Raw genomic sequence first — 57,671 nt, forward strand, 5'->3', positions numbered from 1 at the left:
CTTAATTCAACTTTAGGAGTATGTCTGGAGTTGGAGGTTTGAATTGACATATGGCGGCGAATTCGCCGCATATATAGCTATCGAGTAACATTATTTCATACGGATACTAAAATTAGTGAAGTACTGAATATATCTAAGTGGACAGAAAAGCCAAAAGCAATTGCGAAAAAAAATGATATTTTAATTACAGTGAAAGGATCAGGTTTAGGTAAAAATAATATTGCAAATATTGATGAAATTGCAATTAGTAGACAATTAATGGCCATACGTTGCAATTATTTAGAATACCGGTATGTTCATTTGTTTATTCAAGCAAAATATGATTATTTCCAAAGTATTGGAACAGGAATTGCGATACCTGGTATTAGTCGAAATGATGTTCTCAATATAATGTTTCCTCTACCACCCTTCGATGAACAAAAACGAATAGTGGCCAAAGTAGATCAACTCATGTTATTATGCGACCAGCTTGAAGCAAAGATAAAGCAGGCACAATCTGATAGCGAGATATTGATGGAAGTGGCTGTGAGTAATCTTCTTGAAATATAAACTTTTACGGACGAAGTGAAATGGATTTGGCTGAGGAGTTATTGGAGATTGCAGAAAGGGATCTAGAGGCATCCAGAATGCTTTATGAGAATAAATTGTACCCTCAAGCCGTATTCTATTTTGCTCAAAGTGTTGAAAAAGCGAATAAATCCTTGGCTACACTAATAAATGATCACAGTGAAAAATATCTTTCTAAAAAAATTGGCCACGAATCTATAATTATTCATCAAAAGAATAGTCGTAAGGCACAGCAAAAATTCAACAAGATACTGGAACGTTCCGAAAAACATTCTCTATATAAAGAATTACCTTTTTTCCAAGAAGAGGAAATTAAAGATATTGTTAGACAATCTGATAACAATATTCAAACAATTGATGCAATCAAGGAACAAAGAGATGATTTGGTATTCATAAAAGCAACAGACATTAATCAATGGTTAAAGGAAATAGAAGGTTCAAAATATCAGATTAATGAAGAAATGAAGGCGCTTTTTGAATTGAATATTAATAAAGATGAATGGTTACAAAATATTAATGAAATTTCAGAGATCTTGTCTAAAAACAACGAGCTAAAAGAAGCTAGCTTAAAATTCATAGAAGATTCCAAAAAGATAGATTTTGATGTTGCGTGGGAAGTTATTAAACATTATTATTTTATACATTATAAAGATGCATTATTAACAATACCTCTTTACTATCTTTCAATAATTACTTTACCACTTTCTAACATTGCAAGATATCCTGAAAATGGAAAAGCCCTCTAGAAATTTTCACTAGGAAATTGCCTCTGGTTAGAAAATTACCTAACTTAATTGAAGTTCATTCTGAAGCATTGATTGATCTTAGAGAGTTCCATAAGATATGGAATAATATGGACGATAAGTTTAATCCAAATACATTGATCACTGAAAATTGAACTACGGATTTAAGAGATGTAATTGAAGTTTTAATCAATCTACAATTGTAAACTAAAATCATTTATTAGACATTTCAGAACTTCGTAAATTTTTGAGTATCTGTTTTTCAAGATACCTATTACCCCGACTTTCTTTGCGGGGTGTAAGATTCGAACTCAGAGAATGATAAAAATCCCCTTCCCCAAATCAAATAAAACTACACCTTTCACAAATCATTTAATACTAAAAGTACAAATAGCAGACTATGTCTCACAGCTCCCACGCTGAAGAAGACGACGATGTTGAGATAGAAGAAGAATACCTGGGAGATTATGCCAGCATTCGGTCTATTGTGAAAGAGGCATTGCCGTTCCAGATCCTTGCGACTATAGGAGGAGCTGTGGCTGGTCTAATTCTTGTGGGGATGACGGATGAGCTTGAGCTTATACCTGGGCTGATCGTTATTGCACCTGCGGTTCTTGGTATGCGTGGGAATATATCATGTACCCTTGGGTCACGGCTTGGAAGTGCAATCCACATGGGTCTTATTACGAAGATCGAGAACAATCCGGAACTTACCAATAACATCCTTGGGTCGCTTTTACTTAGTTTGATCCTGTCAGTGATTCTCGGAATACTGGGGCATGGTATGACGGTGCTGCTGGGGCTTGAAAGTGCAGGAGTATTGTCACTTACATTGATCGCAGTGCTTGCAGGTGTATCATCGGGGATCATCCTTTCTGTGATCGCTGTATTCCTTGCAATAGGTATGTTCAGGTTCGGTTTCGATCCTGACAACGTAGTAACGCCTGCTATTGCCACTATTGGAGACATCGTTTCCATTCTTATGATATTCCTGTCCGCAAAGGTGGTGCTTATGTTATGAGCTACTATACCATACGCAGCATCATCAACAGGGGACTTCCTATATTGTTCCTCACATCGCTGCTTGGACTTACTGCAGGACAGATGTTAAACTCGCAGCTTGACAACCTTATTGCTATCCCGACCGTACTTCTGCTGATCCCTGCACTGATCAAAATAGGCGGGGATACCGGCAGCATGCTGGGTGCAAGACTGGCTTCTGCATTCCATATGGGTATCGGTACAACACACATCCAGAAGAACCCTGTAGTGAAGAACAGTGTGATCGCAGCTTTCATCGTGGGAATGTCCGCTTCAGTGGTCCTGAGTATAATTGCCTGGATAATAGGCAGTTTTGTTGGGAATGGATTTGGATTCTTCACGCTCTTCAAGATATGTACTATCTCAAGCATGTTTGAGCTGTTAGCGGTATTCTCAGCCACCATAGCCATAGCATTTGCTTCCCACAGGTTCGGTATTGACCCGGATGACACTGTCATTCCAATAATCGCCACGCTGGGAGACCTCGTGGGTATCACAGCCATCTTCGTAACATTACATCTAATGCAGATCATTTAAAAAAACGATCATGAAAAACGATTATATATAAATAATTAAAAGATCATAGATAACAGCTGGTACAAGTAACATGAGCCTCAAAGAAATCAAGTACATTCCCAGAAATCTAAAGGACCTTCTCATTGAAATGAAGGACACATCGGAACTGATGGTAGATCTTGCTTATTCTGCAATGATATATGATGATGAGGACATTGCCGAAGAAGTACTTCATCTTGAAGAAAGGATGGATACTCTTTATTACCACATGAAAATGGCTGCAATGTTAAGCACACGCCGCATCGATGAGGCCGAGGAGATGTCAGGCGTTCTTCAGGTGGCAGCATCTGCTGAGAACATTGCCAACGCAGCAGGTGACATTGCAAAGATCGTAGAGATGGACATGGGCATCCCTCTTGAGCTTAAACTTGCACTCCGGGAAGCTGAAGAGACCATTGTGCGAGCTACTGTCAATGAGGATTCTCAGATGTGCGGACGCACCCTGGGAGATCTTGAACTTGAGGTCGAGACCGGTATGTTGGTAATTGCGATCCGCAGGCATGATGACTGGATATACGACCCACATCACGACACACGCATCCGTGCAGATGATGTGATCTTTGCAAGAGGTCACGATGAAGGTGTTCCTCTACTTGTGGAGCTTGCTACCCAGAGGGAATACACCCCGCGCAAGGTAGAGCACGAGAGAGTATTGAGGGACCTCGAGAAGGCGGTTGACATAATTGTTGATATGAAGAACACCGCAGAGCTTTCTGTAGGACTTGCATATTCAGCCTTGCTCTTTGACAACACGGATATCGCTGAAGAAGTAAAAGCCCTTGAATCCGAAATGGATGAGATGAAATACGATCTCCAGCACTGGGTCCTTGAAACTGCAAAACATGTTCCTGACGTGAACCAGCTGCGTGGTCTGCTTCACCTGGCCAATGCATCCGAATTTATCTCAGACGCTGCATACGGCATTGCAGACACTGTTCTTCGTGATATAGACCTGCACCCGATCATCACCATAGCAGTACGTGAATCCGATGAGGTCATAACAAAGATACAGGTTGATGGCTGTTCACCGATCATAGGTAAAAGTCTCAGGGAACTAAAGCTTGAAACCGAGACCGGTGTTCATATTATGGCCATCAAGCGCGATGACCGCTGGGTGTACAGCCCAAGTGCAAGAACAGAGGTCAAGGAAGGAGATCTCGTTATAGGACGTGGTTCACAGACAAGTGAGGAAGCATTACTTGAGATGTGTGCCTGCCCGATGAGAGAGGATGAGTGATTTTTAGCTCTGTAGAATCCTCAACTAAACCAAATACATAACCTTGACATACCTATCAAGGTTGTGTATCAATATCTTAAATTTCACTTCTTTTACTTGATTTCTGTACTTCCTTGCACAAAGATTCCCCCCATGTTTTTTTCAGGATCGATGTGAATATTTGTCCATGAGATTTTAGATTATTTAATTTAATTATCGAAAAACAAAAAATATGTTCGATACTAAAAATAATAACTATATTTTTTAAAACGAATTTTAAATTTTACAAATAGTTGCCATAATATTTATAAAGATTCGGATAATTTTATTGCAGTGTAGAACTCTGCGAAGTCTAGCAGCAATAGCTAAATCCCACACCAAAAAGGCAAGATTATATTTGTTTTAATTTAGTTTAAATCTTTTATGATTTTGCCTCTGTTGTATATGAAATGATGTGAGAAAATGAAAAGAAAAGATGGATTTCTACAGAGCCTGATTTTTAGTAGTGGGGGTTTTTGCTAAATGGATAAAGCAGTTGTACATGGACTTCTTATACTTTTTTTAGGAATAGCAATTGGATATAGTATCAATGACATGGCAACTATCGAAGAGTCTCCCGGTGGAATACAAGTACCGGAAATGTCAGCCGGTGGGCGTTTCGCTGATGAGAACAATACTGACGTTCCCATCTGGTCTTATGATATCACATTGTATAATTCCGGGGATGAAGATGTATACGTAAATTCGGTAGAACCAATTTTCGGTGAGAATTTCTCAAAAAATATAGTTACCGAAAACAACACTATAGTTGTGGAAAAGACCATAAACGAAACATCTTCGGTAGAGGTCAGCGGTCAGGTGGAATTGAATACCACCGGTCTTTCAAAATTTAGCATTATTGGATACAATATAACATCAACGGAGACCATTTATTGGCCCGTGAGCAGAAATTTAAAAAGATCGTGGAAAACACATGCATTATCGGTCCGGTGACCATTGCAGGTCTTTCCACATGTTTTTTTGTAAGATCAGTTCAGCAAGTTGAAATGACTTGATGACTTCAGCATATCCATCTTTAAATTAATTTAGCAGCTGAGGGAGAATTGACCGATATTCCCACCACCCTCCTTAAGTACTATCAACTCCTTTATATAGGATGGAAAACACACAATCGGATATACAATGAACTCAGACCACAGTAATCGTGGTAATGGATCCATAACTACAGCATTATTATTGGCAGCCGGAAAGGGCAGCCGTCTTTATCCTCTGACACGCGACACACCGAAATGCCTCACAATGGTTCATGAGGCGTCTATTCTTGAAAGACTTGTCATCAATTTGAAAAAGCAAGGCTTCAAACGTCTTGTTGTGGTCACAGGGTACCAGGAAAAATGCATTCGTGATTTTTTAGAAACACGGACTTGCGGAATGGAGATCGATTTTATTATAAGCCCCCTTTACGCGACCACCAATAACATATATTCACTCTGGATGGCACGTAATATTATTAATGAGCCGTTTTTGCTTGTTGAAAGTGATCTTGTTTTTGATGGATCTCTTCTGGATGACATGTGCTCTCCTGACAGAATTGCTGTAGCACGCATGCAATCGTGGATGAATGGTTCCACTGTCACAGTCAACCGATCCCAAAATGTTAAGAATTTCCAAAATGGTATTGCTGGGACTTTTGATGAGACCAGATACAAGACTGTTAATATCTACAGTTTTTCACTATCTTCATGGCATCGTATTACAGAAAGACTTGACCAGTACATTTCAGCCGGCAGAGTAAATGACTATTATGAAACCGTATTTGCAGAAATGGTAGCTGATGGTAGTCTCGCCCTTAAAACAGTCTCTTTTGACAGCAAGCGATGGTATGAAATAGACACAGTTGCGGATCTGGCAAAGGCTGAGACACTATTTTAGGCAGACAAATATGAAACAATAATTCCTTACGACACCACGCCGCATACTTCTGGAAGATCAAAGCCGTTTTTCCAACAATCATAATGCGGGGTGAAGGTGAGGATTGCTCGTTCACTTTCCGGTTTAAAGCCAATTCGTCAGGCTAAGACTTTAAAAAAGTGAAGTACCACCTCAAATCAATTCAAGGGAGAGAATACATGATGAAATATAATTATGAGACTCAAACTGAAAAATATGAATTCATTTCCGGACAGCATGGTGGTTACTATCGCCATGACTTTATAGATCATGCTTATCTTTACAATCTATATTTCCCGCCAGAAGCAGTTTTTACAAGCTTTAAAGATCAAATTCACGACATTGTCCTTAACTATCCGATCGCACAGGATGCTCTTGCCGGTCTTATAGGTGATCTGATCCATCAACCTGCTGAAAGAATTGTTGTAGGAAACGGCGCTGCCGAACTTATCAAAATTATATCCGGCCACATATCCAACAAGTTGATCGTTCCAGTACCCTCTTTTAATGAATATGCGAATGCAGCGCCAATAGGCAAGGTAGTTGAATTTCCTCTTGAATTTCCATCTTTTCAATTGGATGTAGACAAATTCGCTGCTGAAGCGATCAAGGTTAAAGCAGATGTTGCTGTCGTGGTAACACCTAATAATCCAACATCTATAGTGGTTCCCAAGTCCGATCTAATATCTCTTGCACAAAAACTTGCAAACCATGACTGTATGCTGATCATCGATGAATCCTTCATGGATTTTGTACATGACCCTGATCAAACAACTCTGGAACATGAACTCGAACATTATCCAAATATAGCGATCCTTAAAAGCATGAGCAAAGCCTATGGTATCTGCGGTCTCAGGATCGGTTATATGCTAACTGCAAATTCAGCATTTGCTGAATCTGTAAGGAAAGGCGTACATATCTGGAATATTAACGGATTTGCCGAAGAGTTTCTGCGGATATTGCCCGATTACAGACAGGAATTTGTCGAAAGCTGTAAGCAGGTACGTATCGACAGGGATAATCTGTATAAAAACCTGTGTGCTATCCCGGGAATGACGGTTTACAAACCCGATGCAAACTTTATTTTCTGCCGCCTGCCAGATCACGCACAAAGTGGTCCAGAGGTCACACGGAGATTGTTTATCGAGCATAACATGTACATAAAACACTGCCAAGACAAGACTTTACCTGACTCTGGCCGTTATGTTCGTATCGCCAGCCGTACTGAAGCGGAAAATTGCAAATTAGTTGAAGCATTAGTAGATGTTATTGACTCCAACAAAGTGGAAGTATTCTGATGAATGATTCTGATCATCAGCAATCGCATCAGATAGGAATGCTTGCTTTCGCCCGGGATCTTCCAAATATCTGTTCGCTTGCAGGACTGTTATGTGCGGTCCTTAGTATATATTATGCCATATTCGGCAATTTACCGGTTGCAATTATTGGAATGATCTGGGCTGTTGTTTTTGACTGGGGAGATGGACTCATTGCTCGCCGGATGAAGGGACGAACTGATGAACATCGAGCTTTCGGGGGACAGCTTGACTCATTGATAGATATTGTAAGTTTTGGAATTTGCCCCGCTGTATTTCTCTTGAGCTATGGAGAATTCAGCCCATGGTTCCTACCCGGAGCGTTCGTGATTGTCGCCGTCAGTGCAATACGGTTGAGTTATTTCAATGTTTTCGGCCTGGTCGATGATTCGACATACATGGGATTGGCACTTGACAACAATGTCATTATTCTTGCTTTTGTCTTTCTGTTTGACAGTTTTTTCAGCCAGCCGATTTTTTTAGTCGTTATGTATGCACTGTTTATGATCATGGCTGTCTTTAATTTAGCACCAGTCCGAACGCCCAAGTTTTCCGGCAGGTGGTTTTCTGTTCTCTTGGTTTATGTCCTGGTGTTAACAGTCATCTATAGCTGGATACTGTGGAGCAAGTAACAATAAAATGGGAACTACTTATCTAAAAAAAGGAAGATTTAATGTATGAATATAAATCACTCAGAAAATGTATCTCAAACAATGACAATGAGCTAATAATTTACGGAGCAGATCGTTTTTCACAGTTCCCGCGCCGTGATGCATCCGTTAATTCAAAATGTGATCGAGCGCTTCCGATAGCACGCCGTGATGATGTGGTAGTTCTACGCGGAAAGCTGGACTCCGAGTATCATAAATGGCTGCGTTCCCATGGTCTGGGGTCGGATCATATCATAGAATATAGTGCTCATTCAAAAGAGATGACGCTCTCGGAACTCATCGTTAATGATCCTGAACCAGTTAAAAAGATCATCAGGCAGAGCAGGAAAAAACCTGTATATGTACCATGGTTTTCAGGGCGTATGGAAACTGAAGCTGCAAAAGTTCTTGGCGCTGATCTTTTTGGAGCGACTGAAACTGAAACCCTAATATATAATGATAAGTCCGCTTTTAAGACCGTATGTAAACAATTGGGCATAGCTGTTGTCGAAGGCACTTCATTTGAAATGCATCCTGAAGACAATGAAAATTGTACAGATCTAAAAAACATCATTAACGGATATCTGTCAACCTGCGAAACTGTTATTATTCGCGGAACTTTGGGTGAAGCCGGTATGTCGTTGTACAAAACTAAAGGCAATGATATTTCTGAAATATATCATGAAATTGCAGTTAGCGGTGAAAGATCTGTTATCATTGAGCCTTTTCTGAATGTCTCATCTTCTCCGAATGATCAGTGGGCGATCAGTAGAGAAGGTAATATAAACTCTCTTGGTATACGGGATCAAATATGCGAAAGGGGTATGGTACACATTGGTACACTCAAAGGAGAAAATCCCTCGCCAGATATTTTAAATTACATTGCAAAAACATCTGCGAAAATTGTAACTAATATGGCTGAATTCGGATATCGGGGTGTAGTCGGTATCGATTATATTGTATCAGATGATGGCATATTTCCGGTTGAAAATAACGCTCGTTTTAATGGTTCCTCTTATGTGAGCATGATCGTAGATAATATTGAAGAATTGATATCACCCATTCCATACTGGAAATTTATAAAGATCAAGACAGCTGCATGTTCATTTCTAGAGCTCACTGAACGTATTGGGCCACTACTCTATGATGGCAAAAAATTAAATTCCGTATTTCCTTTTAGCTGCGATACATTGCCGTTGTCCAGTGATTTTGCTGTTATACTCTTAGCCGAGAATATGACTGAGATTTTCAACATGGAAGAATCATTGAAAGAAATGGGTGTTAAAAGGGTTTGATCAAACCTATATACCAATAAATTTTCGATTAAAAACAACAAGGAGAAGTCTTCATGTTTTGTGCTAACGAGAAACCAAAATACAGATGAAATGCCTTCTCTAACTTTTTTTGTTACCAATATATAAACCAAATTATAACAGCAAGTCTAAAAAATAAAAAAAGCACAATGCAGGTTCCGAATTAGTCTTCAGGAACCACGCATTGGATATTATAAAAAGACGATCACTTGATTATCTTTACTGAACCGTCTTTCATACCAACATAGACCTCGTCTGTGTTCAGGAAGATACCATGTTCTACAACACCCACGCAAGCGGAAAGCTTCTGTGAGAGTTCAGCAGCATCTTCGATAGTACCGAATTCGACATCAATGATGACATTACCGTTATCGGAAATTACCGGACCATCCTTGCGTGATGCAAGGCGTATCTGTGGTTTACCCCCAAGTTCGATGAATTGCTTTTTTGCAAGTTCTCTTGCATATGGAAGCACTTCAATTGGTACGAAGTGATCAAGTTCCTTGCTCATCTTGGAATCATCAGCGACCACAACAAAGCGTTTTGCTGAATGGGCCACGACCTTCTCACGGGTGTGTGCTGCACCGCCTCCCTTGATAACATTCAGGTTAGCATCGACCTGGTCTGCACCATCGATGGCAAGGTCGAGCACAGGGTGCTCTGCAAGGCTTGTAAGTGGTACACCTGCTTCAATAGCAAGCATTTCGGCCTGATAGGATGTAACAACTGCAAGAACATCCAGACCTTCCTCTCTTACACGTCTGCCAACCTCTGCAATAGCAAAAGCCGTAGTAGAGCCGGTTCCAAGACCTATTACCATGCCGCTCTTCACAAGATCAGCAGCTGCAATACCTGCTGCCTGCTTCTCAGCACTTGATGCATTTGCATTTCTTTCTTTCATTTTCATTCCCTTCTGCCGGAAAATAAATGATAGGAACTGCCACCCTTAAGGTGACAGTCGCCTCCTGTCCCTTGGGAACAGAACAGTATCGCGAATATTCTCAACACCGAGCATTGTCATTACAAGACGCTCACAACCGACACCCCATCCGGAGTGTGGTGGCATACCGTATTTGAATGCACGCAGGTAGAACTCAAAACCATCAGGATTAAGTCCCTGTGATTCGATCCTTTCCTTAAGCATGTCATGCAGGTGTACACGCTGGGCACCGGAGGAAAGCTCCATTGTCCTGTGCATCATATCAAATGATTTGGATATGAGTGGGTCGTTCTCATAAGGCATAGCATAGAACGGCTTGATCTCGGTTGGCCAGTCGGTAATGAAATAATGTGATTCTCCGGTTTCCTCGAACACATGCTCACCAATGGTGTGCTCTGCAACTGTTCCAAGATCTCCACCCCATTCGATCATTTCCTCACCCTTAGCATTGACGATGTCAATAGCTTCACTGTATGGCACCTTCATGAAAGGTGTCTTTGGAACCTCAAGTTCAATACCAAGGTTCTCAAGGGAAGCTGATGCGTTCTCGATGACCTGCTCATAGACGTAAGCGATCATGTTCTCAAGGATCTCCATGACCTCGAAGTGATCGACGAAACTTGCCTCAATATCGATGGATGTAGCTTCATTAAGGTGCCTGCGGGTATCGTGTTCCTCTGCCCTGAAGATAGGACCGATCTCGAAGACCCTGTCAAGTCCGCCGGACATCAGGATCTGCTTGAAGAGCTGTGGGCTCTGGTTCAGGAATGCTTCCCTGTCAAAGTATGTGATAGGGAAAAGGGATGTACCACCCTCGGTAGCTGTTGCAACGACCTTCGGGCTTGATGTCTCGATAAAACCTTCGTCTGACAGGAAATTCCTCACTGCACGAAGGACCTCATGGCGTATCTTGAAGATCGCTGTGGTCTTTTCACGCCTTAGGTCAATGAACCTGGAATCAAGACGTGTGTCAAGTTCAGCATCAACCTTTCCGGTGGTATCCATTGGAAGTGGTGATTCAGCCTCGTTGAGGACAACGATCTCTTCAGGAATGATCTCATAGCCATTTGGAGCCTTGCCTTCCGGCTTTGCGGAACCGGTCACAGCCACTACGGACTCACGCACCAGTTTTCTTGCAGCGTCGAAGATCTCCTTGTCGATCTTCTTCTTGACAAGTGTGATCTGTGCCCTTCCTTCGCGGTCACGGACAACCACAAAGCAGATACCGCCAAGGTCTCTTACTTCATGTACCCATCCGCAGACGGTGACCTTCTCATCACCGATCGTTTCCGGATCGATCTGTGAGGTATAATGTGTTCTCGGGTTTTCTAATGACATATATTCACCTTACAAAGTTATCAAAATGATATGTATAGCGCTTTATGACGCTTTTGATAAGCCTGTTAGTATATAAGCTATTCTTGTACTCTAAATTGCATCCATGTAAATATAGCTAACTATTGGAAAAGAGGTAATGGAAATAAGAATAATCGTAAAAACGGCTCTGTAGAACTCCTCTTCTCTAAACCTGCTTGACCATTTACAATCTTGATAATAACAAGTCACCTGTATATGTTTGTACCACAAACACAAGTGGATGATCGTTTTTGTCTAACAGGTGTTTAAACTTTATCGATATATCCATGCACGTAGCAGGAAACTCACGTTTTCACTTTAGAGAAATTAACAAAAAATAAATATAAAAAAGAGTAGTAGAAGGATAATAATACAAATATTGCCAAATAATAAGTTAACTCTGGATTAAATCTACAAATAATAAATGTAGCTTTTATAACATAGATACGGTGAAAAGATGGTTCTAAATTCAACATCCACAAGCTCAAACATTAAATTGGACAAAACATGGCAGGTAGATGTTGTTCCAAAAGAACCAACTTATTTTGATCGTTTCTTACCCACTACACATCAGCAGACCACGCTTGCTGAATGCGGGATCGACTCCGGGGATGAACATTCATTGCCATATCCGAAGATACATGTCCTTGCGATAAGGCAGCCATGGGCATCACTGGTAATACATGGACTGAAAAATATAGACATACGTTCAAAGAATACCTCTATTCGGGGAACGATCGCGATCTATGCGAGCAGAGCGCCTATTCGTAAAAAGGACTTGAAATGGGTGAACGAAAACTATGATGTTCCTCTTGAGCAGCTCGATGACCTGCCCACAGGAATGATAATCGGAACTGTGAACCTCATTGAATGTATGGAGTACGAATCCGATTTTCATTTCAAGCTTGACCATCGCCGTCATTTGAGTCCGGAAGAGAACTATTCCAGGAACATAAAAGGATGGCTCTTAAAATCCCCACGTCCGATAGAGCCGGTCAATTACAAATTCAATGGTGAGGTCGTCTGGAGTCTGGCAGATACTGAGATATTGCAGCAAACTGCTTAACGTCCTCTTAATGATTTGGTACTGTTATTTCAGTTCCTTCTTACTTTTCTGAGCATGCTTCAACATGTACTTTTTAATAGAGTTCTGGGAGCTATACCAGACATTCCCTCTTTTAACAGCATCCAATATTCCCTGTCTTGCCCTTAAACTTAGATACTCCTGAGAATAAGGGGTTTGAACTATCAATTCCCTTAGAGGAATTAATTCATCTTTTCCTCCATACACGGAAATGTATGAGCTTAAGCCTGCATCCACAGCTTGTGCAACAAAATTTGCAAAAGGGTTCAGGTTTCCGGAGTCAGCTGACCTTAAAGCTTTGTAATATTTTAGACGGTCTTCTTTTTTTAGAACGATTGGTGGATAGTTATTTCCCATCAGATACAGATTTGTGATCAATCTTGCAACTCTTCCATTGCCATCAATGAAAGGATGGATCTCAACAAAACCGTGGTGCAATATGGCGCTTGTTTCAATAGGATCGCTTTTAGCTGAATTTACTTTCTCGAAAAGCACATCCAGCATTTTAACAATTTTGGACCAATCCGGAGAAGTTTTTGTGGCACCTGTGATCCTTACATTCTTTGTTCTATATTTTCCTGCATCTTCCAGTATGTTCTTTGTCACGATCTCATGTATCTGCTGGACCAATATGTGATCTATCGGCTTTTTGTCCTTTGCAAGTTCTTCTATCAGATCAAAAGCCCTGGCATTATTACTTGCTTCCAGGTGTTCTCTTAGTGATTTCCCACCAATCGTAAGACCTTCTTCCAGAACAAGTTTTGTCTCTGAAAGCGTCAGAGTATTGCCTTCTATAGCATTCGAATGGTATGTATGCATGATCTTCATTTCATCATGCAATCTATCGAGAACGTCTGCTGAAAGCGGACGCATAGAATTTAGAAGGTCGTATTTTTCTTCGATGCGTAATAGGACATCTTTTCTGATCAAGGAAGTATCGGTATTGGTCATAATTACACATATCCGATATTATCTGATCGTTTATATCGGTATTGCCCGTATCCCGACATATCCGATATTTAAGCAAATTTGGCGCATAAATAAACCTGATTGTTAATCATACCTTTATATACATGTAATGCATAGTACGAGCAAATTATTTAGATGAAAATCAATATCGGTAAATTGAAACTAAATTAATTCAGACTGACTTATTATCTACAAATATCATTTACAGGATAAATGATTTTATTTAAGAGCTAAAAGCCACATCACATGGAGAAAATCGCGATGAGTGACAGGCAAGATTACGATGCAACACACATTCAGGTCCTTGAAGGGTTGGAAGCAGTACGCAAACGACCCAGCATGTATATCGGAAGTGTAGACACCAGAGGACTTCATCACCTCGTGTACGAGATCGTCGATAACAGTATAGACGAAGCACTTGCAGGATACTGTGATTCAATAGACGTATCCATCAATACAGACGGTTCTGTTACCGTTGTGGATAATGGTCGTGGAATTCCGGTAGGCACACATCCGAAATACAAGAAATCAGCTCTTGAGGTCGTACTCACGGTCCTGCATGCAGGAGGAAAGTTCGACAAGAGCAGCTACAAGGTATCAGGTGGTCTTCATGGTGTCGGTGTATCCGTGGTGAACGCTCTTTCCGAATGGCTGGAAGTTGAGGTAAAACGTGACGGTAAATTATACTATCAGCGTTATGAGTACGGTAAACCTGTTTCTGATGTATCTGTTATCGGAGATGCAGAAGGTACTGGAACAAAGAGCACTTTCATGCCCGATAGTGCAATCTTTGAAACGACCGAGTTCGTTTACAGCACCCTTGTCACAAGGCTTCGGGAACTCGCATTTCTCAACAAGGGGCTCCGTATCAGCATAACGGATTCAAGGCCGGAGGAAATGGAACAGGATGTCTTTGAGTATGAAGGAGGCATCATATCCTTTGTCGAGCATCTTAACATGAGCAGGACCCCGCTTCACAAAGAGCCTATCTATTTCGAACGCGAGAAAGAAGGGACCATAGTCGAGATCTCCATGCAGTACACTGACAGCTATGGGGAATACGTCTACTCTTTTGCTAACAATATTAACACACATGAAGGTGGAACCCACCTTGTCGGATTCAAGACAGCACTCACACGTGTTGCTAATGACTATATCAAGAAGAACAATGTGGTAAAAGGTGATGAAAAGCTCTCAGGCGAGGATATTCGTGAAGGGCTTGCAGCCATTATCAGCGTGAAACTAACAGAACCACAGTTCGAAGGGCAGACAAAGACCAAGCTTGGCAACAGCGAGCTTAAGGGTATCGTAGATTCCATGGTCTCAGAAGGACTTTCAGAGTACATGGAAGAGAACCCAAAGGTAGCAACTATCATCTTCCAGAAAGCACTGGATGCCAGGCGTGCAAGGGAAGCTGCCAAGAAAGCACGTGAACTTACCCGAAGGAAGAGCGCCCTTGAAGTGAGCACACTTCCCGGAAAGCTGGCAGACTGTTCTGAGAAGGATCCCACAGTAAGTGAAGTATATCTTGTGGAAGGAGATTCTGCAGGCGGTTCAGCAAAACAGGGACGTGACCGTAAGTTCCAGGCGATCCTGCCATTCAGGGGTAAGATCATCAATGTTGAGAAAGCACGTCTTGCAAAGGTACTTAAGAACAACGAAGTGCTCTCCCTGATCACTGCAATGGGTACAGGTATCGGAGAGGATTACAACCTGGAAAAAGCACGTTATCACAAGGTCATCATCATGACCGATGCCGATGTTGATGGTGCACACATACGAACCCTTATACTTACTTTCTTCTTCAGGTACATGACACCGCTTATCGATGCCGGTTATGTTTACATCGCCCAGCCTCCTCTTTATCGTATAAAGAAAGGAAAGGCTGAACATTATGTCTACTCTGACAGGGAACTGGCAGCAAAGCTTGAAGAGATCGGTGAAAAAGGAACCGGTATCCAGAGATACAAGGGTCTTGGTGAAATGAATCCTGAACAGCTATGGGAAACCACAATGAATCCTGAGACAAGGACATTATTGCAGGTAAGCATGGAAGATGCAGTAGCTGCCGATGAGGTATTCTCTATCCTCATGGGAGATGAGGTTGCACCGCGTAAAGCGTTCATACAGAAGCATGCAAAGGAAGTTGTCAATCTGGATGTGTGAGGTGAGATAAGATGGCAGATAATATGAACAATGATCCTACAGATGTACAGCCAGAAGATGAAGCACCTCTGGACATCCGGCCTACCGATACAGGCGAAAGGATCGTACCGGTGCTTATACAGGACGAGATGAAGAACTCGTATATCGATTATGCAATGAGCGTTATTGTGGGAAGGGCATTACCCGACGCACGTGACGGTCTCAAGCCAGTACACAGACGTATCCTGTATGCCATGAAGGAAGCAGGTATCACATCTGACAAGGCCTACAAGAAGTCCGCCCGTGTAGTGGGAGACGTTCTTGGTAAATACCACCCTCATGGTGATACTGCAGTTTATGATTCCCTTGTGAGAATGGTACAGGAGTTTTCCCTAAGGTATCCACTTATTGACGGTCAGGGTAACTTCGGTTCGATCGATGGTGATTCAGCAGCAGCAATGCGATACACTGAGGTCCGCATGGACCGTATCTCTAACGAGATGCTCTCAGACATTGATAAGGAAACCGTAGATTACAAGCCGAACTACGATGGTTCCCTCAAGGAGCCTTCCGTACTACCTGCAAAGCTACCTAACCTTCTTATTAACGGCTCTACCGGTATTGCAGTCGGAATGGCCACTAATATGGCACCTCACAACCTTGGTGAAGTGATCGATGCCACATTGAAACTTATTGATGAGTCGGAGACTACGATCCCGGAGCTCATGGAAATAGTCAAAGGTCCGGATTTCCCAACAGGCGCTACAATTCTCGGGACCCAGGGTATCAGGTCTGCATATGAGACCGGACGTGGCCCTATAAAGATGCGTGCAGTGACCTCCATCGAGGAGATGAAGAACGACAAGAACCGTATTGTCGTAACGGAACTACCTTATCAGGTAAATAAAGCCAAACTTATCGAGAACATTGCCTCACTTGTGAGGGAGAAAAGAATCGTTGGTATTTCCGATCTTCGTGATGAGTCTGACAGGGACGGTATCCGTGTTGCTATCGAACTTACAAGGAACACTAATCCTGAAGTGATCCTGAACCAGCTTTACAAGCACACCCAGATGCAAACAACTTTCGGTATCATTAATCTTGCACTGGTGGACGGCATTCCAAGGGAACTGACTCTCAAGGAAATACTTCAGATATACCTGGAACACAGGATCGAAGTTATCCTCAAACGCTGCCAGTTCGACCTGAGAAAAGCTGAGGAGAAGGCACACATACTCAAAGGCCTGATGATCGCACTTGATCATATTGATGAGGTCATCGAACTTATTCGCAGTTCAAAGACCGTAGAGGAAGCCAGGAACGGTCTGATGAACAAGTTCGGATTGGATGAGATACAGGCAAAAGCTATCCTTGATATGCGCCTGCAGCGTCTGACAGGACTGGAAAGGCAGAAGATAGAGGATGAACACACAGAACTCATTAAGCTCATAGGTGACCTGAAGGATATCATCGCCAGCGATGAAAGGAAATACACCATCATTAAGGAAGAGTTACAGGAGATCCGTGACAAGTTCGCAGATGAACGCAGGTCAATAATCACAGGTTCCCATGTTGATTTCGAGGATGAGGACCTTATCCCTGTGGAAGATGTTGTTGTAACCATCACAAATAGCGGTTATATCAAAAGGATGCCAGTGGATACTTACACCCAGCAACACAGGGGAGGAAAGGGCATCATTGGTATGGAGACCAAGGAAGAGGATTTCGTTGAGGACATTTTCATATCATCCACCCATAATTACCTGATGTTCTTCACGAACCGTGGAAAGGTACACTGGCTAAAGGTCTACAGCATCCCGCAGGGAAGCAGGCAATCCAAGGGTAAGGCTATCGTCAACCTGCTAGAACTTGCAGAGAACGAATCCGTTACTGCAATGATACCTGTAAAGGAGTTCGAGGATGACAAATACCTGTTCATGGCTACCATGTTGGGTACTGTGAAGAAGACCCAGTTATCTGATTTCAGCAACGTTAGAAAGGCAGGTATTATTGCTATCAACCTTGACGACGGTGATGATCTGGTCAATGTGGCACTTACCGATGGATCAAAGGAAATACTGATGGTATCAAGGCATGGAAAGGCCATCAGGTTCTCTGAGGACGATGTGCGTTCAATGGGAAGAACTGCAAGAGGTGTTCGCGGTATGAAACTTGCCGGCGGTGATGTTGTGGTAAGCCTGGACATCGTTGATCCGGAAAGCAAGTTGCTCACAATAACTGAGAACGGATACGGAAAGCGTACTTCCTTTGATGAGTATCGTGGAATGAGACGAGGCGGTCAGGGTGTCATTACCATAGTAACCAGTCTGCGTAATGGTCCGGTCATAAATGTGAAGGCCGTTCATGAGGACGATGAGGTTATGGTTACCAGCTCTGAAGGGATCATTATCCGGATACCTGTGAAAGACATACGTGCACAGGGCAGGAACACACAGGGTGTTAAAATAATGAATGTGCGCTCCGGCGACAAGGTCGTGGGTGTTGCAAGAATTAAGTATGAGGAATGACACGAACTAAACACTTTTAAGCATTGACTATATTTAGTACACTAAATCGACAGAAGGATGATCTTATGGAACTTGAAAAATTACGACATGGTACCGAACTTATCAAGCGCGGGTTTGCAAAGATGCAGAAAGGCGGCGTTATTATGGACGTTACAACTCCTGAGGAAGCAAGGATCGCTGAAGAAGCAGGAGCTGTTGCAGTTATGGCACTCCACGCTGTACCTTCCGATATCAGGAAGGAAGGCGGGGTTGCAAGGATGGCAGACCCACAGGTCACTGCTGACATCATTGAATCCGTAACAATTCCGGTAATGGCAAAAGCAAGGATAGGTCACTTCGTTGAAGCTGAGATCCTGCAGGCACTTGGCTCTGACATGATCGATGAGTCAGAAGTACTCACACCTGCTGATGAAAGCTTCCATATCGATAAGACACAGTTCACAGTTCCTTTCGTATGTGGTGCACGTAACCTCGGTGAAGCACTCAGAAGGATCAACGAGGGTGCAGCTATGATCCGTACAAAGGGTGAAGCTGGTACCGGTGACGTCAGGGAAGCTGTACGCCACATGAAGCAGATCCAGGGTGAGATCAGGACCCTTAAGGGCATGACAAAGGAAGAGCTTATTATGGCTGCAAGAGACATCGAAGCACCCATTGAGCTTGTCATGGAGACCGCAGAGATGCAGCGTCTTCCGGTTGTGAACTTTGCAGCTGGCGGTGTTGCAACTCCTGCTGATGCAGCTCTCATGATGAGACTTGGCTCTGACGGTGTTTTCGTCGGATCAGGTATCTTCAAGGCAGAGAACCCTGCATTGATGGCAAAAGCTATCGTTGAGGCTGTCAACAACTATGACAATCCTGAAGTGCTCGCAGAGATCTCAAAAGGTATCGGAGCAGGCATGAAAGGAATCAGCGTGGATACTATTCCGGATGATCAGGTTCTCCAGACACGCGGCTGGTAACCTTCTTTTTTTCTTTCTTTTTTTACGGTGTTTATGATGCGTATAGGTGTAATTGCTATTCAGGGCGATGTTGCCGAACATGTAGAATCTATTGAGAGAGCACTCGCTGAACGTGGCGAGACTGCCGAGGTAGTTACAATCAAGCACAAAGGAATAGTTCCTACATGTGACGGTCTTGTATTCCCGGGTGGGGAAAGCACAACTCTTGGCCGCCTGATCCTCAGGGAAGGCATTGACGAGGAGATAAAGCAGGCAAAAGAGAACGGTATTCCAATCCTGGGTACCTGCGCAGGCCTGATCCTTCTTGCAAAGTCCGGAGATTCACAGGTAGAGAAAACGCATCAATACCTGCTTGGACTGATGGATATAAAGGTCAACAGGAATTCCTTTGGAAGGCAGTTCGAATCTTTCGAGATCGACCTTGATGTATCAGTACTTGATTCACCATACAATGCGATCTTTATCAGGGCACCGGCTATTCTTGAGGCAGGAGAGAATGTAAATGTCCTTGCATCAATTGATGACAAGATCGTTGCTGCCGAGCAGGATAATGTTCTGGCACTGGCATTCCATCCTGAGCTTACTGAGGATATGAGAATTCACCAGTATTTCCTTGACAAGCTGTTCTGATAACAAAACCACGCAACAAATAAGAAATTCTTATTAAGGTGTAGCGTGTCCTCTCTTTAAGGTCTCAGAAGAGATCATTATTATTTATTAGAAATGGTGATTTAGATGGTTAAACTAACAGAAGATATGAAGGAAGCATTTTCCAAAGTAAAGATATTCCCATTTGCAACAGCATCAAAAGCAGGAATGCCAAATGTCATCCCTATCGGCATGTGCCAGCTGGCAGATGATGAAACTATCTGGATAACAGACAACTATTTCCTGAAGACCCGCCAGAACCTGGATGAGAACCCGGTTGCATCTATCTTTGTCTGGGGACCTGAGGTCGGTGGCTGCTTCCAGATCAAGGGAGATGTCGAGATCAAGACAAGCGGTGATGACTATGAGAAAGCCTATGCTGGCGCAAAGGCAAAGGGAGACAAGTTCCCTGCAAAGGCTCTTATGGTCATGAATATCACCGAGGTCTTCGAATGTAAATCCGGAGATGATGCCGGAAAGAAGATCCTTTGAGCGTGGTGAGTTAATTTATTGGATTTTAAGCTAATGGTAAGTTTATAACTTTCATTTATTCACCTGAAAAGTGAATTAAAGATGAGAAGGTGAATTTACCATTAGAATTACTTTTTTGATCTGATATTCACATTTATTCATCGATTGTTTAATTGATTAAGTTATTGATCATAGTGGCAACTATAATCAAAACATCTCATTATAGCTTAAAATCTCTAAAAAAAGAAAATAAGAAAAAGGGATCTCCTCAACATCGAGTGGGTAACTAAATTTATTTACATCTACCTTTCAAGCGTCATGGAATTCAAATAACTAATGCAAATCGCAATCGAATGAGCAAAAATATCACATCACAATTAAAGGATTGTGCAGGAAGATAATTTACAATTGCGAATATTTGCTTGCAGGACGTTAAAATTACCCACTCGATGTTAATGAGAAACAGAAAAAGGAAGAAACCCAGTTATTCCTTTTCCGGAACAGACAGGCAAATACCAGAATGAACATGGGTATGGGCATAGAAATTCCTGGGTTCTGGCGAAATATCACATGAGATGATCAATTTGATCGTTGTTTTTATTGTTACTAATGTCCAGGATCAATAATTATTTTCCATTTTTAGTAGGGCTTGCCCATAAAGTCCCCTACTTTGTGGTCAACTACCCTACTTTATAGTCAAATAGCCTACTTTGTGGTCAAATCGCATGTCGGTAAGCTATTTCCGACTATTGTACGGACAAAAATCATCATTTGGTTGTAAATGTGCGATATTAAAATTTCATCAAAATTGCCGCTTTGTCCGAAAAATCAAGTTATTATTGTTATTCGATGGTTTCATTCATGTTTATCCCATCCCCCTTCTCCTGCATCCTGACTAGGAAGTAATACATGATTGCACCTATGAAATTCAGGAAGATAATCGAAAGCGACCAGATCAATTTGTCATGCTCTCCTTTGCGGGGGAAATTATCTGTGTTTCTTTGTAGGCAGTCACATAGCATGAATATCCAGAAAAGAGTGGCTATCATCACTATTCCCCAGAGTAGCTGACCGATGTGGTATGTAAACCCAAGTATTGTAAAGAATATCATAAGACTGACAATATTCCATTTCGACTTAATTTCAGTCACTTTTACACCTCTCTAACATTGACAATATATTTCAGTTAAATGTATATAAACACATCGCACAAATATGGTAACTGTGTGAACAGAAAGCTAGATCAAACCTGCTTTTACTCTAAAAAAGGATTTAAATTTTTGATGTTTATTTATTGCTCCCACAATGCTTGAAAAATAACAACTGTAACCCTGTTTTATAACCTGACCGAAAAATGCTGATTTTGTCCGAAAATTCATGTTGTTGTCCGATAAATACCCTATTTTTCGGACAAAATGAATAGTTCAATCCATAAACTGTTGCCGCACATATGACAGAGAGGGAGGGATCATTGGGAACTTTGATAAGATATTCCTGAACGGAGTAACAATGGACTCTGTATTTTCAGGTAATGGAATGATCCCTGAGATCGTTTTTGTTTCATATCAAATGATATTTGCGATCATTACTCCTGCTCTGATAACCGGTGCATTCGTCAATCGTGTCACTTTCAAAGCATATGTGATCTTTCTGGTATTGTGGCAGATATTTGTCTACTACCCATTCGTCCATATGGTATGGGGCGGTGGCTTATTGGCAACACTGGGAGTGCTTGATTTTGCAGGAGGGATCGTCGTCCATGCAACTGCAGGATCTGCAGCTCTTGCATCGGTATTCTATGTTGGCTCCAGGATGGATAAAAAATCAAACCCAAATAGTATTCCACTTGTTGCTATTGGTACAGCTTTACTCTGGTTTGGATGGTTCGGATTCAATGCAGGGAGTGAGCTTAACCTGGATGGGATCACAACATTAGCATTTATAAACACAGATATATCTGCATCATTTGCAGCTATCACATGGCTGATCATAGAATGGAAAAAAGAAGGTCAGCCCAAATTCATAGGATTATTGACAGGATCAGTTGCCGGTCTGGCAACAATAACCCCTGCTGCCGGGTACGTATCAATGCCTGTTGCTGCAATAATGGGAATCGTTGCAGGTATTGGATGTTACTCCGCCGTTCACATCAAAAACAGGTTTGGATGGGACGATGCTCTTGATGTATGGGGTGTACATGGAATGGGAGGAGTTATAGGAACGATCCTATTGGGTGTTTTTGCATCCACGGCAATAAATCCGGCAGGTGCTGATGGATTGATATATGGAGGGACGACCTTCCTCATGATCCAGTTTGCCGCTGTAGCAGGAACCTCGATCTATGCATTTGTATTCACATACATGATGCTGAAATTGATCGACACTATTATAACACCGGTCAAAGTCTCAGAAGAGCATGAATGTCTGGGACTGGATTGGGCAATACATGGAGAAAATGCATATGACCATGACTTTAGCTAATTAAATGATGTAGTTAAAAGCTTCAATAATGGATCGATTTTCAATTGATATGGACAGGATCGATCCATTTAATTTACCTTTATTGCTCTCTGCTTTTCACCCTGAGGTAAATGAAAGTAACAACTCCTGCAATTGTGCCGGCAGGGAGTCCTACGAACACAGAGAAAAATATCCTTTCCTGAAGCAAAGCTGTTACAGCAACAGCTATTATAGTGAATACGATGAAAGCTATCAAAAAGTGAACGATTCTTATCATGGTCGCTAAAAAGTAAAGTTAGCCGGAAATGACCGGCAACTTATTTAAAATTTTCTGTAGACCATTTTGCACCGGCTTCAAGGATATCCAGGTTCATAGGGATAAGCTTTGGTTTGCTTGCAAACGTATCCTCTATAGCTTCCCTAAAGACCTTTTCCGGAAGACGGCTATCTCCCTGTGCCATGAGCACACCGAGCATGACCGTATTTGCAGCTTTTACTGAACCTGCGTCCTTTGCTATCTGCATGGCAGGTACTGCAATTGCTCTTACTCCCTCAGGAGCATCGAACTCACCTACGGTGTCATCATAGAGTATGAGACCTCCTTCTTTCACATCCCCTGCAAATTTCTCAAGGGATGGCTGGTTGAGCGCTACAAGCACATCTGACCCATAAACAATAGGTGAACCAATTGAGTCTCCTGAGATCACAACTGAACAGTTGGAAGTTCCTCCACGCTGTTCCGGTCCGTATGACGGATACCAGGAAGTGTAGCGCTGATCACGGCATCCTGCACGTGCAAGTGTGAGTCCCATGCTCAAAACACCCTGTCCGCCGAATCCGGCGATCTTTACGAGCACCTGGCCAAAGTCAGGGTCCTGTACTGCATCAGGAGATGCACTGCTATCGAGACTGTAGAGTTCATCGATTCCTTTCTTGGAGAAATCGCTCTCAGAGCGCTATAATGGTTCAGTCTCATCGAAATTATCCCTGAAGTTCCTGAGCGGGAATTCCTTCTCCATCATCTCGTTCACGAACTCAGTACTTTGCTCAGCATTTTGCCTGAGGTTGGTCGGACATGTGGAAAGCACTTCAACGAATGCATATCCTTTGCCGTCCCTCTGAACCTCAAGAGCTCTCCTGACAGCTTTCTTTGCTTTCCTGATATGTGCAATATCAGATATTGAAACACGTTCTATGAACACAGGGGCCCTGAGGTTGTCCAGCAGCTCACACATGTGCATAGGGTATCCTGTAAAGCGTGGGTCCCTTCCATCAGGACAGGTAACGGTCTTCTCACCGATCAGTGTTGTTGGTGCCATCTGGCCACCGGTCATACCATAGACCGTGTTGTTCACAAAGAACACAGCCATCTTCTCACCACGGTTCGCTGCCTGCATGGTCTCATTAAGACCGATAGATGCAAGGTCACCATCACCCTGGTAGGAGATCACAACAGAATTGTCCTGTGCCCTTGACATACCGGTACCTACAGCAGGTGCACGTCCGTGTGCTACCTGGAGGTTTCCACAATCAAAGTAGTAGTAAGCAAATACTGCACATCCTACAGGACTGATCATGACACTCCTGTCCTGGATACCAAGGTCTTCCATAGCCTCTCCGATCAGTTTGTGCAAAATACCGTGTCCGCATCCCGGACAATAGTGGGTTGCAGTTGGTGCTGCTCCGCCTTTGCGTGGGAACTCTTCATAAATTCCGGCTGGTCTTCCAATGATCCTTTCTGCCATGTTCATTCCTCCCTTGCAGCAATTTCTTTTATTTTATCCATGACCTGATCCATTGTAATGAGGTTTCCACCCATGCGGTTCACAAGTTCTACAGGCCTGCTGCAACCTGTAGCAAGGCGTACATCATCTATCAACTGACCATTGCTCATCTCGACAGAAACGAAGGTCTTATCTCCTGAATCTGCAAGGGCCTTTAGCTCATTTTCAGGGAATGGGAATAATGTTATCGGACGGAAAAGTCCTACCTTGATGCCATCCTTTCTTGCAGCTTCCACAGCTGAACGGCAGATCCTGCTGCTGATACCATATGAAACCAGCACAATGGATGCATCTTCCATCATGTATTCCTCGTAATCAACCTCATTTTCCTTGACGGTCTCATACTTTTCCTGAAGTTTGTAATTGAAATCCTCAAGCTGGTCAAAGTCAAGGAAGATAGATGTAACAAGGTTCTTCCGTGTTTCTTTTGTTCCGCAAACAGCCCATGAAGTGTCAATAGCAGGTTCCTCTGCAGTTTCAGGGAACTTGAGTGGCTCTATCATCTGACCAAGCACACCATCTGCCAGCACTACAACCGGGTTGCGATACTTTGTTGAAAGCTCAAATGCCTTCATTGTGAGATCACACATTTCCTGGACGGAATTTGGTGCGATGACGATGTTACGGTAGTTTCCGTGTCCGCCACCCTTTACAACCTGTGTGTAATCTCCCTGTTCAGGACCAATGTTACCAAGACCCGGACCTGCTCTCATGATGTCCACGATCACGCATGGGAGTTCTGCTCCTGCAAGGTATGATACACCTTCCTGTTTCAGGCTCATACCAGGACCTGATGAAGCCGTCAAAACCCTGTGTCCGGCAGATGCTGCACCATAGACCATGTTAATTGCAGCTTCTTCTGATTCTGCCTGTACGAACTTCCTTCCAAGCTTCGGGAATGTCTGGGACGCCTCGTGCAGGATCTCACTTGCAGGTGTGATCGGATAACCGAAATAACAGTCACAACCGGCATATAAAGCACCAATGACAACTGCGGAGTTGCCTTTTATTAATTGTGTAGCCATAAAATATCACCTCATTTTTTTGGCTTATTCTTCCTTGATCGGGATATGCACAGCAATAGCCAGTGGCTCAGGACAGGTGTAGTAACAATTTCCGCATCCTATGCATCCTTCTCCCTTGTATTCAACATAATGGTAGCCGCGCTCGTTAATGTGTTCACTCATAAAGAGTACATCTTTAGGACATGCAGCTACGCATCTTTCACATCCTTTACATTCAATAATGTTCAGCTCAGGATATGGTTGCATCTTTTCCTTATTCTCAGACATAATATCAACTCAATGAACGGATAAATATGATCTCAAATGATCGATCTTACAATATTCTCAGATCAGAATATCTTTAATATTTATTAATAAATACATCAGGAAACCTTTTAGCTTCCTGACATGAAGTAATCAAAGTTTATCTGTTTGTTGCTTTGTCGTGATCACGTATCTCGACACGTCTTATCTTACCACTAATGGTCTTTGGAAGCTCATCCACGAATTCCACAGCTCTTGGATACTTGTAAGGTGCAGTGGCTTTCTTGACATGGTCCTGCAGTTCCTTCTTAAGCTCTTCACCTGGCTCATATCCATTGGTAAGAACAATGGTCGCCTTAACGATCTGGCCACGAACCGGATCCGGTACACCGGTGATGGCACATTCAAGCACAGAAGGATGCTCGATCAGTGCACTCTCTACCTCGAAAGGACCGATCTTGTAACCGGAGCTCTTGATGATATCATCAGATCTTCCGATGAACCAGAAATAGCCATCCTCATCTTTCCATGCCATGTCACCTGTATAATAATATCCATCATGCCAGGTAGCTTTGGTCTTTTCCTCATCTGCACGATATCCGGCAAAAAGACCTATTGGTTTGCCTTTGGAAGTATTGATGACGATCTCTCCTTCCTCACCGGAATCACAGAGCTTCCCGTCAAGGTTCAACAGCTGGATATCGTACTCGGGTGATGGTCTTCCCATGGAACCCGGTTTTGGTTCCATCCACGGATAAGTTGCAATGGTCACTATACTCTCGGTCTGGCCGAAACCTTCCATAAGTTTCAGTCCTGTGAACTCAAGGAACCTCTCATACACTTCAGGGTTCAATGGTTCACCGGCAACCACACAGTACTTAAGGCTGCTGAAATCATACTGTGAAAGATCTTCTTTGATGAGGAACCTGTAGATAGTAGGCGGTGCACAGAAAGTTGTCACACCATACTTGCTTGCCATCTCAAGCATGTTCTTTGCATCAAAACGTTCATAATCATAAACAAAGACAGCAGTGCCACAGATCCACTGACCGTAGAGCTTGCCCCATACACATTTTGCCCAGCCGGAGTCTGCTACTGTAAGGTGCAATCCATCATCCATCACATTCTGCCAGTACTTAGCAGTGATTATGTGGGCAAGTGGGTAGGCGAAATCATGCTGAACCATTTTTGGCAGACCGGTTGTTCCGGATGAGAAATACAACAGGGAAATATCATCGTTATTTGTTGCTTCATCGCCCTCCGGGCGAGCAAAGTCTTCAGAAGCTTCTTCAAGCTCCTTTTTGAAATTGATCCAACCCTCTTTCTCAACATTAAGGACAGCCTTGTGGAGCAGGACATCCTCATAACCTTTGTGTGCTTCATCAATGTAGCCCATAAGGCCTTCATCGTCAGCACTTACTACCATCTTGATCTTTGCAAGTTCGATACGGTAGGTTACATCCTTGGTTGTCAGCATATGGGTAGCAGGAAGTGCGATAGCTCCTATCTTGTGCAGGGCAAGAATGCAGATCCAGAACTCGTACCTGCCCTTCAAGGTCAGCATTACAACATCGCTTTTCTTGATGCCATATTTTCTGAAGAGATTTGCAGCTTTATCGCTGTAGTATTTCAAGTCCCTGAAATTATAGATCAGTTCTTCACCATCATCATTGCACCATACAAGGGCTATTTTCTCAGGCTGTTCCTTTGCGTACCTATCGACAACATCGTATGCAAAATTAAAGTTCCCGGGGATCTTTATCTTAAAGTTCTCCTTGTAGTCATCATACGATTCGAATTCCGTGCGTGAAACATATTCTTCTAAAAAAGATGACATATTTACACCGTTTTCCATTTCTAATAGATCAATTCTTAAATTTGGATTCAATTATATGTTTTTCAAATGATCATAGCCAGGAACTTTGCAGGTTTATCTCCAAGGGCTTCCATTGCATGACCATAGCTGGAATCAAAATAGATGGAATCTCCTTCCTCAAGAACGATCTCATTATCATGTATCCTCACTTTCAGGGTACCTTCAAGAACAAAGTCGAACTCCTGTCCCGGATGCGAATTCATGGAATTCTCAGCATCTGTTGATCCGGCTTCAACCTCAACAAGGAAAGTTTCTGCCTTTTTGTGTATGAAATTTGGTCCAAGATTCTGATACTGGTAAGCTTTCCTTCTCTCAACAGTGGGACCCTTGTCCTTCCTGGTAACAGTAAAAATATGCATGCGTGGTTCTTCGCCAGTTAAAAGTAGCGTCATATCCACTTTCAGGAACTGTGCGATCTCAAAAAGTATACTGGCAGGGATATCAGTTTCACCTGTATCATACTGCTGATAGGTTTCAACAGGGATGTTCAGATATTTTGCTATTTCTTCTACACTGATTTCTGACAGCTCGCGCAATTCATGGATACGTGATGAGATTTCCTTTATTTTTTCCTGCATGATATCAACTTTTATTGGTTAATAAGGAAGATACTTACAAAATAAAATAGAATTTTGAAAGAAACAATATTCAAGCAACTTAACTTGATATTGCGATCCTTTTCCGTATTTTAACATACAGGAAGTTAAAAAAAGTACCGGGTGTCATGTTAGCACATGACACACTACGGGATGCGAATCTAGAGTCTTATTCAGTCGGACCAATATTGATCGAATATTCAAAGTTCTCTGTGTTGTGTGGCATGATCTCGAGTGTCCACTCACCGACACCACTGTCAACACGATATGTCTCTGAATATCCGGTCGAACCCTGCTGATATACATCAGGCTGTTCCATATCCTCACTCATCACAGATTCAACTTCCATATAGCTGCTGACAGCTTCATCCATTGCCATCCTGTAAGGGACAGGATACTGCTGTCCAAGACTTACGGAGCCACTGTAGCTTGTGCTTACAAGTACTGGTCTGACCTCGCCTTTTGCGTTCTTCAATACAACATCAAAGGAAGGTGTTGTAGAAGATGTGCTGCTGCTACCATAGTTGTAATCCATTGAGAATACCTTGATGGTAATAGGATCATCAGTTCTTGCATTGAAAGTTGTTGTGAATGGCTCATCTGGTTGTTGCCAGACATCGAAGTTCATGCTTACCTTCTGGCTCCATTCAGTGATGGTCCTGTCATCGATGTTCAGGTTGATCCTGCCATTGACACTTCCTTCTGCATCAGCCGGGATCCTTACCTTTACCTTCACAACAGCTTTCTCTCCTGGCTTGATAACAGAAGGTGCTGTGATGGTCACATCTTTCTCATCAAGGGAGACCTGTGAACTGTATCTGTACCATTCATCCTCGATCTCCTCAAACTCGGGATCAATGGAAATTGCCTTGTCACCAACGTTCTTGAGCTTGATGCTATACTCATACTCAGCACCTGCTTCCACGCGGTCACTGATGTATGAATTAGATATCTCCATATTTGGTGGCAACCATACATTCACTGAAAGCTCGAGTGCTCCGTTGTAACCCGGATACAGGGAAGCTACATCTCCCTCAAGACCGCTAAAGAAGACGTTCGCACTGTAATGGCCAAGTTCAGCATCTTCAGGAACTGATACCTTGATAGTGAACTCCTGCTTTTCGCCCGTCTCCAGTTCAGTTTTTGCAGGTGAGATGGTGACCCAGTCCTCATCAAGCATATTATCGCTGTAAAACTGTGGTGCAACATATGGCTCGATAGCTATTGTCTCTTCACCATGGTTGTATATTACAACAGTTACTTCATCGGACTCGCCAGGTTTGATTGTAAGATAGGAATATCCCGGATCAACATATAGTGGAACGATCTCTCTTCCAGCTTCAGGATATATCATGTCCTGATAATATCCATCAGCAGCGATCTTTTCAGCTATCAGTACAGGTCCCTCGGCCACCGGCTCAGAGATGGCAACAGCAACACCTGCTGCTGTCATGCTGAGCAACAGCAGACCGAGTGTGGCAAACGCGAAATATTTCTTCATATCAATTTCTCCTTTATGATCGTGATCGTCTTTCGACATGTTCCAATAGGAGTTTAACTTATTAAAGAATTGTCTAAACTTCGAATTGATCCGTAGTTATCAAATTAAGAAAAAAAGGATCGGCATGCCTAAAACATGCCACTTCAACGATTATTTTATCCTGCTTCTTTTCATCAGCAATGAGTTCGTCACAACAGATACCGAGCTCATGGCCATGAAAGCCGCTGCCATTGCAGGAGTTACAAGTATCTGATGGAACACAGGATAGAGAATGCCTGCTGCTATTGGAATTCCAAGACTGTTGTACCCAAAGGCCCAGAACAGGTTCTGCTTTATCTTTCGCATGGTCAGACGGCTTAAGCGCAGGGAAGCTACCACATCAAGCAGGTCGTTCCTGATAAGCACGATCTGTGCCGACTCAATAGCCACATCTGTACCGGCTCCCATGGCTATTCCTACATCTGCCTGGGTAAGTGCAGGAGCGTCATTGATACCGTCACCGACCATTGCAACGATCCTGCCTTCATCCTGAAGCTTCCGGACCTCCGCTGCCTTGTCTTCAGGTAACACCTCAGAAAGAACACGATCAATACCAGCGTCTGCTGCAATAGCTGATGCTGTCCTGCTGTTATCTCCTGTGATCATCACAACCTCAAGCCCCAGTTCCTTGAGCCTGGAAACAGCCTCTACGGAATTCGCCTTGAGGGTATCTGCCACCGCTACGATACCAGCGGCATTGCCATCAACTGAAACAAGCATGGCGGTCTTACCCTGATGTTCAAGCTCCTCAAGCCTGCCGGTAAGGGAAGAAACGTCAACGTTGTTGTCAGCCATGAGCTTTCGGGTACCAAGCAGTATCTCCTGTTCTTTGATCATTGCCTTTACTCCATGGCCCGGGATGGAGTCAAAGGATGAAACATCAAGGATAGGAACACTACCGTCTACAGCACCGTTCACGATAGCTTCACCCAGGGGATGCTCTGATCCCTTCTCTGCAGTAGCTGCAAGGGAAAGCACTTCATCTTCTGTGTGTTCTCCAAAAGCGATAATATCAGTTAGTACAGGCTTTCCTTCTGTGAGCGTGCCTGTTTTGTCAAATACGATCGTATCGATCTTGCGACTGACCTCAAGTGCTTCACCGCCCTTGATAAGTATGCCATTCTCAGCTCCCTTTCCTGTACCTACCATTATGGCTACCGGTGTTGCAAGTCCAACAGCGCAGGGACAGGATATCACAAGAACTGTGATCCCGATCAGAAGGGAGAACAGGAACGGACTTGTGATAACAGAATACTGTGCAACATCGAACATGTTGTATCCGATGAAGAACCAGAACAGGAATGAAAGGAGAGCGATCACAATAACTGCAACAATGAAACGAGCGGCAACAAAGTCAGCTATTCTCTGAATTGGTGCCTTGGATGTCTGTGCATCTTCTACCAGCTTGATGATCTGTGCAAGTGCAGTATCAGCACCTACTTTGGTAGCCTTGAACCTGAAAGAACCGGTACCATTGACAGTAGCTCCGATCACCTGGTCGCCGATATTCTTCTCAACAGGAATGCTTTCACCGGTGATCATGGATTCGTCGATGGAAGATGAGCCTTCGGTTACGATACCATCCACCGGTAGCTTCTCCCCCGGCCTGACAACAACAATGTCTCCTGTGACCACATCTTCCACAGCTACTTTGATCTCCTCACCGTTCCTGATAACCCGTGCTGTCCTTGCCTGTAATCCGATGAGCTTCCTGATGGCTTCAGATGTCCTGCCTCTTGCCTTTGCTTCAAGGTAACGTCCAAATGTTATGAATGTGATCAGCATTGCAGCTGAATCGAAGAAAGTATGCTGGTATCCCGGTCCAAGATCGATGAAACTTGTCACAACACTGATTGTGTAAGCAGCACCAGTACCCGTTGCGATAAGAAGGTTCATATCAGCAGAGCCGTGCCGAAGCCCTTTGTAGGCACCGACGAAGTACTGTCTTCCGGGGAAGGCCATTACTATGGTAGTAAGAACGAAAAGCACACCCCTGTCAGCAAGTATAGGAGGTACAAAATAAAGATACTGTGGGAACCCGCCACTCATTCCACCAAGAGCGATCGGAATTGTCAGCAGGAAAGCTATCAGCAGATTGTTCCTCTGGTGGGTGATCTCCAGGTCCCTTGCAGCCTGTTCACGATCAACGGGTCTTCCTTCCTTCTTTACAGATGCCGTATAGCCGATCCCTTCTATAGCATTGAGCATGTCAGCTACGGAAACCTTTGAGGAATCATACTCAGCATGCACACCGGACATCGGGAAATTTACACTGGCATTGCTTACGCCATCTATCTTCCTGAGAGCACGCTCGATGTTAGATGCACAGGCAGCACAGGTCATGCCTCCCACATCAAGATCGATCTCATCCTTCAGCACGCCATAGCCCGTATCTTTGATCGTCTCTTCAAGATCACTAACGGTCATGACATTTGGATCATATGTTACGGATGCTTTTTCAAGCGGGAGGTTAACAGTTGCCGAAAGGACACCGGGTTGTTTCTTCAAAGCATCTTCTATACGTAATGCACATGCAGCACATGTCATGCCGGTAACTTTCAGTGTGGAATCTGCCGGTTCTTCGGTAGCTTTTTCTGTCGAATCTTTTATTGAAGTCTCTGTCAAAGACTTTGCAGAGATTTCTGTCGAAGCCTGCATGGATGAAAGTTGAGCTTCCTCTTTCGCTTTTTCCGGTACCTCTACAGATTCCTCTGAACCGATGTCTTCAGCTACTTCATAACCGGCATCTGTAACTGCCTGCCTGATCTCATCAAGGGTTACCTTTGCAGGATCAAAACTGACAGTAGCATTGTTCTCCTCAAGGCTTACCTCTACACTTTCCACACCTTCAAGGGAGGAAATTGCTTTTGTCACGCTCTCATGACAATGCATGCAGGTCATTCCATGAACATCGATCGTAGTTTTCATGTTATTGTACCAAAAGAAATAGGGTTCATTTGATCAGTGCTGTCAGACAGCAAAAAGCAAGAGTATAAATTGGCAGGTGGATTGCAGGCAGGCATCCGGCAGGAATTAGGCCTTATAGCCGGCATCGTTGACTGCTTTTTTAATTGTATCAATATCTGCTGCCTCTGGATCATAAGAGACATTAGCCTCTCCTTTCTCCAGATCAACGTTAACAGAAGAAACGCCTTCAACACCTGATATTGCTTTTGTGACAGTCATCTGGCAATGTCCACAGGACATGCCTTCTACTTTTATAGTTGTTTCAACCATTTTTTCACTCCCATAATGAAATGTGCAATTATTAGATTAATACTTTTCCAATATTTTTTTGTTAGCGCAAACTACTTAAAGTGTCAGTCGGTTAGTTAACGCCGTTAACATACTTAAATATACCATACATAAATGCTACCCATATTTATAAAAACGAAAAAGCATAATTGGGTATAATTATCCTTATAAAAATCCAAGAATCTTGATATACTATGCAATATAAATTATGATGTGGTGGGAATATGCAGGAAATGAAAGATATAATTGACAGGATCAATTCCCTGAAAGCAGAACATAATGCAGTTATCCTCGCCCACAATTACCAGCGTCCGGAAGTGCAGGACATTGCGGATTTCACCGGAGATTCCCTGGGTCTCAGCCAGCAGGTGGTCGATTCAGATGCCGATGTCATCGTTTTCTGTGGAGTGGATTTCATGGCAGAAAGTGCTGCAATACTCAGCCCGGAAAAGACCGTACTTCTGCCTGAAAAAGATGCAGGTTGCCCGATGGCCGAAATGGTCGATGTGATCTCACTTGACGACGAGAAGAAAAAGCATCCGAATGCAGCCGTGGTTTGCTATGTGAATTCCTCTGCTGAGATCAAGGCCCAGAGTGACATTTGCTGCACATCGGCAAATGCCGTTGATGTGGTCAACTCCCTTGAAGAGGACGAGATAATCTTTGTCCCTGACAAGAATCTTGGCACCTATGTTTCAGATTTCACTGACAAGAAGATCATTACATGGGAAGGCTTCTGTCCGACCCATCACCAGATGCATGCACAGGACGTGCTCAAAGCAAAAGAAGAGCATCCAGATAGCCTGTTCCTTGCACATCCTGAATGCAGGACAGAAGTACTGGACCTTGCAGATGAGATTCTAAGCACTACCGGAATACTCAGCTATGCAAAAAGCTCTGATGCAAAAGAGTTCATCATCGGAACTGAGAACGGTTTGCTACACAGGTTAAGGAAAGAGAATCCTAGCAAGAAGTTCTACTACGTGTCCGAGTTCACTGTCTGTACTAACATGAAGATCACAACCCTTGATTCAGTGCTCAATGCACTTGAGAAAATGGAATATGTAATCACAGTTCCCGATGAAACAAGGCTTAAAGCAAAAAAGGCACTTGACAGGATGCTTGCGGTAAAGCGTACTATGTAATATTATATGAGAGCATAGCCTGAAAACATAAACCACATTTCAGTTCAGGCTTCTCATAATGTTTTCCCATATCTCTTTTAGTTTTTCTGAGAACTCATTTGACAGTTCATCATCTGAATATTCCATCACCGTTCTTTCTTGGATCATTGCCTCGGTCGGAATTCTGCTAAAAGGAAGCTTTCCCACAACATCGATCCCGTTTTCCCTGCAATAATCTTCAATAACACGAGTGTTCTCTTCATTTATATCGTGCCTGTTTATACAGACCACAGCCGGAATATTAAAGTGCCCGGCCACGCCCAGAACCCGTTCAAGATCATGAATTCCTGATACACTGGGTTCGGTTATGACCGCAACCATATCAACACCGGCAATGGAAGCGATCACAGAGCAGCCTGTACCGGGCGGACCATCAATGATTATCAGGTCTTTGCCATATCTTTCAGCAAGGTCTCTGGCATTCTCCCTGACAAACGCTACCAGTTTACCACTTGCTTCCTCTCCTACACCGAGTTTTGCATCTGCCATTGGTCCGAACCTGGTTTCAGAAAGATAGGCTTCTCCTGCTTTCCTTTCGACCATCGTTATGGCTCCTTCAGGACAGATATGAGCACATACTCCACAGCCTTCACATTCGCAGCTATCGATCCTGATATCATCGGTAATTGCATCGAACCTGCAATTCTCTTTGCACAGGCCGCATTGAATGCACAGGGAGTCATCAATAGATGCTTCCTTCAGGCCATAGAAATCGATTGTTTCAGTTATCTGCGGGTCCAATATCAGGTGCATATCGGCTGCATCCACATCACAATCAGCTATCACCGCATTTTCTGCAAGCGAAGCAAAAGCTGCTGCGATAGTAGTCTTTCCTGTACCACCTTTTCCACTTATTATAGTAAGCTGTTTCATGTAATTTCTCCGAGCATCTCAAAAAATTTCAGGAAACATCAGTGTGTTCCCATGATGACCCTGACATCACACATATTCCTGATCGCTTCTGCAATTTCTTCAGCATAAGGACACTTGGGAGGATTAGGGATCGGTTTTATCGTACATGTGCAGAGGAATATCACTTCAGCTCCTCTCCTTACCATTTCCCGGACTTGTCTTATCGAATCCCTGCCCGGACATCCTCCACATGTGACCATGCCAATGATGTCAATATCCTCATCCTTGAATTCTTCAAGTGTCCCTGTCCCGTTCTTTATCGCCTTAAAACAAGAGGTGCCAGGACAGGACCTTGAAGCCATCTCACATCTTACCAATCCGATCTTTACCATTAATATCAACTCCTTTGATCATTGTTCAGGGCGATCCCTCATTTCATATAGTGAGGCAACATCCCTGAAAAGCCTGACAAATCTTTCCTTCCACTCCGGCATCTCATTAACAAAGGGAATTCCCTGCGAATACAACCTTGCGATCTTACGATCGTAAGGGATCTTCATCAAGACCGGGATCCCCTCTTCAATACAGTATTCTTCCACCCTGTTGTCACCGATATCGCATCGATTGATCACCACACCGAACGGTATTCCCAATATCCTCATCACATCAAGAGCAAGCTTCAGGTCATGGAACCCAAAAGGTGTCGATTCGGTCACAAGGATGCAGTAATCGACATTCTTCACTGAAGCAATGACCGGGCAGGCAGTACCCGGAGGTGCATCGATGATGGCAGTCGTGTTCTTATCGATATGTTCCTGCAGGGCCTTGATCACAAGTGATGTCATGGGTTCTCCTATCTTCAACAGGCCCTGATAGAACACGAGGTCCTCATTCGCCGAACCTTCGATAACTCCGACTTTCCTGTCCACCTCGCTGATAGCTGCATTCGGACATACAATACTGCATCCACCGCATCCATGACAGAGTGTTGGGAAGATCATTGCATCTTCAGGCAGAACGGCAAGGGCATTGAACTGGCAAAACTCAGAACATTTGCCGCAAAGGTCACACTTACTCTTATCAATAACCGGTGTCGGAACATTCACATCCTCGACTTTCTCAAGATCGTATCCCAGGAACAGGTTGCAATTAGGTTCTTCCACATCACAGTCGAACAGCTGCGCATCCTTTAGGGAGAGTGCGAGATTGACTGCTATGGTGGTCTTACCGGTTCCACCTTTTCCACTTGCGATCGCAATTTTCATTTATAAATTCTCCAGTTTCTAGATTATATTACTCTGTAGGAGACGTGATCACACTCAGCTCAGGGATCTTTCCAATAAGTGTTTCAACATCCTCCACATCATCCGGCATCTCTAACAGTTTGATAAAGCTGTCATGGAATCTGTGGAATGGGCCTTCCCCGATATCCTTTCCGATGACAATATTAACACCCTGTTCTTCCAGATACTCCGCTGTCTTTACACCTCTTTTTCTATCCAGATCGGCAGCAGGGTTCTCACCAATATCCCAGCTCATTATTTCGTTGTCTTTCAGCTCGATGAAAATATAATAGGGAGCTTTTCCGATATGTCTGGATAGCTTCGACTGTAATCCCTCTGGCATCATTACAGGGATCGCGATCCTGAGCACGGATATTTTTCCGGGTTTTACATCAACTGAAATATGTTCAAGATTTGGGATCTCACTTTTAACCGCCTCTTCGATCTCAGCGGAAAGCATTTCCACTCTTTTCAGGTCGTATTCTCCTGCACTTTCTACTTGCATCTCCCCAAATACCACAAGACCGGATCTCCGAAGCCGGATCTCATCAACCTTGTTAACGCCGGGGATATGGTCCACTGTATGCCTGATACGTTCGATAGAATCCCTGTCCAGCCATGCATCCATCAGGGTCAGTGCCGATTCCTTTGCTGTTGTGATCCCGAGCTTGAAGATGATCAATGATATAACAAGAACCCCGGCACTGTCAAGCCAGTGTATGCCAAACATCGAACCGGTAATAGCAACAACAACGACCATGGAACTGAATACGTCCGTATATGAATGCTTAGCATCCGCGATCAGTGCCTGTGAACCTATCTGTCTTCCTATTTTGAACTTATACTGTGAAAGGGCATAGATAGTAATTACAGAGAACACAGCCGCTCCAAGCGCCAGTCCCTGGAATTCCAGCTCGACAGGGTCTTTTATAGTTTTCAGGGCTCCACGCACAAGTTCGACCCCGGATAATATGATGATAACTGAGACAAAAAGAGCCACCAGATTCTCTGCTTTGTAGTACCCATAGGGAAAGTGCTCCCCGCTACTTTTCAGGCTTAGCCTTAACCCGATCCACACTGCAAGGGATGTAAAGATATCCATTGATGTGTGGATCGCATCTGCGATCAGGGAGGAACTGCCTGAATAGAACCCTACGATACCTTTTATTGCTGCAAGAAAAACCAGTGCAATAGTAGAATTCCTTGAAGCCTGCACACCTAACCAGAGTTTTTCTTTTACAGCCACATTATATTCTCCCAATAACTAATAAACAATAAAAAAAGAAAAAATGATCCCTCATCGGGACCTTTCGTTGTGATCATTCCTTCAGAACTTCACTGATGAACTGACCTTCTCCTACCAGTTCAATGATGTTACCAAGTCGTTCCTTTCCGGGTTTAGTTCGGTATTTGACAAAGGTCTTACCCACCTTATCTACAAGAGATGGGATCTCCTCCTTTGTGCAGAATGCCTTCAGGAGAACACCATTAGTTGGCCTTCTTCCATCGTTCCCGCCGATCCAGACAGAATAACCTTTCTGTTCTTCAACAGCAGCCTCGTGTGGGCAACCACTAACACACCATCCACAGTTGATGCAGAGGTCCCTGTCAATGACAGCTTTTCCTGAGATCACAGAGATAGCATTCAGTTTACACAATTCACTGCATCTTCCGCATCCGGTACATTTCTCCAGATCGACCTTAGGACGGAGCTGACCTACAATACCTATGTCATTGCTCTCTGCCCTGATACAGCTGTTCGGGCATCCGGCCACACCGACCTTCATCTTGTGTGGAGTGAGCTTTTGGGCGAACTGCATTGTAAGTTCATTTGCAAGGTCCTTGGTAGTAACAAGTCCCTCAGGACAGTAATCCATTCCCGGACAGGCATTGGCATAACCCATTCCAATGGTCTTCAGTCCGCTGCCATAGACATCGGCCATCAGGCCATCGACATTTTCGCCTTTGACACCCTGTATCTCAACGCTCTTCCTTGTAGTAAGCTCAAGTGTACCGTCACCATACTTCTCTGCAAGTTCAGCAACCCTGGCAATGTAATCATGCTGCACGATACCGGAGTTGGTTTTGATCTTCACGAAATTCGTACCATTTACCTCTGGTCTTACGCCGGGATAATCACGTACCCAGTAGAAGTTCACTTTCTTTCCATCATCAAGACGTTTATCAAGCTCTTTATTGAACTTTCTCATCTTGATAGCTGCAAAGTCCTCTATCATGCTGATATCGACATCATCGATGGTCTCTATGTAGCCTGCTTTTTCAGCTGCTTCAAGAAGTTCCAGGCCCTTGTCATTGCGGGCTATTAAAGTGGTCCAGCCGGTGGATGAGCCAACATGTCCTGCTGATATATCTGCAACTTTGGAAACAGCATCCCTGCAGATACGGCATCCATCCCATACACAGTCAGCGATGTCCTTCAGGGAGATCTCAATTTCCCCGTCATCGGTGGAAACGGTCATCTCATCAAGTCTGATAGCATATTTTCTGATCTTGTCCAGATCGATACCTATGCTTGTCATGTGCTCGGATAACTTTTCATAGTTAAAGTTCTCCATGCAGAACAGACCGATCGTATATGGTATATTTGGAATGTCAGCCTTTTCACCATTCATTCCGACTTCCACCGGATGAACGTTCAAGCCTGTGAAGAACTGTGTCCTTCTGGTTCCGTATGTCTGGCATGGAACACCTACCATTGCGACATTTTTCAGTTCATCCTTGCTCTGGCGCAGTGCAGCCATCACAGGAACTGCTGAATATTTGGCACCCTGGGTATCCAGGAGTTCTTCTTTGCTTGCAACGAGGCAGGAATCCGGTTTTGTAAAACCTGCAGTGGTGACAGCACCATCGATAAGACCATTGTCAAAGCAGTATCCGAGAAGCGCGGTCACCGCTCCGCCATCCTGACCTTTTTCAGCTATTGACGGATCTGTAGCCCTTGCAGAAACGATCTTCTGATATTGGCCGATAGGCGATGGTGGTAGTGATTTGAAATTGAACACGTTCATTGAGATACGGGCTGCATCTGTCATAACCCGCTGGCAAACATCCTTACAGGCGCCTTCCCCGTTCCTGTAGCATTCTTCCTTTAACTTTGGCCCGTTCTCATCGAATTCGATTATCTCATAGGGGCAAACCGCAGCGCAGGCACCGCATAATGTACACATACCAGTATCGACAACTGCATCTTTTAAAAACCATTTATATTCTTCTGACATTGGTCTCATCTCTTTCTAGTTTTTTACGCTTTATTTTCAGTGGTGGTGATGGTGTTCATGGGACTGGCAGGCATTTTCACGTGTGGCCTTTGGAAGGTTTCCGGCTTCCCATGCCATTATAGCCTCTCCTACTGTTCCTTTAGCACCAACATATACTTCTATGCCAAACTGTTCGAATTGCTGTACAGCCTTGTTCCCAAGTCCCCCACAAAGCATGACATTAACTCCTGCCTGTGACAGGAGCTCTGGAGGAAGCCCCACTCCTCCCATATGTTCACTTTTATTTTCGATCGTTCCAATTTCATTCGTTTCAGTGTCTTTTATGGTGTAGGTCGGTACCCTGCCAAAATGCTGGCCAACGAGATCATCGAGTCCGCCTTTACCACTTGAAGGTACACATATTTTCATCTGATCACCTCATAGTACTGAACTTAACGATTCATTCCTCCGCCTCTGCCGGCTCCACCGCCGCCTCCCATACCTCTGCCGGACCCGCCAGACCTGCCACGTCCACCCATTCCTCTGCCGGGTGCAGCCATAGAAGCATGTGCCTGTGCTGTCGGAGCAGCAGTTTCATTCAACTGACCTTCCTTGTACTGGCGGATCGCATCTTTAACTGAGCCACTGGCTCCGGTCATTACTTTAATTCCGGCTGCGGAAAGGATCGGGAAGGCATTAGGACCGACGTTACCGGTAAGGAGAACATTGATCCCTTTGTCAGAAATGTTCTGGGCAGCCTGTATACCTGCTCCTCCTGATGCTGAAGCTGCCGTGTTGTCAAATGCTTTGAATTCCATAGTTTCCGGATCAACGACGACAAAGTACGGGCACCTTCCAAAACGTGGATCCACTGCTGCATCAATATTTTTATCTGTGGCTGTTACACATATCTTCATATAATTTCCTCATTTCGAATTATCCTTTTGTTGTATAATACTCAGATGAGAGGAAATATATAAAGTTTACTAAAAAGGCCTATATATTTACCCATCGATGAGAGATTATAGAATATGTAATTACCAGGGATAGATGAAATTTTATCCCCGATACAAGTACAAATTCCAGAGGTATTAACATGGATTATGCAAAAATGAGTGAGAAACTTATTGAGGCACTGGAACTTAACGGAAAACCAGTAGCAATATCATTATTGAAAAGAGAAAAGGACATTCCTGAAGGCTTAGAAAAGATAGAAAATCCAAGAAGATACTGCCAGATGCTTCAGGATGCAAGGTTCGATGATAAGGTCACTTTTGCTACCATGGATGAGCATGCCTGCAAAGGTGGTGCTGCAGCTATAGGATTACAGGACTACCCTGACAAGATCAAAACTGGGGAATTGTATTTCGATAAACTGGGAAAGGAAATATCCCTGAGTGTCGCCAAACGTGTTGTAGACAACATGCCAAGACCTGCTCCCGGATCGACCGTTGCAACCATCGTTGCTCCACTGGACAGCACACCAACAAAACCTGATGTTATTATCGTGATCGGAAACACCCTGGTGGCCAGAAGGATCGCACATGCTGTGATCTACAGACGTGGTGGCCGTATGACTGCAAACTTTGCAGGTATCCAGTCCACATGTGCCGATGCTACCGGTTCACCTTACACCACCGGAGAAGTTAACATCTCTATTGGCTGCGACGGTGCTGCCAAGAATGCAGGACTCAAGGACGATGAAATGGTTGTAGGTATTCCTGAAGAACAGCTTGAGGACATTACGAATATCCTGGAAATGAAAGCCGGAGTCTGGAACGACTGGATGAGATCCTAAACATCAAGCACAATGATGCCCTGTAGAACACGTATTTTCTCTACAGGGATATCAAATGCCTTAATAGTCGCTATTTTCTGTTTTAGTTCCCTTATCAGTATCTTATTCTGTTTTTGCTAATGTTGAAACATAAGATCGCCTGAAAAGACGATTTGCTCTTATTCTTGCAGGAATGCTCCGTAGTAAAGCTTATATAAAATCAGTTGTGTACATTTGCAGCACAACCGAAATAAACCACCTTAAAAACTATCAGCAACACTGTTTACAAAAATAAAGTTGTTATGAGCAGTTATATCGAATATAATACAGAGTGATCTATATGGACATCAAGGAAATTAACGAATTTGGAACTCAACTGACCGAAAAGCTCAACCTTAAAACAAAACCGGTTGCAGTCTCACTTATTCCGGAAGGCCACGATATCCCTGAAGGCATTGAAAAAATAGATGAGAAAACAAGACACTGCCAGATGGTAGACATTGTCAGGAAGACCGGAAAGCAGTTCTACTCCACAGCAGATGATCAGATGTGCAAGGGAGGATCTGCTGTCATGGGGTTGCAGGAAATGCCACACAAACTGGCTACCGGGGACACCTACTATAATCTCAAGCGTTTTAGCACCATCAATGCAGCAAGACGCACAATGGAAAAAGTTACAAAAGTAGCACCCGGATCCACAAAAGCGGCCCTCTACGGCCCACTTGAGACAGTAACATTCAAGCCTGATGTTGTTGTTATCGTCGCTTCACCAAAGCAGGTCATGCAGCTTTCCCAGGCACTTCTCTTTAAGTTCGGTGGCAGGGTCGAAGCAAGCTTTGCAGGCATCCAGAGTGTCTGTGCAGACGGAGTTGTCCTTCCATACAAGGAAGGCAAGATCAGTGTAACAGTTGGATGCGGAGGAAGCAGGAAATTCGCAAACATCACAGAAAATGAGATGATCATTGGAATCCCTGTGGAAAGGCTTCACGATCTCGTGGAAGCTGTGAATGAGATGTTCGCCTGAATGTCTTGTTCAAAATTCAAAATAACATCAATCAACTAAAAGTGAAGTAATGCATGAACCTATCCACAAAAAAAGTGTAGATCTGTCATGCTTTTTTTATTTTTGTTTAATTTTTCTGTTATAAGTCATCGCGGCCATATAGGGCATTATCAGCTTCCCTTAATTTATCCCTCATTTGTTTTGTCCCGGCATCATCCGGTTTTAACCTGAGGGCTTCATTATATGCTTCAATGGCACCGGCACGGTCTCCAAGAAGCCGCAAAGCTGTACCCTTGTTCTTCCAGACCACATGACTTTTCCCATAACCAAGGTCCAGCAATCTGTTAAAACATTGTAATGCTAGCGTATGCTTTCCCATCATGATGTATGTGATCCCTTTGTTCGAAAGTGCGACACTATTATCCGGTTCCAGTTGCAAGCCCCTGTCAAAACAATCACATGCCTTCTTGTGATCCTTCTCATCCCTTCCGGCAGCAATCCCCATTTTAACCCATTCAGCAGCGGATCCGGACCCCTGACGCTTAAGTTTCCTTCTTGCCCTGTTCAATGCATCAGCAGGATCATTCTGGTCCTTCTTCTCATTCTGCCTGTTCAAAGCAGGAGATCCTGGCCTCTGCTTTGAGATCTCAGATAAGTGCTTCCTCTTCGGGATGTATTCAGGTTTGCCAAGCATCTTCCTGAGGATCATTATTGCTGCATCCTTATCCAGAGGATTATTGTTATTACCACACTTAGGGGACTGAATACAGCTTGGGCATCCGTCCCTGCAGGAACAACTCTCAATGGCCTTCAGTGTCACTTCGAGCATTTCGACGATCCTGCCATAACCTGCTTCAGCATACCCGACACCTCCGGCATGACCGTCATAGACAAAGATCCCGCTCTTCTTCTGCAGGTCACTATGTTCAGGAGTGGACACTCCACCCACATCGTTCCTGTCGGCAAGAAGATGAAGCGGATACATCGCTATAATGGCATGCTCGATGGCATGGATGCCACCATTGAAATCCCTCTCATGCTTTTCCACAAGGTCAGTAAAATCCTCAGGAAGCTCAAGCCAGAGGGCTTCGGTCTCAAGGCTGAACTTCGGCATCGTGAGGGATGATTGGCCGATCTCCTCATCGGTACGTTGCCTGAACCTCTTGAAGCCTGTCACCTGCTGAGTGACATCAACATCACCAAAACCAACAGTGACACCATCACAGGTCTGAAGAGGCTTCGTATCGATCACGTCCACGATATGTATGTCTGAAGCTACCTGTGACCTTGTGTAATAGCCATCCCTTGCCTTCTCCACCCGGATGATCTGTTTCTCATGGTCAAGTTCAGTAACAGAATAAGGAGTGCCTTTATTGATGTAGACAGCACCCTTGAAAGCTTCCCTGTATGCCCTTAGTCTGCCAATATCCTTTTCGAGGGGAGCACGGCTTCCTTTCTCAAAAATGGTATAACCATCGCCTTCAATTCCCCTGATGGATACACGCATGTGTGCCTTGCCGTCCGTGCAACGTTTTTCACGTTCACCTTCAAGCAATCCTTCCTCTTCAAGCACTTCCATTATCTCGGCAAAATCACTGCCGAAATACTTCTCATCCTCCGGTCTCAATGCGATCTCCCTTGCTGCACAGAGCAGATGGCCAGCCTGAATATAACGATTAGAGACATTGATCACAGCCTCTTCGCAATCCTTCTTGAAAAGGTCAGTTGGATTTCTCATGTAATACTGGTCAAGTGCATTGGAATCCGCGACAAGGGCAACAACACTTTCACGACTCCCACGTCCTGCACGGCCGGATTGCTGTCTTGCACTCATTATGGTTCCCGGGAACCCATCCATGATGCAGGCATCCAGACCTCCTATATCGATACCAAGTTCAAGAGCCGTAGTCGAGATGACACCTGCGATGTTCCCGTTCGAAAGTCCCTTTTCTATTGCTTCACGCTCGTTCCCGTGATAGCCGCCCCTGTAAGGACTGATGGTCTTTTGGTCACCTCGCTGCTCAAGTCTCTGCTTTGCTTCAACGTACATCCTTTCAACTTTCTGCCTTGATCTTGCAAAGACAATGGTCTGCAGGTCATTCTGTACAAAAGTGGTGAAGAGATCGACAGTCTCACCGAAACTTGCTTTCCGGAGAGTGAAATTATTGGAGCGTGAACGGGAATAAAGAGGAGGATTCCAGAAAATGAACTTCTGCATTCCACTACCTGAACCATCCTTATTGACCAGTGTCACATCCTTGCCTATCAGGGCAGAAGTGTGTTCTTTCGGATTTCCAATGGTAGCTGTACAGCAGATGTACTGGGGTTTTGATCCGTAATGATCACAAACACGATTAAGCCTCCTGAGCAGGTTTGCCATATTGCTTCCCATGACACCGCTGTAGGAATGGCTCTCATCCAGAACAATGAACTTCAGGTTCGAGAGGAACTTCTTCCATTGGTGCTTCCATTGCAGAAAGCTCAAATGGAGCATTTCCGGATTTGTGAACATTATCCTGGGATTCCCGTACTTTACAGCGGATTTCTCCTCAGAGGACATGGTACCGATGAACCTGTTGATGTTCATCTCGATGCCCATGAGATCACGAAAGTCCCTGAATGTATCAAGCTGGTCATTGACCAGTGCATTCAGGGGTGAAATATAAAGAGCAGTTGCATTTGGATCTTCCATCAATGTCTCGAAGATAGGAAGCATATAGCACAGGGATTTGCCGCTTGCTGTGCTGGTGGACAGGACAAGGTCCTCACCTCTTTTTGCTGTCCCGATGGCCTCTGCCTGATGAGTGTAAAGTTTCTCAATGCCCATTTCACTGAGACCATACATTATCAATGGTTTTAGTGCCACCTCCCCGTATTCCGGCTCCTTTGAAGGAATCGTTTCGACATGAACGATCTGGCCTTCATACCTGCGCGAGGAACGGATAACATTGATAAGTTCAGGGACATCCATTGTAGTGCAACTCCGTGATTCATAACAGAATTGATGATACTTAAAATAGTGCGAAATGGTTCCATCTTGGAATTTATCAGTGAATGTAAACCAAACTTTGATAAGTGGAGCACATAACACTATCCAAAGAGAATAAAACAAAATATTTTATGATGCCTGTTTATGTGACTGAAAGGAATGAATTAGAACTAATATTGTCTTGTTTATGATCCTCAAGACTGCTTAAAGCAAAAATTGATTTAAAAATTAATCCAAAAATAGATCGTGCGATCATGATAGAAATATTCTATTTAACCGCACATTTCACATTGATCTTTAAAAAATATTATTATTCACATCCACTTAGTCTTTTTTAGATGGTTTGTGTTTCTGGAAGCATTCCCTGCAGTATACCGGTCTGTTTGGGTCCGGTACGAAAGGCACTTCTGTTTCCTGACCGCAGTTAGTACATTTTGATTTGTGCATATCTCTTGGCCCTTTGAAATCTATTTTTTTCATTTGTTTTCCTCCCGTTGTCATTTATGAAATATTTAAATTTCACTCAATATTTTATTGAAGCTACTTGTTCAGTTTGCTTGCAGGGTGCAATAGGTTGGTCATAGCACATGAACTGGCCATAACCTTTCTGCCAGATACTGATCTTCTGTATCATTTCTCTTCATCAATATTTCAGCATAAGTATAAACGTCAATATTGTATTGATTCAGAAAATCTGCAATACCCCGAATTGCATTTCCCCACTAAAAAAAGGTGTTCAATTTAATATATATTTATTGGAAGATCTCAAGATGGATCTATTGAGGAAGAAGATCATTGATATGCCATACACTGAATGGAAGAAGGTGGGTTTCTCAAAAGGAACATTGCATTATATGAAGAAAAATGCTAGGAGTGATAAGCCGTTCACTCTCAATGCTCATGTCAGAGATAGGTTGGAAATGTGGTGAAGGTTACTGCTGAGTTTAAGGCTATGATGAAATCAATTCGAGATTTCACGAATGTCGGAGTTCTGTTCTAACACCAAAAAACTTGACAACGTCATAAAAAAGAAAAGAGGAAGTGAAGTGTTAACCTCTCTTCCTCATTAGCAGATGCACTCCAACCAATATCAGGATCAACGATCCTGTTGAGATCCAGGGTATTCCCTTGGGCTCTGGTTGTGTATCCTCATCCTCGGCTGCAGAGATAGCCTCCTCTGATGGTGGTGTACTGTCTTGTATGGATACACTTTCATCTTCTTCTGCAAAACCGACTATCGCAAATGGTGAGAATCCCGGAGTTTCTGCTTCGAAGTAGATGTATGAATCATCTTCTCCGACCTTCATGGTATTTAGGGCATTCCATTTGCCTTCACTGTGACGATATAATGCTATTGAATTCTCATCAATGCCGTTCTCTATCAACCAAGCTTTTGCTACACTGAAACCTATTACAGGATCAGCAATATTATCTTCAGTAGCAAATCCTGATTTACCAACCCATATGTTAAGGTTGCTATAGACAACACCTGGAGCACTTTCATCAACCATTGCAGATTTGTTCTTAAGCACTTCAACAATTGCTGAAACCCTTCCGTAATTTCTCAGTGCAGAGAAGTTGATGTACTGAATTGCATTCTGCTCTTCATCGAAGGCATAGCTAATTTCAAGTCCACCCACGATGTTCTCTGTTTTCACCTCCTTTAATGCGATGTTCTCAAAGGCTTCGCCGGTTGCTCCACTTCCACCGCCGCCACCGCCGTTACCGCCGGAGGAAGTTCGTGTAACATTTACAGATGTTGTGTTGGTGTTTCCAGCGGCATCGGTAACGTTTGCATAAATGGTGTTAGCACCCATGACCAGAGGTACCGTTGTCGTGAAGGTGCCGTTGAAATTTAGAATTGTGGTTTCTGCAGCAATGTCATTCACTGTAACCAATGGCAGCGATCCGGTGCCATTGACAAGACCTGAGACCGCAATTGAGCTTGCCGTTGTGGAATATCCATCCGCCGGCGAGGTTATACTGATCACTGGCAGGAGATTGTCAACGACAATACTAAGCGGCAGGTAGTCAAATTCAGTTTCTGAGAGGTTGCATTGCTCGTCACAGATTCCATCCTTGTTGGAATCTGCGGTGTCAACACTGAATCCTGTTCCATTAGGATGTACCCAGTAGTTTCCACCAAGGAGAGAACCTCCAACAATGTTTGTTCCAACAGTCTTGGTAATGTTCCAGATATTCCCGGAATTGGTGCCATTATATTCAACGTTATTTGTATTGTTGAAGTAGTTGTTGTAGATGAGACTGTTACTGGAATCCTCAAGATAGATACCATCGTCAGAGTTATTCGACACAATGTTACTGCTCAGCGTGTTGTTGCTGGAATTCAACAGAGCGATGCCGAAAAGGTTGTTCGAGTTTGCAGTGTTATCGTTCAGCGTGTTGTTGCTGGAAGAATTCAGATAAATGCCGCAATTGTTGTTCGATTCAGTGTTATTGCTCAGCACGTTGTTGCTGGAATTCAACAGTATGATGCCCCAATCGGCGTTCGAGTTTGCAGTGTTATCGTTCAGCATGTTGTTGCTGGATTCCGACAGACCGATGCCGATAAAGTTGTTCGAGTTTGCAGTGTTATTGCTCAGCATGTTGTTATTGCTGAATTTTCCTAGACTGATACTGATCAAGTTTTCCGAAACATTGTTATTGCTCAGCGTGTTGTTGCTGGAAGAATTCAGCCAGATGCCGCCAAGGCTGTCCGATGCGGTGTTATCGTTCAGCGTGTTGTTATCGCTGGACTGTTCCATCCAGATGCCCCAAAAGTTATTCGACACAATGTTACTACTCAGCGTGTTGTTGCTGGACTCGACCAAAACGATGCCGATAAAGTTGTTCGATTCGGTGTTATTGCTCAACGTGCTGTTGCTGGAAGAATTCAGCCAGATGCCGCAATTGTTGTTCGATAAGCTGTTTTCAGCAATAGTGCAGTCCTCAAGTCCACCAAGACCTATTCCAAAACCACCAGTTGCGCCTGTCACATTAAAGCCGCTGATAGTGACGTTGTCTGCAGTCAAGTAAAATACGTGATTGTTTGGATCGGCAGCTTGGACAATGGTATCAAACGGAATCCCAGACTGTGAGATGACCGTTAGTTCCTTGTTCACATACACATTCTCGGTGTAGGTTCCCGGGTAGACAAGAATCGCATCCCCATCAATTGTAGTTGCATTATTTACAGCAGCCTGTATCGAAGTAAAATCTGCTACTGGTCCTGTGCTGTTGTTCACCGTGAATGTGCCTGCGGATGCTGTTCCAATGGTCATTAATACTAAAGCCATTCCAAAACAAATCATCATATTCTTTTTTATTCTCATTTGTACGCCCCCACAAAATCATTTATATTTTATCTATTTAATTAATTACAGCCGAAACCCCCGTTTACAGCTGTTTTTTGGTAAGAAAATTAATGTCAGTACACCCAAACTCACTTAGAAGTCTGACATTATAATATTTAGTCACGTTGATGTGAAATATTCAGAGGCTATTAACATTTTCACTCCACTGTTTATTCGATCATCCCTTTGAAAAAACACTGCGTTTGTGTGAGTTGTATACACAACCTATTATTACATTCTACTATTTTGCAGAGCGACATTTATTGAACTCTCCTCAATTCTCTCTCAAATTCTATGAAGAATTCGGCTTTTTGTTTACCTCTTTTAGCTTCTTCATGATTGGGGTCTATCTTAAGTGCCTTCTTAAAGCAGTTTAATGCCCCATAGTAATCGGGGGGCTCTGGCTGCCACATAAGCGTAATACCTTTGTAATACCAGGCGTCAGCACAAGCGTCAGCAGTATTTGGATAGAGCTCGATTGATTTATCTAAACAATCAATTCCTTCTTCATATGTATTTGGTCTTCTAGAAAGTAGAAATCCCTTGTTGAACCAGGCATCAGCATTATCTGGGTTTAGCTCGATTGATTTGTCAAAACATTCAAGTGCTTCAGGGTAGCTGGACAGACTAAAAAGAGCAAATCCTTTGTTATTCCATGCATCAGCATGGTTTGGGTCAATCTCAAGTGCCTTATCAAAATATGTGATTGATTCTTTATACTGATCATTGGCCTGAATTATTGCATATTTTGTGATAGCTCTTTCTGAATTGTAATTAGCAAGGTTTTTGATGGTGTTTCCTTTGTTGTTCCACAAATCAGCATCATCTGGGTTTATTTCCAATGCTTTATCAAATGATTCGCTTGCATTTTCAAATTCGTTCAGTTTATCAAGAGTAAGGCCTTTGTTATTCCAAGCATCAGCATGGTTAGGTTCAATCTCAAGTGCCTTATCAAAATATGTGATTGATTCTTTATACTGATTAATGACCTGCATTTTTGCGTATGTTGTGACAGTTCTAGTGTAATCTGAATTGTAATTAGCAAGGTTTTTGATGGTGTTTCCTTTGTTGTTCCACAGATCTGCATCATCTGGGTTTATGTCCAATGCTTTATCAAAGGATTCGCTTGCATTTTCAAATTCATTCAGTTTATTAAGAGTAAGGCCTTTGTTATTCCAAGCATCAACATAATCTGGATTTATCTCCAGTGCTTTATCAAAATATTCTAATGCTTTATCATACTCATTTAGTTCATAAAAGGCAAGCCCTTCATTATTTAATGTTACCTCATCCTCAACCGCTGGGAGTTCTTCATGCTCTGCTGTTTCACTTACGTTTAATTCAGCGGTCTCGTTGAGAGAGAGGTTTTCTGCAGGAGATACTGTTTCTTCCCCAGCACATCCCGACATAAAGACAATACATAAAATCAAAGAATAAATTATCCAACTCTGCTTCTTTTGCATATACACTCCCCCATAGAGTTATTTAAATGTCACACTCATAATTTTGCACGCATATAGTATTTATTTTTTGGACATATATATTTTTTGAAATCTAATTTTAAATTATGATAGTGTTTTTTAGGATACATTTTAAAGTAATTTTATTTCCAGAACATCTCCAACTTTTCAGAAATCTAGCGTTGTCCTTTTAACTCAAATCGGTTATGCAAAACACCCACAAAACCCAGTTGCCATATTTTCTTTGTATATATCCCGAACTACTTATGCGGGGATATAGGGAAAATGGGAAAAAGCAACTCCTAAAACTTTCTAATAATACCCTGCTAGTAAGATAGTTTACTTGCGAGTTATTTTAAGGAAGTCTTGCGGATTTATTCCAATTCTCCAACCTCTCCCTCACATGAGCATTGAGAGTAAACGGCTTATCACTCTTTGCATTCTGCTTCATGTAATTTCTTGAAGGACCCTAATATTTATTAATGCAAACTCTAATTCTTATATATGAGAACTAATGCGATCCTTGTTATTGTTACACTCGTGCTGATAGCTGTCCTTGGTGCCGGATGTACGGACACTGATACCACTCTTCCTCAGAACCAATCGGAAGCAACGCCGGCCGCCGCACTGTCGCCAGACCCCAGTTCCACTGTATCTCCAGGGGAACTCGTGGCATTCGTCGAGATAGCTTATGAATATGCACACGTCCACGGACAGGAAGCCGCTCTTCGGGAGTTCAATAACCAGACTGGTCAGTTCGTTGACGGCGAACTCTATGTCTTCGCCTACGATACCGAGGGTACCACACTGGCCCTTCCATTCCAGCCCGAGATCATTGGGGCGAACCGGTGGAACATCACGGATGCGAACGGTACCGCATATATCCAGGATATGGCAGCCACCGCACAGTCCAGCGGGGGCTTCGCCCGGTATCTCTATGTAGACCCTGCAGATAACTTCACGGTCAAACAAAAACTCAGTTACGTGATGATGGTGGACAAGGGGTGGTTCATCGGAGCCGGCAACTACGATTCTCAGGAGGATTCGCCGATCGTGAGAACGGGCACAGATCCTCAGGTAAGAGAGAGCCTGGAATCCTTTGTAGGGGAAGCGATTGAGTATGCTCATACGAACGGACAGGATGCCGCGATCGCGGAGTTCAATGACCAGAACGGTACGTTTGTACGCGACAATCTCTACATCTACGCCTTCGATTATAATGGAACGACCTTGGCGCTCCCCCATCAGCCCCAGTTGATTGGAACCGATCTCTCCGGGCTTCAGGATCCATACGGGGTTAATTACACCCGAGTCGAGATCCTCCTGGCGCAGCACGGCGGGGGTTTCATCTTCTACCACTACTACAACCCATCCCACAATATGACCCTTGAACCCAAGATGAGCTACGTTCAAAAGGTCGACGATACATGGTGGCTCGGCGCGGGGGTCTATTTGAACTAATAACGGGGACGGATGCATCCATATCCTCTTCAGTTCCCGGATGAATCCATCTCTTATCTCTATACACCTTTCGAAAGTATAGATTATGTGGGACAGAATAGCTTTGCACAACAGTCGTTGCTCAAGGATTTTAATGCCTCACAAAAAATTATAGCATTGATAACAAAAAAACCGTATCTCAAGACCAATCCAAGTACCAATGTCCACAGGAGAACATTAATTCATGGGAATTATATCAGGAAACCAGAGTGTTGCGATCATAATTGCATTATATCTGCTTTTTATGCTAGCGATCGGTTTTTACTATTATAAGAGAACCGAGAACCTGTCCGACTATATTCTTGGTGGCAGGAAACTGAACAAATGGGTAACCGCTTTAAGTTCCGAGGCATCGGATATGAGCGGCTGGCTGCTTCTGGGATTACCCGGTTATGCGTACCTTGCAGGAATGGAAGCGATATGGATCGCCCTTGGACTGGGAATCGGAACATACCTTAACTGGAAGTTCGTTGCCAAGAGGCTTCGAAAATATTCAACGGAAGCAGGTGATGCCCTCACAATTCCAGTGTATTTCGAGAACCGTTTCCGTGACAAGAGCAAACTCCTGAGAACGATCTCAGCCTTATTCATCCTGATATTCTTCCTCTTCTACACATCCTCCGGTTTCGTTGCCGGCGGTAAGCTTTTCAGCACGGTCTTCGGGGGCGAATATGTCACAGCGCTTACCATCGGAGTGCTTGCCATCATATTCTATACTTTCATGGGAGGATTCATGGCAGTCTGCTGGACCGATTTCTTCCAGGCCCTGCTCATGATCCTTGCTATTACATTAGTACCTTTAACAGCCATGAACGGACTTGGAGGTATCTCTTCGACAACTGATATCATAAGGACGATCGATCCAAGCCTCCTGAGCCCATTAACAGGTTCTGACGGGACCATGATCTCATTGATGGCAATAGTATCCCTCATGGCCTGGGGATTCGGTTATTTCGGACAGCCACACATCCTTGTGCGTTTCATGGCCATCAACAACCCTGAGGAGATCAAGCAGTCCCGTGCAATAGCCATGTCATGGGTCACCATCTCCCTCGTATTTGCAGTGTTCATCGGTCTTGTCGGAAGGGCCTTTGTTCCCGAATTCCTTGCAGGAGCAACAAGCGAGACCGTGTTCATAGTAATGGTCAATAGCCTCTTCCACCCGGTCGTTGCAGGAGTAATGCTGGCAGCGATCCTGGCAGCCATAATGAGTACTGCTGACTCACAGTTACTTGTGGCATCTTCTGCTTTTACAGACATATACACGCTGCTCTTCAAGTCAGATGCCAGCCAGAGACAACTTGTCTGGATGGGACGGTTCACGGTTATCGGAATCTCCCTTCTTGCATACTATTTCGCACTTGACCCGGAAAGTTCAGTCCTTGAACTTGTAGCTTATGCATGGGCAGGATTTGGTGCAGCTTTCGGCCCTGCCATCATCTTCTCACTATTCTCAAAGAAGATGACAAGGAATGCAGCCCTTGCAGGAATACTCATTGGTGGTATCACGGTCATCGTCTGGAAACAGCTCTCAGGCGGAATCTTCGATCTCTACGAGATCGTACCGGGATTCGTACTATCCAGCATTGCTATCCTGCTGGTTACCAGATTTGGTGAGGAGCCGGAACAGGAAATAAAGGATGAGTTCGAGAAAGTTCAGAGGTCGGTCTGAACTTTTACCTTTTTTGTTTACTTCTAACTATTTCGGCAAATATAAAATAATCAAGCACAGTCCCAACAAAGACGCCTGGTTGATAAAAGTCGAAGGTACACTATCAGATATTAATGAGTTATGGGATGCATTATCAAACGAAGTTACTGCAAGGACTGCCGCTGATGAGATTCTGCAAGACCAAATCTCACAGTTTGGAGAATGGAATGAAAGTTCCTTTAATGCAAGTGAGGAACAGGGGTGTCAATTTCAGATAGCATCGCTTGATAAGATACATGCTGAAAACAAGGATTTCACGCTATTTCCTGGAAATGACATTGAGTATAATCTTCTAAGGAAGACTTTGGAGCTGAACGGTAATTTTGCAGAAAGTATTAAAAAAATACTGATCTTGGGTGATTCCAGATCAAATATAAGAAAATATGCTGGATGAGAAACAAATATTTACCTCTTTAAAAAAGGTGGAATGATAGATCACTCCAAGATTTGTTCATTCTCTTTTGCCCAGGCAGGTTGGTCTATAACAAGGAGCTCAAGGTCAACATCCCCAGTGTTTTCAGTGTACTGCTTTGAGTTTGTAGGTATGTGGGCAAGCTTTCCTTTGCTCAGTTCAAATGGCACATCTTCTATGTAGAGCACACCTTCACCTTCAAGAACATAGTATACCTCGGGGTTCTTCATCCTGTGAGGTTCAATAGACTTTCCTGTGTCGATTATCACATGTGTAAAGCTGTAATCTACATCCAGATCGATGTCAACTTTTGCTGGGTGGATGAGATATCCAACGGATGTGTTTCCATAGCGGGTATAATCAACGTCTTCAAGAGTATTGGTATAGATATAGTCATTAACGTAGAACCCTGATCCCACAAGGTAGGTCTGGTTGTCAAAGGATGCCGCTTTGATGAAGGTGTATTTATTTGAGGGTTCTGTCTCATCGGGTTTTGGCCAGTAGTAATCAATCCAGCCCTCTCCTTCTTCGCTCTGAGCTATGTCTATGAACAGCTGGCCTGTTGGTTTACCGTTGAAATCTTCCAGATTGCTCGTGTCCTGTCCTTCTCTGCTGACATTGGGCGGATATACCATACGTATTCCATCGGTTCTCCAGACAAAGATGTAGAAATCATCATGGAACCACTGACTGTTCTTCTCCCTGAACTGCGGGAAGGCCTGCTCTCCTTCCTCCTCTATTAACTCGACGGCTGAATTGACCTGTGAGGCAGTAAATTCTCTTTGGGAAACCAGTTCATTCTGTTCCTCAATTATACCCTGTTCGTCTTCACCAGTATCATCTGGTTGCACACACCCTGCAACTATAAAGAACATTACAAGGATTAATAGAACGCAAATTACTTTCTTCAGCTCGATCATGTCGCAACACTCCTATATCATGTATTATTTTTAGAACAAACACGACTATTGGTTTAATATATCGTGATTGCTCCCACGACTAAAGTTTGTGGGCTTCTGCGAACTTTCAACCGATGCATTGCAGATCCAATGCAACTGTTTGTTGTCTCGATTCGACACGTTTTCGATTTTACCCTGTGGACTTCCCACAAGAACCACATATCGGAAGTTTAGGAACTTAGTTCGGTTGGCCTTTCTGAGTCTATTCTACTGCTAGAAGCAAAGACCGAACAATGACAATTACAGATACGCATTAAAATTATTTAAGAGTATGTTGATAAAAATGTATATAAGTGAAAACGACGAGCGGTGTAGATTCATCCCTGTTTCATTTCGAAGAAATGAAACTCACGTTAAATCTTTGATTTAACGTAAAGACTGAAGATCGTGGGCTTTCTCTGCCCCTGCACCCATTATCGTAAAAATTGGTCTATCTAAAGTTGTTTAGTGGACCATTCGAGAATCGACATTTGATAATCTGATCTCATGACCCTAGGTAAAACTGGCCAGGGAGTTTTTGATAAAATCCTTTTTTTATAATTGTGATTTGTTAACATATTTAGAGTTTCTTAATATATTTAACATGGAAAATTATTTTCTTTCACAATATACTTATAAAATCAAGTATCATTTTTAACTAGAGGTTCATATTCGTCTGTGGAGACGACAAGGCAGCATTGCCTTTTATTTGTACCTGATGATTTTTGGTATGTTCTGCTTAGTGATACTGATCTCTACAGTTGTAGCTGATCCTAAAGATCATAATGTAATGGAGTGGTACAATATGAAATTAAAATATATGGCAGCATTAGTTGCCTTAATGTTAGTCTTAGGAGCGGGTGCTGCATCTGCACCGCCTGCTGGCCCCGGTCCTGCCACACTTAATTTTGACAAGGATGATGGCCTGACGACAGCAACTGCTGATGCCACAATAACTTACACCTTAAGCTACACAAACACCAACCAGTTCAGTGTGGACAATGTGACCATCACTGACACACTGCCGGCAGGTGTGAACTTTGTATCTGCTACAGGTGGAGGTACGCACAGTGCGGGTGTTGTTACCTGGGACATTGGAACTGTTGCCCCTGGTGCTTCCGGTTCGGTTACACTGACCGTGCAGGAGTTTTCCGGTGTGGAGAGAACACTGGCCAACTCTGCTGCAATTGAAGGCGATGAGGTCGCACGGCTTGTCGAGTGGGATTATACTGAGATCGAACCTGTAGATGTAGATATTGATATCAAACCAGGTTCATAGCCAAATTCCATTAATCCAAACAGCAATGGTTTGATCCCAGTTGCAATATTGGGTTCAGCCGACTTTGATGTAACCAACGTAGATGTAACTACTGTGAAGTTTGGTCCAGCCGAAGCTGTCCCATTCAAAGGTAAGGCAGCATTTGAAGATGCCAATGTTGATGGGTATGTGGATTTGGTGTTTCACTTTAGGGTCAGAGATACTGGAATAACAGAGGATGGTTAGGAAATTTTGAAAGGTAAGCTTCTTGATGGTAGAGCCTTCGAAGGCTCTGACTCAGTGAGAATTGTTCCTCCATGCCTATTAGGTATTCCAATTTAAGGTCGGAGATACTGGAATATTGATTCTGATTCAACATCAGGATATATATTTTTTCTTTCTTAATGATCACAGAGATTGAGATTCTATAATCCAATCTATTATGATGAAGATCAGTTCAAACAAGAAGGATATTAACACTTAAGATTAAAAAACAATGGTGAAGATCACCTTCACATTAATCGATTCTTATGTTCAAATCCTGGGCACCATATTGGAGATTTATGAGCTTCAACCGTTTCATGTTTGATTAAACGATTCAACTTTTTACACGTGTACTCATATCCCCTTTCGCTCGGGAAGGAGGTCCAGTATTTAAAATGTTCACATAAGGTGCAATCGTCGCGTTTTAATTCAGGGTCATGGTAGTCTTCCCATTCTCCACACCACGTATCGACATCAGTTTCGGGGAATCCCTCAAGGAAGGGAGTATGCTTCCGACACTCTCCTTTAGCTGATCCCGAATTTACTTCAATTATTACCCAATTTTTGCAATATAAGCATTTTTTTATTGAATCCATACTACCACTTATATACAAACTTTTAACTCGTATAAAAATATTTGCACGAATACCGATTCACTGCAATACAGCATAAGACGAGAACTTCTTCTTCCGCATCAACACAGAAGCAGCAGCATTCAATGCATCAACCTGGTCGTCGTGCGAACCTTCAGGAAATTGCTCGAGCTATGCTAGAAACGTATTGATCCAGCTACCCTGCACAAGCTTTACATCCTTAAAGATATTCTGGATAATAAAATGGTTTTGACCATCAACGAATACATGGCCGAAACTAAGTATAAAAATCAATATTCGAAACATTTTTACAGAATGAGAAATGATTCTATATTAATGGCAACTGCGAATAAATATCCACCTGTTGATCGTAATGCATTTGAATGTGATTTGATAGGTTTTAGAGAAGTACACAGTCTTTCTAAGACACTTGTTAAAAAAATAAAAGATTCGGGATATGTTCCTGACATCATAATTGCGATAGGCAGAGGTGGGTATGTGCCTGCCAGGCTCGTATGCGATTTTCTACTTTTTGATGACCTGACAACAATAAAGATCGAGCACTACAAAAGGGCAGCAGACATTCAAGAGACGGCAAAGCTAAAGTTCCCACTCTCTGTTG

50 protein-coding genes and 2 pseudogenes (1 of these 52 running past the window's edge) are annotated in these 57,671 nt (G+C 43.3%); 26 read left to right on the plus strand and 26 right to left on the minus strand.

Annotated elements, in window-relative coordinates; all coding sequences use genetic code 11:
* Positions 1–159: 159 nt before the first annotated feature.
* From E7X56_RS04755 to E7X56_RS04775, 5 genes are all read left to right on the plus strand, one after another.
* The gene (locus E7X56_RS04755; RefSeq protein ID WP_371413353.1) at positions 160–549 is read left to right on the plus strand and encodes a restriction endonuclease subunit S; all 390 of its coding nucleotides are present in this window, start codon (positions 160–162) and stop codon (positions 547–549) included.
* Positions 550–569: 20 nt separating this feature from the next.
* Positions 570–1,313: a HEPN domain-containing protein gene (locus tag E7X56_RS04760; RefSeq protein WP_135605375.1), complete on the plus strand. Its 744-nt coding sequence runs from the start codon at positions 570–572 to the stop codon at positions 1,311–1,313.
* A gap of 397 nt (positions 1,314–1,710) precedes the next feature.
* The gene (locus E7X56_RS04765; protein WP_135605377.1) at positions 1,711–2,331 is read left to right on the plus strand and encodes a magnesium transporter; all 621 of its coding nucleotides are present in this window, start codon (positions 1,711–1,713) and stop codon (positions 2,329–2,331) included.
* Complete coding sequence (locus E7X56_RS04770; RefSeq protein WP_210409245.1) at positions 2,328–2,888, plus strand: magnesium transporter; 561 nt, start codon at positions 2,328–2,330, stop codon at positions 2,886–2,888. Before E7X56_RS04765 ends, E7X56_RS04770 begins: the two co-directional genes overlap by 4 nt.
* Before the next feature lie 70 nt (positions 2,889–2,958).
* Positions 2,959–4,164 (plus strand): potassium channel family protein, encoded by a 1,206-nt coding sequence (locus E7X56_RS04775; RefSeq protein WP_135605380.1) that lies wholly within the window; start codon positions 2,959–2,961, stop codon positions 4,162–4,164.
* A gap of 24 nt (positions 4,165–4,188) precedes the next feature.
* Here the strand turns inward: E7X56_RS04775 and E7X56_RS04780 are convergent.
* Positions 4,189–4,305: pseudogene (locus E7X56_RS04780) on the minus strand (IS5/IS1182 family transposase); the annotation flags it as partial.
* A gap of 360 nt (positions 4,306–4,665) precedes the next feature.
* Between E7X56_RS04780 and E7X56_RS04785 the strand changes: the two are divergent.
* From E7X56_RS04785 to E7X56_RS04805, 5 genes are all read left to right on the plus strand, one after another.
* Positions 4,666–5,136: a hypothetical protein gene (locus E7X56_RS04785; protein ID WP_135605382.1), complete on the plus strand. Its 471-nt coding sequence runs from the start codon at positions 4,666–4,668 to the stop codon at positions 5,134–5,136.
* 189 nt (positions 5,137–5,325) lie between these two features.
* Positions 5,326–6,075, plus strand: coding sequence for a phosphocholine cytidylyltransferase family protein (locus E7X56_RS04790; protein WP_135605384.1), 750 nt, complete (start codon positions 5,326–5,328; stop codon positions 6,073–6,075).
* A 197-nt stretch (positions 6,076–6,272) separates the two neighbouring features.
* On the plus strand, positions 6,273–7,391 hold the full coding sequence (locus tag E7X56_RS04795) for a histidinol-phosphate transaminase (protein ID WP_135605385.1): 1,119 nt from the start codon (positions 6,273–6,275) through the stop codon (positions 7,389–7,391).
* Entirely contained in the window at positions 7,391–8,041 is a 651-nt protein-coding gene (locus E7X56_RS04800) for a phosphatidylcholine/phosphatidylserine synthase (RefSeq protein ID WP_135605388.1), read from the plus strand. The genes E7X56_RS04795 and E7X56_RS04800 overlap by 1 nt, the downstream gene beginning before the upstream one ends.
* A 41-nt stretch (positions 8,042–8,082) precedes the next feature.
* Positions 8,083–9,354 (plus strand): hypothetical protein, encoded by a 1,272-nt coding sequence (locus E7X56_RS04805; RefSeq protein ID WP_135605390.1) that lies wholly within the window; start codon positions 8,083–8,085, stop codon positions 9,352–9,354.
* Between the two features lie 223 nt (positions 9,355–9,577).
* On the opposite strand, the gene rpiA is transcribed toward E7X56_RS04805, so the two are convergent.
* Together rpiA and aspS are read right to left on the minus strand one after the other, a co-directional pair.
* Positions 9,578–10,273, minus strand: coding sequence for a ribose 5-phosphate isomerase A (gene rpiA, locus E7X56_RS04810; RefSeq protein WP_135605392.1), 696 nt, complete (start codon positions 10,271–10,273; stop codon positions 9,578–9,580).
* Between the two features lie 45 nt (positions 10,274–10,318).
* Positions 10,319–11,650, minus strand: coding sequence for an aspartate--tRNA(Asn) ligase (aspS, locus tag E7X56_RS04815; protein WP_135605394.1), 1,332 nt, complete (start codon positions 11,648–11,650; stop codon positions 10,319–10,321).
* 475 nt (positions 11,651–12,125) lie between these two features.
* Between aspS and E7X56_RS04820 the strand changes: the two genes are divergently transcribed.
* Positions 12,126–12,734, plus strand: coding sequence for an ASCH domain-containing protein (locus tag E7X56_RS04820; protein ID WP_135605396.1), 609 nt, complete (start codon positions 12,126–12,128; stop codon positions 12,732–12,734).
* Between the two features lie 24 nt (positions 12,735–12,758).
* Here E7X56_RS04820 and E7X56_RS04825 read toward each other — a convergent pair whose 3' ends face one another.
* Positions 12,759–13,703 (minus strand): Fic family protein, encoded by a 945-nt coding sequence (locus E7X56_RS04825; RefSeq protein ID WP_135605397.1) that lies wholly within the window; start codon positions 13,701–13,703, stop codon positions 12,759–12,761.
* 279 nt (positions 13,704–13,982) lie between these two features.
* Here E7X56_RS04825 and gyrB point away from each other — a divergent pair, with 279 nt between their 5' ends.
* From gyrB to E7X56_RS04850, 5 genes are all read left to right on the plus strand, one after another.
* Entirely contained in the window at positions 13,983–15,887 is a 1,905-nt protein-coding gene (gene gyrB / locus E7X56_RS04830) for a DNA topoisomerase (ATP-hydrolyzing) subunit B (RefSeq protein ID WP_135605399.1), read from the plus strand.
* An 11-nt stretch (positions 15,888–15,898) separates the two neighbouring features.
* Positions 15,899–18,394: a DNA gyrase subunit A gene (gyrA, locus tag E7X56_RS04835; RefSeq protein ID WP_135605401.1), complete on the plus strand. Its 2,496-nt coding sequence runs from the start codon at positions 15,899–15,901 to the stop codon at positions 18,392–18,394.
* A gap of 65 nt (positions 18,395–18,459) precedes the next feature.
* On the plus strand, positions 18,460–19,356 hold the full coding sequence (pdxS, locus tag E7X56_RS04840; RefSeq protein WP_091689797.1) for a pyridoxal 5'-phosphate synthase lyase subunit PdxS: 897 nt from the start codon (positions 18,460–18,462) through the stop codon (positions 19,354–19,356).
* Between the two features lie 36 nt (positions 19,357–19,392).
* Entirely contained in the window at positions 19,393–19,986 is a 594-nt protein-coding gene (gene pdxT / locus E7X56_RS04845; RefSeq protein ID WP_135605754.1) for a pyridoxal 5'-phosphate synthase glutaminase subunit PdxT, read from the plus strand.
* 105 nt (positions 19,987–20,091) lie between these two features.
* Positions 20,092–20,496, plus strand: a complete 405-nt coding sequence (locus E7X56_RS04850) for a pyridoxamine 5'-phosphate oxidase family protein (RefSeq protein WP_135605403.1) — start codon at positions 20,092–20,094, stop codon at positions 20,494–20,496.
* Positions 20,497–21,317: 821 nt separating this feature from the next.
* On the opposite strand, the gene E7X56_RS04855 is transcribed toward E7X56_RS04850, so the two are convergent.
* Positions 21,318–21,626, minus strand: coding sequence for a PLD nuclease N-terminal domain-containing protein (locus E7X56_RS04855; protein WP_210409246.1), 309 nt, complete (start codon positions 21,624–21,626; stop codon positions 21,318–21,320).
* A gap of 337 nt (positions 21,627–21,963) precedes the next feature.
* Here E7X56_RS04855 and E7X56_RS04860 point away from each other — a divergent pair, with 337 nt between their 5' ends.
* The gene (locus E7X56_RS04860; protein ID WP_371413354.1) at positions 21,964–22,956 is read left to right on the plus strand and encodes an ammonium transporter; all 993 of its coding nucleotides are present in this window, start codon (positions 21,964–21,966) and stop codon (positions 22,954–22,956) included.
* Between the two features lie 79 nt (positions 22,957–23,035).
* Here the strand turns inward: E7X56_RS04860 and E7X56_RS11735 are convergent, their stop codons facing one another.
* The 9 genes and pseudogenes from E7X56_RS11735 to E7X56_RS04900 all read right to left on the minus strand — a co-directional run bounded on the left by E7X56_RS11735 (position 23,036) and on the right by E7X56_RS04900 (position 33,236).
* The gene (locus tag E7X56_RS11735) at positions 23,036–23,212 is read right to left on the minus strand and encodes a hypothetical protein (RefSeq protein WP_167879448.1); all 177 of its coding nucleotides are present in this window, start codon (positions 23,210–23,212) and stop codon (positions 23,036–23,038) included.
* Between the two features lie 40 nt (positions 23,213–23,252).
* Positions 23,253–24,680 (minus strand): annotated as a pseudogene (locus E7X56_RS04865) (2-oxoacid:acceptor oxidoreductase family protein).
* 2 nt (positions 24,681–24,682) lie between these two features.
* A complete protein-coding gene (locus E7X56_RS04870) occupies positions 24,683–25,744 on the minus strand; it encodes a 3-methyl-2-oxobutanoate dehydrogenase subunit VorB (RefSeq protein ID WP_135605407.1) in 1,062 nt (353 codons plus the stop codon).
* 24 nt (positions 25,745–25,768) lie between these two features.
* Positions 25,769–26,011 (minus strand): ferredoxin family protein, encoded by a 243-nt coding sequence (locus E7X56_RS04875; RefSeq protein WP_091689802.1) that lies wholly within the window; start codon positions 26,009–26,011, stop codon positions 25,769–25,771.
* A gap of 136 nt (positions 26,012–26,147) precedes the next feature.
* Positions 26,148–27,824, minus strand: a complete 1,677-nt coding sequence (locus tag E7X56_RS04880) for an AMP-binding protein (RefSeq protein ID WP_135605410.1) — start codon at positions 27,822–27,824, stop codon at positions 26,148–26,150.
* Between the two features lie 62 nt (positions 27,825–27,886).
* Positions 27,887–28,441 (minus strand): cupin domain-containing protein, encoded by a 555-nt coding sequence (locus E7X56_RS04885; protein WP_135605412.1) that lies wholly within the window; start codon positions 28,439–28,441, stop codon positions 27,887–27,889.
* A 187-nt stretch (positions 28,442–28,628) separates the two neighbouring features.
* Positions 28,629–29,960 carry a hypothetical protein gene (locus E7X56_RS04890; protein WP_135605414.1) on the minus strand — a complete coding sequence of 444 codons (1,332 nt, stop codon included), beginning with the start codon at positions 29,958–29,960 and terminating at the stop codon, positions 28,629–28,631.
* Positions 29,961–30,110: 150 nt separating this feature from the next.
* Entirely contained in the window at positions 30,111–32,927 is a 2,817-nt protein-coding gene (locus E7X56_RS04895; protein WP_135605416.1) for a heavy metal translocating P-type ATPase, read from the minus strand.
* A 105-nt stretch (positions 32,928–33,032) separates the two neighbouring features.
* Positions 33,033–33,236: a heavy-metal-associated domain-containing protein gene (locus E7X56_RS04900; protein WP_135605418.1), complete on the minus strand. Its 204-nt coding sequence runs from the start codon at positions 33,234–33,236 to the stop codon at positions 33,033–33,035.
* Positions 33,237–33,478: 242 nt separating this feature from the next.
* On the opposite strand from E7X56_RS04900, the gene nadA reads away from it, so the two are divergent.
* Entirely contained in the window at positions 33,479–34,399 is a 921-nt protein-coding gene (gene nadA, locus E7X56_RS04905) for a quinolinate synthase NadA (RefSeq protein WP_135605420.1), read from the plus strand.
* A 39-nt stretch (positions 34,400–34,438) separates the two neighbouring features.
* Here the strand turns inward: nadA and E7X56_RS04910 are convergent, their stop codons facing one another.
* From E7X56_RS04910 to E7X56_RS04940, 7 genes are all read right to left on the minus strand, one after another.
* Positions 34,439–35,311 (minus strand): ATP-binding protein, encoded by an 873-nt coding sequence (locus E7X56_RS04910; protein WP_135605422.1) that lies wholly within the window; start codon positions 35,309–35,311, stop codon positions 34,439–34,441.
* 38 nt (positions 35,312–35,349) lie between these two features.
* Positions 35,350–35,682 carry a CGGC domain-containing protein gene (locus E7X56_RS04915; RefSeq protein ID WP_135605424.1) on the minus strand — a complete coding sequence of 111 codons (333 nt, stop codon included), beginning with the start codon at positions 35,680–35,682 and terminating at the stop codon, positions 35,350–35,352.
* An 18-nt stretch (positions 35,683–35,700) separates the two neighbouring features.
* Complete coding sequence (locus E7X56_RS04920; RefSeq protein ID WP_135605426.1) at positions 35,701–36,555, minus strand: ATP-binding protein; 855 nt, start codon at positions 36,553–36,555, stop codon at positions 35,701–35,703.
* A gap of 28 nt (positions 36,556–36,583) precedes the next feature.
* Positions 36,584–37,819, minus strand: a complete 1,236-nt coding sequence (locus tag E7X56_RS04925; protein WP_135605428.1) for a cation diffusion facilitator family transporter — start codon at positions 37,817–37,819, stop codon at positions 36,584–36,586.
* Positions 37,820–37,892: 73 nt separating this feature from the next.
* The gene (locus E7X56_RS04930) at positions 37,893–39,812 is read right to left on the minus strand and encodes a Coenzyme F420 hydrogenase/dehydrogenase, beta subunit C-terminal domain (RefSeq protein ID WP_135605430.1); all 1,920 of its coding nucleotides are present in this window, start codon (positions 39,810–39,812) and stop codon (positions 37,893–37,895) included.
* Positions 39,813–39,848: 36 nt separating this feature from the next.
* Positions 39,849–40,220: a NifB/NifX family molybdenum-iron cluster-binding protein gene (locus E7X56_RS04935; protein WP_135605432.1), complete on the minus strand. Its 372-nt coding sequence runs from the start codon at positions 40,218–40,220 to the stop codon at positions 39,849–39,851.
* A gap of 23 nt (positions 40,221–40,243) precedes the next feature.
* On the minus strand, positions 40,244–40,708 hold the full coding sequence (locus tag E7X56_RS04940) for a NifB/NifX family molybdenum-iron cluster-binding protein (protein ID WP_135605434.1): 465 nt from the start codon (positions 40,706–40,708) through the stop codon (positions 40,244–40,246).
* 179 nt (positions 40,709–40,887) lie between these two features.
* Between E7X56_RS04940 and E7X56_RS04945 the strand changes: the two genes are divergently transcribed.
* Both E7X56_RS04945 and E7X56_RS04950 read left to right on the plus strand, forming a co-directional pair.
* On the plus strand, positions 40,888–41,589 hold the full coding sequence (locus E7X56_RS04945; protein WP_135605436.1) for a DUF169 domain-containing protein: 702 nt from the start codon (positions 40,888–40,890) through the stop codon (positions 41,587–41,589).
* 319 nt (positions 41,590–41,908) lie between these two features.
* A complete protein-coding gene (locus tag E7X56_RS04950; protein ID WP_135605438.1) occupies positions 41,909–42,592 on the plus strand; it encodes a DUF169 domain-containing protein in 684 nt (227 codons plus the stop codon).
* Positions 42,593–42,710: 118 nt separating this feature from the next.
* On the opposite strand, the gene E7X56_RS04955 is transcribed toward E7X56_RS04950, so the two are convergent.
* Together E7X56_RS04955 and E7X56_RS04960 are read right to left on the minus strand one after the other, a co-directional pair.
* Positions 42,711–45,542, minus strand: a complete 2,832-nt coding sequence (locus E7X56_RS04955) for a DEAD/DEAH box helicase (RefSeq protein ID WP_135605440.1) — start codon at positions 45,540–45,542, stop codon at positions 42,711–42,713.
* 342 nt (positions 45,543–45,884) lie between these two features.
* A complete protein-coding gene (locus tag E7X56_RS04960; protein WP_244603424.1) occupies positions 45,885–46,040 on the minus strand; it encodes a CxxC-x17-CxxC domain-containing protein in 156 nt (51 codons plus the stop codon).
* 290 nt (positions 46,041–46,330) lie between these two features.
* Here E7X56_RS04960 and E7X56_RS04965 point away from each other — a divergent pair, with 290 nt between their 5' ends.
* Positions 46,331–46,489 carry a hypothetical protein gene (locus tag E7X56_RS04965; protein WP_371413349.1) on the plus strand — a complete coding sequence of 53 codons (159 nt, stop codon included), beginning with the start codon at positions 46,331–46,333 and terminating at the stop codon, positions 46,487–46,489.
* A gap of 120 nt (positions 46,490–46,609) precedes the next feature.
* Here the strand turns inward: E7X56_RS04965 and E7X56_RS04970 are convergent, their stop codons facing one another.
* Positions 46,610–48,892 carry a NosD domain-containing protein gene (locus E7X56_RS04970; protein WP_135605445.1) on the minus strand — a complete coding sequence of 761 codons (2,283 nt, stop codon included), beginning with the start codon at positions 48,890–48,892 and terminating at the stop codon, positions 46,610–46,612.
* A 281-nt stretch (positions 48,893–49,173) separates the two neighbouring features.
* A complete protein-coding gene (locus tag E7X56_RS04975; RefSeq protein ID WP_135605447.1) occupies positions 49,174–50,376 on the minus strand; it encodes a tetratricopeptide repeat protein in 1,203 nt (400 codons plus the stop codon).
* Between the two features lie 666 nt (positions 50,377–51,042).
* Here E7X56_RS04975 and E7X56_RS04980 point away from each other — a divergent pair.
* The 3 genes from E7X56_RS04980 to E7X56_RS04990 all read left to right on the plus strand — a co-directional run bounded on the left by E7X56_RS04980 (position 51,043) and on the right by E7X56_RS04990 (position 53,978).
* Entirely contained in the window at positions 51,043–51,834 is a 792-nt protein-coding gene (locus tag E7X56_RS04980; RefSeq protein ID WP_244603405.1) for a cache domain-containing protein, read from the plus strand.
* A gap of 223 nt (positions 51,835–52,057) precedes the next feature.
* Complete coding sequence (gene putP / locus E7X56_RS04985; protein WP_210409247.1) at positions 52,058–53,545, plus strand: sodium/proline symporter PutP; 1,488 nt, start codon at positions 52,058–52,060, stop codon at positions 53,543–53,545.
* Positions 53,546–53,624: 79 nt separating this feature from the next.
* The gene (locus E7X56_RS04990; RefSeq protein WP_135605449.1) at positions 53,625–53,978 is read left to right on the plus strand and encodes a hypothetical protein; all 354 of its coding nucleotides are present in this window, start codon (positions 53,625–53,627) and stop codon (positions 53,976–53,978) included.
* Positions 53,979–54,019: 41 nt separating this feature from the next.
* Here the strand turns inward: E7X56_RS04990 and E7X56_RS04995 are convergent, their stop codons facing one another.
* Entirely contained in the window at positions 54,020–54,916 is an 897-nt protein-coding gene (locus E7X56_RS04995; RefSeq protein WP_135605451.1) for a cache domain-containing protein, read from the minus strand.
* 823 nt (positions 54,917–55,739) lie between these two features.
* Here E7X56_RS04995 and E7X56_RS05000 point away from each other — a divergent pair.
* The gene (locus E7X56_RS05000) at positions 55,740–56,213 is read left to right on the plus strand and encodes a DUF11 domain-containing protein (protein ID WP_210409248.1); all 474 of its coding nucleotides are present in this window, start codon (positions 55,740–55,742) and stop codon (positions 56,211–56,213) included.
* Between the two features lie 1,151 nt (positions 56,214–57,364).
* Positions 57,365–57,671, plus strand: the 5' portion of a protein-coding gene (locus E7X56_RS05010) for a phosphoribosyltransferase (protein ID WP_244603406.1). It continues 419 nt past the right edge of the window; the window shows 307 of its 726 coding nt (coding positions 1–307); its start codon is at positions 57,365–57,367; the stop codon falls past the right edge of the window.

The sequence above is a fragment of the Methanococcoides sp. NM1 genome (genome assembly GCF_900774285.1).
GTDB classification, from domain to species: domain Archaea; phylum Halobacteriota; class Methanosarcinia; order Methanosarcinales; family Methanosarcinaceae; genus Methanococcoides; species Methanococcoides vulcani.

Bases quoted from the DNA above. Each gene is read 5' to 3' on its own strand.
- E7X56_RS04800 (WP_135605388.1), top strand. From the start codon at position 7,391: ATGAATGATTCTGATCATCAGCAATCGCATCAGATAGGAATGCTTGCT.
- E7X56_RS04790 (WP_135605384.1), top strand. From the start codon at position 5,326: ATGAACTCAGACCACAGTAATCGTGGTAATGGATCCATAACTACAGCA.
- pdxT (WP_135605754.1), top strand. From the start codon at position 19,393: ATGCGTATAGGTGTAATTGCTATTCAGGGCGATGTTGCCGAACATGTA.
- E7X56_RS04995 (WP_135605451.1), bottom strand. From the start codon at position 54,916: ATGATCGAGCTGAAGAAAGTAATTTGCGTTCTATTAATCCTTGTAATG.
- E7X56_RS04915 (WP_135605424.1), bottom strand. From the start codon at position 35,682: ATGGTAAAGATCGGATTGGTAAGATGTGAGATGGCTTCAAGGTCCTGT.
- E7X56_RS04775 (WP_135605380.1), top strand. From the start codon at position 2,959: ATGAGCCTCAAAGAAATCAAGTACATTCCCAGAAATCTAAAGGACCTT.
- E7X56_RS04765 (WP_135605377.1), top strand. From the start codon at position 1,711: ATGTCTCACAGCTCCCACGCTGAAGAAGACGACGATGTTGAGATAGAA.
- E7X56_RS04885 (WP_135605412.1), bottom strand. From the start codon at position 28,441: ATGCAGGAAAAAATAAAGGAAATCTCATCACGTATCCATGAATTGCGC.
- E7X56_RS04890 (WP_135605414.1), bottom strand. From the start codon at position 29,960: ATGAAGAAATATTTCGCGTTTGCCACACTCGGTCTGCTGTTGCTCAGC.
- E7X56_RS04870 (WP_135605407.1), bottom strand. From the start codon at position 25,744: ATGGCTACACAATTAATAAAAGGCAACTCCGCAGTTGTCATTGGTGCT.
- E7X56_RS04825 (WP_135605397.1), bottom strand. From the start codon at position 13,703: ATGACCAATACCGATACTTCCTTGATCAGAAAAGATGTCCTATTACGC.
- E7X56_RS04965 (WP_371413349.1), top strand. From the start codon at position 46,331: ATGGATCTATTGAGGAAGAAGATCATTGATATGCCATACACTGAATGG.
- gyrA (WP_135605401.1), top strand. From the start codon at position 15,899: ATGGCAGATAATATGAACAATGATCCTACAGATGTACAGCCAGAAGAT.
- E7X56_RS04795 (WP_135605385.1), top strand. From the start codon at position 6,273: ATGATGAAATATAATTATGAGACTCAAACTGAAAAATATGAATTCATT.
- pdxS (WP_091689797.1), top strand. From the start codon at position 18,460: ATGGAACTTGAAAAATTACGACATGGTACCGAACTTATCAAGCGCGGG.
- E7X56_RS04975 (WP_135605447.1), bottom strand. From the start codon at position 50,376: ATGCAAAAGAAGCAGAGTTGGATAATTTATTCTTTGATTTTATGTATT.
- E7X56_RS04895 (WP_135605416.1), bottom strand. From the start codon at position 32,927: ATGAAAACTACGATCGATGTTCATGGAATGACCTGCATGCATTGTCAT.
- E7X56_RS04875 (WP_091689802.1), bottom strand. From the start codon at position 26,011: ATGTCTGAGAATAAGGAAAAGATGCAACCATATCCTGAGCTGAACATT.
- E7X56_RS04930 (WP_135605430.1), bottom strand. From the start codon at position 39,812: ATGTCAGAAGAATATAAATGGTTTTTAAAAGATGCAGTTGTCGATACT.
- E7X56_RS04970 (WP_135605445.1), bottom strand. From the start codon at position 48,892: ATGAGAATAAAAAAGAATATGATGATTTGTTTTGGAATGGCTTTAGTA.
- E7X56_RS04880 (WP_135605410.1), bottom strand. From the start codon at position 27,824: ATGTCATCTTTTTTAGAAGAATATGTTTCACGCACGGAATTCGAATCG.
- E7X56_RS04805 (WP_135605390.1), top strand. From the start codon at position 8,083: ATGTATGAATATAAATCACTCAGAAAATGTATCTCAAACAATGACAAT.
- E7X56_RS04920 (WP_135605426.1), bottom strand. From the start codon at position 36,555: ATGAAAATTGCGATCGCAAGTGGAAAAGGTGGAACCGGTAAGACCACC.
- gyrB (WP_135605399.1), top strand. From the start codon at position 13,983: ATGAGTGACAGGCAAGATTACGATGCAACACACATTCAGGTCCTTGAA.
- E7X56_RS04760 (WP_135605375.1), top strand. From the start codon at position 570: ATGGATTTGGCTGAGGAGTTATTGGAGATTGCAGAAAGGGATCTAGAG.
- E7X56_RS04950 (WP_135605438.1), top strand. From the start codon at position 41,909: ATGGACATCAAGGAAATTAACGAATTTGGAACTCAACTGACCGAAAAG.
- E7X56_RS04785 (WP_135605382.1), top strand. From the start codon at position 4,666: ATGGATAAAGCAGTTGTACATGGACTTCTTATACTTTTTTTAGGAATA.
- E7X56_RS04900 (WP_135605418.1), bottom strand. From the start codon at position 33,236: ATGGTTGAAACAACTATAAAAGTAGAAGGCATGTCCTGTGGACATTGC.
- E7X56_RS04910 (WP_135605422.1), bottom strand. From the start codon at position 35,311: ATGAAACAGCTTACTATAATAAGTGGAAAAGGTGGTACAGGAAAGACT.
- E7X56_RS04770 (WP_210409245.1), top strand. From the start codon at position 2,328: ATGAGCTACTATACCATACGCAGCATCATCAACAGGGGACTTCCTATA.
- E7X56_RS04960 (WP_244603424.1), bottom strand. From the start codon at position 46,040: ATGAAAAAAATAGATTTCAAAGGGCCAAGAGATATGCACAAATCAAAA.
- putP (WP_210409247.1), top strand. From the start codon at position 52,058: ATGGGAATTATATCAGGAAACCAGAGTGTTGCGATCATAATTGCATTA.
- rpiA (WP_135605392.1), bottom strand. From the start codon at position 10,273: ATGAAAGAAAGAAATGCAAATGCATCAAGTGCTGAGAAGCAGGCAGCA.
- E7X56_RS11735 (WP_167879448.1), bottom strand. From the start codon at position 23,212: ATGATAAGAATCGTTCACTTTTTGATAGCTTTCATCGTATTCACTATA.
- E7X56_RS04850 (WP_135605403.1), top strand. From the start codon at position 20,092: ATGGTTAAACTAACAGAAGATATGAAGGAAGCATTTTCCAAAGTAAAG.
- E7X56_RS04820 (WP_135605396.1), top strand. From the start codon at position 12,126: ATGGTTCTAAATTCAACATCCACAAGCTCAAACATTAAATTGGACAAA.
- E7X56_RS04940 (WP_135605434.1), bottom strand. From the start codon at position 40,708: ATGAAGATATGTGTAACAGCCACAGATAAAAATATTGATGCAGCAGTG.
- aspS (WP_135605394.1), bottom strand. From the start codon at position 11,650: ATGTCATTAGAAAACCCGAGAACACATTATACCTCACAGATCGATCCG.
- E7X56_RS04935 (WP_135605432.1), bottom strand. From the start codon at position 40,220: ATGAAAATATGTGTACCTTCAAGTGGTAAAGGCGGACTCGATGATCTC.
- nadA (WP_135605420.1), top strand. From the start codon at position 33,479: ATGCAGGAAATGAAAGATATAATTGACAGGATCAATTCCCTGAAAGCA.
- E7X56_RS04955 (WP_135605440.1), bottom strand. From the start codon at position 45,542: ATGGATGTCCCTGAACTTATCAATGTTATCCGTTCCTCGCGCAGGTAT.
- E7X56_RS05000 (WP_210409248.1), top strand. From the start codon at position 55,740: ATGAAATTAAAATATATGGCAGCATTAGTTGCCTTAATGTTAGTCTTA.
- E7X56_RS04945 (WP_135605436.1), top strand. From the start codon at position 40,888: ATGGATTATGCAAAAATGAGTGAGAAACTTATTGAGGCACTGGAACTT.